This is a genomic window from Pigmentiphaga litoralis, assembly GCF_048632615.1.
Classification (GTDB): Bacteria; Pseudomonadota; Gammaproteobacteria; order Burkholderiales; family Burkholderiaceae_B; genus Pigmentiphaga; species Pigmentiphaga litoralis_B.
The window spans coordinates 3,562,404-3,620,074 of the sequence record NZ_CP184479.1; the positions used below are offsets into that span (position 1 = coordinate 3,562,404).

General features: G+C 65.6%; 48 protein-coding genes, 7 pseudogenes and 1 riboswitch (2 of these 56 cut by a window edge). Of the genes and pseudogenes, 37 read left to right on the forward strand and 18 right to left on the reverse strand.

Going from position 1 to position 57,671, the window contains the following annotated elements:
• Positions 1-57, forward strand: the 3' portion of a protein-coding gene (locus ACNANG_RS16280; RefSeq protein WP_420223856.1) for a hypothetical protein. 669 nt of this gene lie to the left of the window's left edge; 57 of the gene's 726 nt are visible here — the last part of the coding sequence; its start codon lies off the left edge, out of view; it ends in the stop codon at positions 55-57.
• Positions 58-79: 22 nt separating this feature from the next.
• Here ACNANG_RS16280 and ACNANG_RS16285 read toward each other — a convergent pair whose 3' ends face one another.
• The 4 genes from ACNANG_RS16285 to ACNANG_RS16300 form a co-directional block, all read right to left on the reverse strand.
• Positions 80-1,432, reverse strand: a complete 1,353-nt coding sequence (locus tag ACNANG_RS16285; protein ID WP_420223857.1) for an APC family permease — start codon at positions 1,430-1,432, stop codon at positions 80-82.
• 310 nt (positions 1,433-1,742) lie between these two features.
• Positions 1,743-3,071: an aspartate aminotransferase family protein gene (locus tag ACNANG_RS16290; protein WP_420223858.1), complete on the reverse strand. Its 1,329-nt coding sequence runs from the start codon at positions 3,069-3,071 to the stop codon at positions 1,743-1,745.
• Between the two features lie 75 nt (positions 3,072-3,146).
• Entirely contained in the window at positions 3,147-3,431 is a 285-nt protein-coding gene (locus tag ACNANG_RS16295; protein WP_420223859.1) for a hypothetical protein, read from the reverse strand.
• An 18-nt stretch (positions 3,432-3,449) separates the two neighbouring features.
• A complete protein-coding gene (locus tag ACNANG_RS16300) occupies positions 3,450-4,223 on the reverse strand; it encodes an SDR family oxidoreductase (protein WP_420223860.1) in 774 nt (257 codons plus the stop codon).
• Positions 4,224-4,374: 151 nt separating this feature from the next.
• Here ACNANG_RS16300 and ACNANG_RS16305 point away from each other — a divergent pair, with 151 nt between their 5' ends.
• Positions 4,375-5,277 carry a LysR family transcriptional regulator gene (locus tag ACNANG_RS16305; protein ID WP_420227566.1) on the forward strand — a complete coding sequence of 301 codons (903 nt, stop codon included), beginning with the start codon at positions 4,375-4,377 and terminating at the stop codon, positions 5,275-5,277.
• Between the two features lie 130 nt (positions 5,278-5,407).
• Here ACNANG_RS16305 and bioD read toward each other — a convergent pair.
• From bioD to ACNANG_RS16320, 3 genes and pseudogenes are all read right to left on the reverse strand, one after another.
• Positions 5,408-6,944, reverse strand: a pseudogene (gene bioD, locus ACNANG_RS16310) (dethiobiotin synthase).
• The gene (locus tag ACNANG_RS16315) at positions 6,941-7,609 is read right to left on the reverse strand and encodes an alpha/beta fold hydrolase (protein ID WP_420223861.1); all 669 of its coding nucleotides are present in this window, start codon (positions 7,607-7,609) and stop codon (positions 6,941-6,943) included. The pseudogene bioD and the gene ACNANG_RS16315 overlap by 4 nt, the downstream one beginning before the upstream one ends.
• A gap of 44 nt (positions 7,610-7,653) precedes the next feature.
• Positions 7,654-8,841 (reverse strand): aminotransferase class I/II-fold pyridoxal phosphate-dependent enzyme, encoded by a 1,188-nt coding sequence (locus ACNANG_RS16320; protein ID WP_420223862.1) that lies wholly within the window; start codon positions 8,839-8,841, stop codon positions 7,654-7,656.
• A 231-nt stretch (positions 8,842-9,072) separates the two neighbouring features.
• On the opposite strand from ACNANG_RS16320, the pseudogene ACNANG_RS16325 reads away from it, so the two are divergent.
• A pseudogene (locus tag ACNANG_RS16325) lies at positions 9,073-10,345 on the forward strand (adenosylmethionine--8-amino-7-oxononanoate transaminase).
• Positions 10,346-10,409: 64 nt separating this feature from the next.
• Here ACNANG_RS16325 and ACNANG_RS16330 read toward each other — a convergent pair.
• Positions 10,410-11,027 (reverse strand): TetR/AcrR family transcriptional regulator, encoded by a 618-nt coding sequence (locus tag ACNANG_RS16330; protein WP_420223863.1) that lies wholly within the window; start codon positions 11,025-11,027, stop codon positions 10,410-10,412.
• 334 nt (positions 11,028-11,361) lie between these two features.
• On the opposite strand from ACNANG_RS16330, the gene ACNANG_RS16335 reads away from it, so the two are divergent.
• From ACNANG_RS16335 to ACNANG_RS16360, 6 genes and pseudogenes are all read left to right on the forward strand, one after another.
• Positions 11,362-11,814: a CoxG family protein gene (locus tag ACNANG_RS16335; RefSeq protein ID WP_420223864.1), complete on the forward strand. Its 453-nt coding sequence runs from the start codon at positions 11,362-11,364 to the stop codon at positions 11,812-11,814.
• A 45-nt stretch (positions 11,815-11,859) separates the two neighbouring features.
• Positions 11,860-13,035 (forward strand): ABC transporter substrate-binding protein, encoded by a 1,176-nt coding sequence (locus ACNANG_RS16340; protein ID WP_420223865.1) that lies wholly within the window; start codon positions 11,860-11,862, stop codon positions 13,033-13,035.
• A gap of 18 nt (positions 13,036-13,053) precedes the next feature.
• Positions 13,054-13,935: an FAD binding domain-containing protein gene (locus ACNANG_RS16345; RefSeq protein WP_420223866.1), complete on the forward strand. Its 882-nt coding sequence runs from the start codon at positions 13,054-13,056 to the stop codon at positions 13,933-13,935.
• Entirely contained in the window at positions 13,928-14,374 is a 447-nt protein-coding gene (locus ACNANG_RS16350) for a (2Fe-2S)-binding protein (RefSeq protein ID WP_420223867.1), read from the forward strand. The genes ACNANG_RS16345 and ACNANG_RS16350 overlap by 8 nt, the downstream gene beginning before the upstream one ends.
• Before the next feature lie 148 nt (positions 14,375-14,522).
• A pseudogene (locus tag ACNANG_RS16355) lies at positions 14,523-15,655 on the forward strand (xanthine dehydrogenase family protein molybdopterin-binding subunit).
• Positions 15,656-15,720: 65 nt separating this feature from the next.
• Positions 15,721-16,802 (forward strand): annotated as a pseudogene (locus ACNANG_RS16360) (xanthine dehydrogenase family protein molybdopterin-binding subunit).
• A gap of 64 nt (positions 16,803-16,866) precedes the next feature.
• Here the strand turns inward: ACNANG_RS16360 and ACNANG_RS16365 are convergent.
• The gene (locus ACNANG_RS16365; RefSeq protein WP_420223868.1) at positions 16,867-17,352 is read right to left on the reverse strand and encodes a MarR family winged helix-turn-helix transcriptional regulator; all 486 of its coding nucleotides are present in this window, start codon (positions 17,350-17,352) and stop codon (positions 16,867-16,869) included.
• Positions 17,353-17,504: 152 nt separating this feature from the next.
• On the opposite strand from ACNANG_RS16365, the gene ACNANG_RS16370 reads away from it, so the two are divergent.
• From ACNANG_RS16370 to ACNANG_RS16390, 5 genes and pseudogenes are all read left to right on the forward strand, one after another.
• Complete coding sequence (locus ACNANG_RS16370) at positions 17,505-18,035, forward strand: flavin reductase family protein (RefSeq protein WP_420223869.1); 531 nt, start codon at positions 17,505-17,507, stop codon at positions 18,033-18,035.
• A gap of 77 nt (positions 18,036-18,112) precedes the next feature.
• Entirely contained in the window at positions 18,113-19,342 is a 1,230-nt protein-coding gene (locus ACNANG_RS16375) for an acyl-CoA dehydrogenase family protein (RefSeq protein WP_420223870.1), read from the forward strand.
• Between the two features lie 136 nt (positions 19,343-19,478).
• A pseudogene (gene tsdA / locus ACNANG_RS16380) lies at positions 19,479-20,450 on the forward strand (gamma-resorcylate decarboxylase); the annotation flags it as partial.
• 386 nt (positions 20,451-20,836) lie between these two features.
• Positions 20,837-22,096, forward strand: a complete 1,260-nt coding sequence (locus tag ACNANG_RS16385) for an MFS transporter (RefSeq protein ID WP_420223871.1) — start codon at positions 20,837-20,839, stop codon at positions 22,094-22,096.
• A gap of 273 nt (positions 22,097-22,369) precedes the next feature.
• Positions 22,370-23,583, forward strand: a pseudogene (locus ACNANG_RS16390) (MFS transporter).
• A gap of 78 nt (positions 23,584-23,661) precedes the next feature.
• On the opposite strand, the gene ACNANG_RS16395 reads toward ACNANG_RS16390, so the two are convergent.
• The 3 genes from ACNANG_RS16395 to ACNANG_RS16405 form a co-directional block, all read right to left on the reverse strand.
• Positions 23,662-24,648, reverse strand: a complete 987-nt coding sequence (locus ACNANG_RS16395) for a Bug family tripartite tricarboxylate transporter substrate binding protein (protein ID WP_420223872.1) — start codon at positions 24,646-24,648, stop codon at positions 23,662-23,664.
• Positions 24,649-24,795: 147 nt separating this feature from the next.
• Complete coding sequence (locus ACNANG_RS16400) at positions 24,796-25,629, reverse strand: 3-keto-5-aminohexanoate cleavage protein (protein WP_420223873.1); 834 nt, start codon at positions 25,627-25,629, stop codon at positions 24,796-24,798.
• Positions 25,622-26,575 (reverse strand): 3-hydroxyacyl-CoA dehydrogenase family protein, encoded by a 954-nt coding sequence (locus ACNANG_RS16405; RefSeq protein WP_420223874.1) that lies wholly within the window; start codon positions 26,573-26,575, stop codon positions 25,622-25,624. Before ACNANG_RS16405 ends, ACNANG_RS16400 begins: the two co-directional genes overlap by 8 nt.
• 101 nt (positions 26,576-26,676) lie before the next feature.
• Between ACNANG_RS16405 and ACNANG_RS16410 the strand changes: the two are divergent.
• The 12 genes and pseudogenes from ACNANG_RS16410 (at position 26,677) to aspS (ending at position 40,572) form a co-directional block, all read left to right on the forward strand.
• Positions 26,677-27,614: pseudogene (locus ACNANG_RS16410) on the forward strand (LysR family transcriptional regulator).
• Between the two features lie 107 nt (positions 27,615-27,721).
• Positions 27,722-29,755, forward strand: a complete 2,034-nt coding sequence (locus ACNANG_RS16415) for a methyl-accepting chemotaxis protein (RefSeq protein WP_420223875.1) — start codon at positions 27,722-27,724, stop codon at positions 29,753-29,755.
• A 199-nt stretch (positions 29,756-29,954) separates the two neighbouring features.
• Positions 29,955-30,320: a cation efflux protein, CzcI family gene (gene czcI / locus ACNANG_RS16420; protein WP_420223876.1), complete on the forward strand. Its 366-nt coding sequence runs from the start codon at positions 29,955-29,957 to the stop codon at positions 30,318-30,320.
• A gap of 135 nt (positions 30,321-30,455) precedes the next feature.
• Entirely contained in the window at positions 30,456-31,307 is an 852-nt protein-coding gene (locus tag ACNANG_RS16425) for a TolC family protein (RefSeq protein ID WP_420223877.1), read from the forward strand.
• On the forward strand, positions 31,229-31,729 hold the full coding sequence (locus ACNANG_RS16430; protein WP_420223878.1) for a TolC family protein: 501 nt from the start codon (positions 31,229-31,231) through the stop codon (positions 31,727-31,729). The genes ACNANG_RS16425 and ACNANG_RS16430 overlap by 79 nt, the downstream gene beginning before the upstream one ends.
• Before the next feature lie 11 nt (positions 31,730-31,740).
• A complete protein-coding gene (locus ACNANG_RS16435; RefSeq protein ID WP_420223879.1) occupies positions 31,741-32,343 on the forward strand; it encodes a hypothetical protein in 603 nt (200 codons plus the stop codon).
• Positions 32,243-33,064, forward strand: coding sequence for an efflux RND transporter periplasmic adaptor subunit (locus ACNANG_RS16440; protein ID WP_420223880.1), 822 nt, complete (start codon positions 32,243-32,245; stop codon positions 33,062-33,064). The genes ACNANG_RS16435 and ACNANG_RS16440 overlap by 101 nt, the downstream gene beginning before the upstream one ends.
• 11 nt (positions 33,065-33,075) lie before the next feature.
• A complete protein-coding gene (locus ACNANG_RS16445; RefSeq protein WP_420223881.1) occupies positions 33,076-36,207 on the forward strand; it encodes an efflux RND transporter permease subunit in 3,132 nt (1,043 codons plus the stop codon).
• Between the two features lie 36 nt (positions 36,208-36,243).
• Positions 36,244-37,515, forward strand: a complete 1,272-nt coding sequence (locus tag ACNANG_RS16450) for a putative Na+/H+ antiporter (protein ID WP_420223882.1) — start codon at positions 36,244-36,246, stop codon at positions 37,513-37,515.
• Positions 37,516-37,656: 141 nt separating this feature from the next.
• Positions 37,657-38,031: an FmdB family zinc ribbon protein gene (locus ACNANG_RS16455; RefSeq protein WP_420223883.1), complete on the forward strand. Its 375-nt coding sequence runs from the start codon at positions 37,657-37,659 to the stop codon at positions 38,029-38,031.
• Positions 38,032-38,045: 14 nt separating this feature from the next.
• Entirely contained in the window at positions 38,046-38,654 is a 609-nt protein-coding gene (locus tag ACNANG_RS16460) for a DUF502 domain-containing protein (protein ID WP_420227567.1), read from the forward strand.
• A 115-nt stretch (positions 38,655-38,769) separates the two neighbouring features.
• On the forward strand, positions 38,770-40,572 hold the full coding sequence (gene aspS / locus ACNANG_RS16465; RefSeq protein WP_420223884.1) for an aspartate--tRNA ligase: 1,803 nt from the start codon (positions 38,770-38,772) through the stop codon (positions 40,570-40,572).
• Between the two features lie 295 nt (positions 40,573-40,867).
• Here the strand turns inward: aspS and ACNANG_RS16470 are convergent, their stop codons facing one another.
• Entirely contained in the window at positions 40,868-41,212 is a 345-nt protein-coding gene (locus tag ACNANG_RS16470; RefSeq protein WP_420223885.1) for a DUF4148 domain-containing protein, read from the reverse strand.
• A gap of 163 nt (positions 41,213-41,375) precedes the next feature.
• Complete coding sequence (locus tag ACNANG_RS16475) at positions 41,376-42,263, reverse strand: LysR substrate-binding domain-containing protein (RefSeq protein WP_420223886.1); 888 nt, start codon at positions 42,261-42,263, stop codon at positions 41,376-41,378.
• Positions 42,264-42,364: 101 nt separating this feature from the next.
• On the opposite strand from ACNANG_RS16475, the gene ACNANG_RS16480 reads away from it, so the two are divergent.
• From ACNANG_RS16480 to ACNANG_RS16490, 3 genes are all read left to right on the forward strand, one after another.
• A complete protein-coding gene (locus tag ACNANG_RS16480) occupies positions 42,365-42,787 on the forward strand; it encodes a VOC family protein (protein ID WP_189612816.1) in 423 nt (140 codons plus the stop codon).
• A 64-nt stretch (positions 42,788-42,851) separates the two neighbouring features.
• On the forward strand, positions 42,852-43,232 hold the full coding sequence (locus ACNANG_RS16485; protein WP_420223887.1) for a DUF423 domain-containing protein: 381 nt from the start codon (positions 42,852-42,854) through the stop codon (positions 43,230-43,232).
• Between the two features lie 96 nt (positions 43,233-43,328).
• Positions 43,329-44,198, forward strand: coding sequence for an endonuclease/exonuclease/phosphatase family protein (locus ACNANG_RS16490; RefSeq protein WP_420223888.1), 870 nt, complete (start codon positions 43,329-43,331; stop codon positions 44,196-44,198).
• A 14-nt stretch (positions 44,199-44,212) separates the two neighbouring features.
• Here ACNANG_RS16490 and ACNANG_RS16495 read toward each other — a convergent pair whose 3' ends face one another.
• Both ACNANG_RS16495 and ACNANG_RS16500 read right to left on the reverse strand, forming a co-directional pair.
• Complete coding sequence (locus tag ACNANG_RS16495) at positions 44,213-45,502, reverse strand: MFS transporter (protein ID WP_420223889.1); 1,290 nt, start codon at positions 45,500-45,502, stop codon at positions 44,213-44,215.
• Positions 45,503-45,621: 119 nt separating this feature from the next.
• Positions 45,622-46,401: a M15 family metallopeptidase gene (locus ACNANG_RS16500; RefSeq protein ID WP_420223890.1), complete on the reverse strand. Its 780-nt coding sequence runs from the start codon at positions 46,399-46,401 to the stop codon at positions 45,622-45,624.
• 92 nt (positions 46,402-46,493) lie between these two features.
• Positions 46,494-46,664, forward strand: a riboswitch (yybP-ykoY riboswitch).
• 15 nt (positions 46,665-46,679) lie between these two features.
• Between ACNANG_RS16500 and ACNANG_RS16505 the strand changes: the two genes are divergently transcribed.
• The 7 genes from ACNANG_RS16505 to ACNANG_RS16535 all read left to right on the forward strand — a co-directional run bounded on the left by ACNANG_RS16505 (position 46,680) and on the right by ACNANG_RS16535 (position 55,900).
• Complete coding sequence (locus tag ACNANG_RS16505; protein ID WP_179584592.1) at positions 46,680-47,246, forward strand: TMEM165/GDT1 family protein; 567 nt, start codon at positions 46,680-46,682, stop codon at positions 47,244-47,246.
• A 180-nt stretch (positions 47,247-47,426) separates the two neighbouring features.
• Positions 47,427-48,083 (forward strand): TetR/AcrR family transcriptional regulator, encoded by a 657-nt coding sequence (locus tag ACNANG_RS16510; protein WP_420223891.1) that lies wholly within the window; start codon positions 47,427-47,429, stop codon positions 48,081-48,083.
• Between the two features lie 38 nt (positions 48,084-48,121).
• Positions 48,122-49,942 carry an acyl-CoA dehydrogenase C-terminal domain-containing protein gene (locus ACNANG_RS16515; protein WP_420227568.1) on the forward strand — a complete coding sequence of 607 codons (1,821 nt, stop codon included), beginning with the start codon at positions 48,122-48,124 and terminating at the stop codon, positions 49,940-49,942.
• A gap of 29 nt (positions 49,943-49,971) precedes the next feature.
• Positions 49,972-52,377 (forward strand): 3-hydroxyacyl-CoA dehydrogenase/enoyl-CoA hydratase family protein, encoded by a 2,406-nt coding sequence (locus ACNANG_RS16520; RefSeq protein WP_420223892.1) that lies wholly within the window; start codon positions 49,972-49,974, stop codon positions 52,375-52,377.
• Between the two features lie 10 nt (positions 52,378-52,387).
• Entirely contained in the window at positions 52,388-53,587 is a 1,200-nt protein-coding gene (locus ACNANG_RS16525) for an acetyl-CoA C-acyltransferase (RefSeq protein ID WP_420223893.1), read from the forward strand.
• A gap of 134 nt (positions 53,588-53,721) precedes the next feature.
• On the forward strand, positions 53,722-54,384 hold the full coding sequence (locus tag ACNANG_RS16530; protein ID WP_420223894.1) for an enoyl-CoA hydratase-related protein: 663 nt from the start codon (positions 53,722-53,724) through the stop codon (positions 54,382-54,384).
• A gap of 67 nt (positions 54,385-54,451) precedes the next feature.
• Entirely contained in the window at positions 54,452-55,900 is a 1,449-nt protein-coding gene (locus ACNANG_RS16535; RefSeq protein WP_420223895.1) for an MFS transporter, read from the forward strand.
• A gap of 103 nt (positions 55,901-56,003) precedes the next feature.
• Here ACNANG_RS16535 and ACNANG_RS16540 read toward each other — a convergent pair whose 3' ends face one another.
• The gene (locus ACNANG_RS16540) at positions 56,004-56,600 is read right to left on the reverse strand and encodes a CoxG family protein (RefSeq protein ID WP_420223896.1); all 597 of its coding nucleotides are present in this window, start codon (positions 56,598-56,600) and stop codon (positions 56,004-56,006) included.
• A 120-nt stretch (positions 56,601-56,720) separates the two neighbouring features.
• Positions 56,721-57,107, reverse strand: a complete 387-nt coding sequence (locus ACNANG_RS16545) for an acyl-CoA thioesterase (RefSeq protein ID WP_420227569.1) — start codon at positions 57,105-57,107, stop codon at positions 56,721-56,723.
• Positions 57,108-57,355: 248 nt separating this feature from the next.
• Here ACNANG_RS16545 and ACNANG_RS16550 point away from each other — a divergent pair, with 248 nt between their 5' ends.
• Positions 57,356-57,671, forward strand: the start of a protein-coding gene (locus ACNANG_RS16550; protein ID WP_420223897.1) for a LysR family transcriptional regulator. Its footprint extends 611 nt past the window's final position; 316 of the gene's 927 nt are visible here — the first part of the coding sequence; the start codon lies at positions 57,356-57,358; its stop codon lies off the right edge, out of view.

Sequence of the window (57,671 nt, forward strand, 5' to 3'; positions counted from 1 at the left end):
GAAGCCGGTCCAATCTCTGACAATGCGGGCTTGGCGTTGTACAAGCAAAGGCGTTAGCTGCTCACGGCGCGTACGCCAATCACCGATGTCTCGGCGATGTTCCTTTCCCCAGCCGCGTCACGCCAAACAACAGCACCCCCAGCAGCAACAACCCGCCGCCCCGCACCACCGTCTCCAGGCTCTGTTGCGACGCGAGCAGCAGGCAGCAGCCTATCGACAGCCACGGCACGATGGTCGGCACGCGAAAGTGCTGCTCGGCAACCACGTCCTTGCGCAACACGAGCACGGCGATGTTGGTGCTCAGGAACACCACCAGCAGCAACAGCACGACGGTGCCGGCCAGGACTTCCAGGGTGGACGTGAAGGTCAGGGCCATCGCGACGACGGTGGTCCAGAGAATGGCGGTGCCGGGCGTGCGGCGCACGGGCAGGACGCTGGCGAGCCGGTCGGGGAGCAGCCCTTCGCGGGCCATGCCGTAGGTCAGGCGGCTGGCCATGATCATGGTCAACAGGGCGCCGTTGGCGACGGCGACGAGGGCGATGACGGCGAACCAGCGGGGCGGGATGCCAAGGCCGGACGCGCGCACGACTTCCAGCAGCGGGGCAGACGAGTTGGCGAGTTGCTCGATCGGGACGATCAGTGACGCGGCCAAGGCGACGAGTACGTAGACCAGGCCGGCGATGAGCAGCGATGCGAACAGGGCGATGGGGTAGACGCGGCGCACGTCGCGGACTTCTTCGGCCAGGTTGGCGGACGTCTCGAAGCCGACAAACGAATAGAAGGCGAGCAGGGCGCCGGCAAGTACGGCCATGGCGGGGGAGACGCCGGGGCGGAACTGAGTCAGCTGGCCAAAGTTGCCTTGTCCTTGAAACACCAGGTAGACGCCGCAGGCAATCACGATGAGCAGGCCGGACAGTTCAACCAGGGTCATGACCAGGTTGGCGCTGAGCGATTCCTTGATACCGCGGGCGTTGAGGAGGGCGATGGCGACGAGGAAAACGAGCGCGGCGGCGATGGGGGGCACGTTAATGAACGCGCTCAAATAGTCGCCAGCAAAGGCCACGGCCAGCCCGGCGGCGCTGGTGACGCCCGCCGCGACCATGCAGAAGCCGACCAGGAACGAGATGACCGGCCGTTTGAAGGCCTTGGCGGCAAAGACGGCCGCGCCGCCTGCGCGGGGGTACTTGGTGACGAGTTCCGCGTACGACCCGGCAACAAGCAGCGCGAAGACCAGGGCGAGCAGCAGCGGTGCCCAGAGTGCGCCACCGACGCGGCCAGCGATGGTGCCGGCCAGGGTGTAGACGCCCGCGCCCAGCACGTCGCCCAGGATGAAGAAGAGCAGCAGCGGGCCGGTGATGGCGCGGCGTAATGGCTCACCGGGCACATCACGCATGGCGGGCTCACCGGTCGAAGGCAATTCCTGGGACGACATGGCATTCCTTGCGCGGAACTGGGCCTGCGCTTGAGTGAAAGTTGGGATCCTGGCGTTCCACGTTTCCTCCGGCAATCCCAAGCGTCGTTGGGAACGCGCGGGTAAAAGTCGGCAGGTTCTGCGGTCAGCTGACGGCGGTTACGCAAATCGCGTTGATGAAGCAATGCTGACTAAGCTGATAGCGCTTAGGGTCCCCAAAGTGCGGACAGGGGCAGGGGCCGATAATCCGATAATCGAATAGTGCGATAGTCCGATCCGCAAGCTCCGCCGATCATGGCCTACGGACCCTTGCCAGCGCGCACATCGCCGATCAGTCCAGACTGCGCAACACCTTGCCAAGCTTGTCAAACAATTCGTCGATCTGCGCTTTCTCGATCACCAGCGGAGGCGACAGCGCAATGATGTCGCCGGTTACGCGGATGAGCAGCCCATCGGCAAAGGCACGTCGGAAGGCATCGAACGCACGCGCACCGGGTTGGCCTGTGCGCGGCGCCAGTTCGATGCCGATCACCATGCCAATGGCCCGGATGTCGACAACATTGGGCGCGTCGCGCAGCGCGAATGCGGCGTCGTGCCAGTACTCGACCACGCTCTGAGCATGTTCAAGAATGCCGTCCTGCTCAAAAATGTCGAGCGTGGCCAGGCCGGCTGCGCAGGCCAGCGGGTGCCCGGAATAGGTGTAGCCGTGCGCCAGTTCGATGCCGGCCGGGCCGTGCATGAACGCGTCGTACACATGGGGCTGGACCATCACGGCGCCCATGGGGACGACCCCATTGGTCACGCCCTTGGCGGTGGTCACCATGTCGGGCATCACATCGAAATAGTCATACGCGAAGGGCGTGCCAAGTCGGCCGAAGCCGGTGATGACTTCGTCAAAGATGAGCAGGATGCCGTGCTTCGTGCAGATGTCGCGCAGGCGTTTCAGGTAGCCCACGGGCGGGATCAGCACGCCCGTCGATCCCGAGACCGGCTCGACGATCACGGCTGCGATGTTGGAGGCATCGTGCAGGGCAACCAGCCGTTCCAGCTCATCCGCCAGTTCAGCGCCGTGCTGCGGCAGGCCACGGCTGAAGGCATTGCGGGCCAGATCGTGCGTATGCTGAAGGTGGTCCACGCCAGGCAGCAGCGACGCATGAAAGGTCTTGCGATTGCCGGGAATGCCGCCCACCGACATGCCGCCAAAGCCGACGCCGTGATAGGCGCGTTCGCGGCCAATGAAGCGGGTACGGGCCGGCTCGCCGCGGGCACGGTGGTAGCCAAGCGCAATCTTCAGTGCACTGTCGACCGATTCCGACCCCGAGCCGGTAAAGAAGATCTGGCTGAAGCGGCCGCCGGTGTAGTCACGCAAACGATCCGCCAGTTCGAAGGCAGCCGGGTGACCCATCTGGAATGACGGTGCATAGTCCAGTGTGGCGACTGCCTTCTGTACTGCCGAGACGATGCGCGGCTGGCCGTGGCCCAGCGGCACGCACCACAGGCCGGCCGTCCCGTCGAGCACGGCATTGCCGGCGTCGTCGCGGTAGTACATGCCTTCGGCCGACACCAGCATGCGCGGATGCGCTTTGAAGTCGCGGTTGGCCGTGAACGGCATCCAGTAGGCGGACAGGTCGGACGGGGAGGGGGAGGAGGGAGAGGCCATTCCGCAGCGTCGCTCAAGAAAGAGAGTGAACTGCGATTATGGCCAGCGGCGCCGCTGCCGGCCAGCCTCGTTTGGCTACGAGGTGAAAATCGACCGGCGGGGTGCCCGGCGGCGGGCGGCGGCCCGCACGGCGATCAGCGCGGCCAAGGGCACGCCGAACACGACCAGGCCAACGACGACTTCGGTCAGCACGGTCTGGCCGGCGGCCACGCCGCGCTGCCCGTGCGCGACGGTGGCAAGCAGCCAGAACACGACGAACGCCGTGTCCATGCTGCGCCCAGGCAGCCGAGCGATGCGCTCAATGCCAAGCAGCACGGCCAGATCGATCAGGCCGGCAACGGTGGCGGTCAATGTATGCACTGTGCGTCCCGCCGTGACTCAGGCCAGCCCGCCATTGGCCCGCAGCACCTGCCCGTTCACCCATCCCGATTCCTGGCTGACCAGGAACGCGACCACCTTGGCGATATCGTCGGTCTGGCCCAGCCGTTCCAGCGGGGGCATTTTGGCAAAGTTCTGGACCTGCTCTTCCGTCTTGCCTTTCAGGAACAGGTCCGTGGCCACCGGGCCAGGCGCCACCACGTTGACGCGGATCTGGCGGCCGCGCAGCTCTTTCGCGAAGACCCGGGTGAACGCTTCGACGGCGGCCTTGGTGCCGTTGTAGATCGCATACCCTGGCAAATTCATTGCAAGCGTGGTGCTGGAAAAGTTGACGATGCGGCCGCCGTCGTTCAGCCGCTTGCCGGCTTCCCGCAGGGTGTTGAAGGTGCCGCGCACGTTGACGCCGAAGGTGGATTCGTACAGTTCGTCGCTGGTTTGGGCCAAAGGCATCGTCGTCAGAATGCCGGCATTGTTGACAAGCACATCCACTTTGCCGAGCTGGCTTTCGGCTTCGTCGAACAGGCGTTGCACATCGGCGGACTGCGCCACGTCGGCCTGGACGGCGATGGCGCGATGGCCGTCGGCGGTCAACGCGGCGACCAGTGCGTCGGCATCGGTGGAACGGCTGGCATAGTTGACGACGACGGCATAGCCGTCATCGGCCAGCCGGCGGGCGATGTCCGCGCCGATGCCGCGCGATGCGCCGGTAATGATCGCGACACCGGCGTGGCCGGCGGCTGGGGAAGTCGGGGTCGAAGTCGTTGCGGTCGTCATGTGGATGCTCCTGAAGTCAGTGTGGCAATGGCTGCATGGTGCACGTTCGCGCGGACCAGATAAAGCCCCCGGCCTTGACGTTATTATTCAATTTCGCACAACAATTGGCATGTCACAATGCGGGCAGTCGTTTCCTGCCCTGCCTATGCCCATCGACACCCTACGCGCGATGAGGGTCTTCGTCCGGATCTATGAGCGCAAGAGTTTCACGCTTGCCGCCGACGATCTGAACATGCCCCGCGCAACCTTGACGCACGTCATCAACGCCCTGGAAGCCCACCTGGGCGCGCGGCTGCTGGAGCGCAGCACCCGCCGGGTCGAACCCACGCTGGACGGCGACGCCTATTACGAGCGATGCCTGCATCTGCTGGCCGAGATCGAGGATGCCGAGAACGCGTTCCGGACGGTCGCGCCCAAGGGATTGTTGCGTGTAAACCTGCAAGGGTCGCTGGCGCGGCAGTTCGTCATCCCGGCCTTGCCCGCGTTCATGGAACGGTATCCGGGGATCGATGTGGCGGTCAGCGAGGCGGATCGGTTCGTCGATCTGGTTCGTGAAGGGGTCGATTGCGTGCTGCGCGCCGGAACGCTGGGCGACTCGACGTTGACTGGTAGGCGTGTGGCAAACCTGCGTCAGGTGACCTGCGCAAGTGGCGAATACGTCAAGCAATTCGGCGAGCCGGCCTCGCTGGATGACCTGGCCGGACATCGCGCGATCAATTACGTCTCGTCAACGGGCAGGCGTTATCCCTTCGAGTTCATGGTGGATGGAACCCAGACCGATGTGGAGATCCCCGGCCGCGTCACCGTGTCGGGGGCCGAGGTGTATGCGGCGGCGGGATTGGCAGGCCTGGGCATGATCCAGGTGCCGCGATATCGCGTCGCGGCGCTGCTGGATCAAGGCACGCTGATCGAGTTGCTGCCGCACCATCCGCCGCCCCCTATGCCGGTGTCGGTGCTGTACCCGCAAAGCCGGCACATGTCCCCGCGCGTGCGGGTGTTCGTCGACTGGTTGACGCAGGTGTTCGAGGATGCAAAGGCCGCAGGGGCGCTATAAGGGGCAGGGTGATGGCAATGCAAGGCTTCTACGGTTCGCGTTTGTTGGCACGGTGGGTGAGCCAGGTCCCAGCCGCGAGCTGGACGCAAGTCGAGCCGGCTTAGGTACCGGCCCGGCGTCCAGGAACCTGTCAGGCGGGCGTCGCGCTCCACATTGCCATCGCCTCCAGGACCGCCGCCAGCGGCGGCATGGCCGCCGCCACGTCGGCCACCGATGCGGCATCGACGGCATCGAGCGCCGGCACGTCGGCGATCACGGGCACGTTGCCGAATCGTTCGATCGCTAAACGATTGCCCGCCGACGGCGGACCGTTCATCACAACCCCGGCGATTGCGATGCCGGCGGCTTTCAAGGCCTGCAGGCTCAACAGCGTGTGATTGATGGTGCCCAGGCCGCTGCGCGCGACCAGGATCACGGGCAGGCCAAGCCGGGCGATCAGGTCGATCATCATCAGGTCGTCATCGATCGGGACCAGCAGACCCCCGGCGCCTTCGACGATCAACGGCGCAGTGGTCACGGGGCAGGTCAGCGCATCGGTGTCGATCCGCACACCTTCCAGCGGCGCGGCGGCCCACGGCGACAGCGGCGCCTGCAGCACCACCGCAGGCGCATGCACACGCGCTGGCGCCATGTCTGCAAGCCGCGTGACGCTGGGCGTGTCGCCGGGTTCGTCGGCGACGCCTGTCTGCAGCGGCTTCCAGTAATCGGCCTGCCAGGCCTTTGCCAGGATGGCCGACACCAGGGTCTTGCCAACGCCCGTGTCGGTGCCGGTGACGAAGACGCCGCGATGGGACAACGAGGATAGGTCGGTCATAAGAAAGCAGGTCTTGGAATGTCGGTCATGGGGCAAGGTGTCGGTGCACGGCGCGCGTAGCGTCGTCGACGCGATGCCAGACGCCATAGGCAATTTCGTACGTTACCGTGGCGCCTTCATCCGTGAAGTGGGACAGCAAGCGGCGGAAGTCAGATGGGCCCAATGCCCGGGCGCCGTCGCGCGGCACGGTTGCGCCAATGCCTTTCAAGCTGCGGACGAAGGCCAGGCCGTCGGCAAAGCGCACACGTTGCACATCGATAGTGACGCCGCCCGCGTGGCCCGCCAGCGCGTGCGCAAACGCGTCCGCATCAGGGTAGTCGGGCGTGGCGGCGTGCAGACCAAGGTCGCCGTGCGCGTCACGCCATTCCTGAAAGGTATTGGCCGTCAGTGTACTGATGGCCAAGGTGCCGCCCGGCGCCAGGCAGGCGGCAAGCCCTTGCAAGCCGGCAGGCAGATCGCCGAACCATTGCACGGCCAGGCTGGAGCACACCAGGTCGTACCGCCCCAGAAGCAAGGGATCGGGATGCTCGCCGTCCATGCATGCATAACGGATGTCACCCTTCAACGGGATGCGTCCACTGGTGACGGACTGGCGCGTGGCCGCGACCATCTCGGGTGCAATGTCGGTAATCGTCCAGTCCGCAACGGCCATGTGCCGGGCCAGCGCGGCAGTCAGCAGGCCCGTGCCGCAACCGATCTCCAGGATGCGCGGACGCGGCGGCAGGCGCAGGTCAGCAATCCGCGCGGCCAATGCCGTGGCAGCGTGCCGCTGCACGTCGGCATGGTCATCGTAGTGGCCGGCCGCGCGAGCAAACCGTGCCGCGATCGCATCGCGTCGGGCGGATGCCGTCACGGCATGGATCCCGGCAGCGCCAGATCGTTGACGTTCGCAACGGCTGGCGCCGGGTTGGGCGATCCGGCCATCCGGCGAACGGCATCCGCGCACTCGGCAGGGTGCGTCACAGGCAGCAGATGACCGCCTTCGGGTAGCAGCACAACGGACACGCTGGATAGGTGCGCGAATGTCATCGCCGTCATCCCTGCTGGAACGATAGGATCGTCTTCGGCAGCGACCGCCACGACCGGCGCCGGGCATGCCGCCAGTGCGGTCCGTGCATCGTCATCGCGCAGCGCGGACAGGTCCTCAAATAGCGCATCCACATCCAGTTCGGTCGTGACCGGATACGGTTCCGCGCCGCACCGGGCACGAAAGGTATTGACCACGCCCATGGGGTCCTGCCGCAGCCGTTGCAGCATTCGGTCGATCAGACGCAAAGGCGTCCCGGCAGTGAAGTCCGGTGCGGCGGAAAACCGCGCAAACCCGTTCAGGCAGACGATGCCCAGGCAATGCGGCGGCAGATCCTTCAGTACACGCATCATCCCGAACGAATGCGCCACCGCGATGAACGGCTCCGAAGGCGGCTCCAGCACCGCCGCGCCGGCATAACCGGCGTCGTATCGCTGCTGTCGACCCAGCGGAATGGGGTTGCTCAACGCTTCGGCCAACGCGTCGAACACGCTCGCATCAAAGCCCCATCCATGCACGAACCACACCGCCGGCCTCATGCGGCCCCCCGCATCGGGTCGCGCGCCAGGGCGTCGAGCAAGCAGTCGACATCGTCCACCGTATGCGCGGCGCTCAATGCGATGCGCAGGCGGCTGGTACCCGCGGGCACCGTGGGCGGGCGAATCGCGACCGCAAGCATGCCCGCAACTTTCAGCCTGGCGCTCAGGGCGACAGCATCGCCGGCATCGCCCACCATGGCCGGCACGATCTGCGTCGATGATGCGCCGGTGTCGCGGCCCTGCGCCTGCAGCCCGTCGCGCAGGCGCGCCGCCAGCCGCGACAGGTGCGCGCGATCTGCGTCCATGCCGGGCACCAGGTCCAGGGCTGCGTCCATGGCGCCCAGCACCGACGGCGGCAAACCGGTCGAATAGATGAAACCCGAGCACGTGTTCACCAGGAAGTCGCACAGTGCCTGCGACCCGGCCACGTAGGCGCCAAAGCCGCCCAAGGCCTTGCTGAACGTCCCCATGATCAAGTCCACCCCGCCCGGCGCCAACCCCGACAGCCCCATGCCCTGCGGGCCCAGCACGCCGGTCGCATGGGCTTCATCCAGGTACAGGAAGGCGCCGTGCCGATCCGCCAGGGCCGCCAGGGCCGGCACGTCGGCGCGGTCGCCATCCATGCTGAACACGCTCTCGGTCACGATCAGGCGGCGCACGTCCGGCGCGGCCCGATCGGTCAGCAAGCGATCCAGGTGCGCCAGATCGTTGTGCCGGTAACGGATTTGCCGAATGCCTGCGGCCTGGCATCCGTGGTGCATGCTGGCGTGCACCAGCTTGTCGGTATAGACCTCGACCTGCCCGCGCGCGCCCAGCCCGTGGATCAATGCGGGCAGCACGCTGGCGTTCAGCTGCCAGCCGCTGGCGAACAACAAGGCCGCCTCGGTCCCCTTCAGCCGGGCCAGTTTGGCTTCGACCTGCGCGTGCGCGTCCAGCGTGCCGGTCACCAGCCGCGACGCCTGCGCGCCCGCGCCATGGCGGCGCGTCCAGTCGGCGGCGCGCTCGGCCAACAACGGGTGGCGGGCCAGGCCCAGGTAGTCATTGCCGGAGAAATTGAGAAGCTCGCGCCCCGCGCTGGCGATGCGTCCCGGCGCGGCGGCGGCCAGTGGCCCGATGCCGCGGCGCATGTTGCGCGCGGCGGCATCGGCAAGGACCTGCTCGAAACAAGGGTCAAACGTCGACATAGATGAACTGAGGATCAGAAGCGCTTGCCGACCTGGGGATGGCAACGAAAAGGATGGCAAGGAAAGGCGTGGCAAGGGAACGTGGCGGCAGGCAAGGCAGCGGCGACCGAACGACGCCAACGTCGGCACTTCCTGACGCCAAGGCCGAAGTGTAAGGGACGCCGCCCCTGCGCGCGCCGACATGGCTACACTCAGGTCCCTGTTTGTTCTACCTGTTTCCCGGACGTACCCATGACGCGTTCCCCCGCCTGGATCGAAGATGGCAGCCGCCACATCTGGCTGCCGTACACGCAAATGCATACTGCCGCGCCGCCCTTGCCGGTGGTGCGCACGTCAGGCACGCGTATCGAACTGGCGGATGGCCGCAGCCTGGTGGATGGCATTGCGTCATGGTGGACGGCCTGCCATGGCTACAACCACCCGCACATTGCCGATGCCATCCGCGCGCAACTGGAGGTGATGCCGCACGTCATGTTCGGCGGGCTGACGCACGAGCCGGCCCTGCACCTGGCGCAGCGGCTGGCGGCCTTGCTGGGGCCCGGTCTGGACCGTGTGTTCTTCACGGAATCGGGGTCGGTTGCGGTCGAGGTCGCCATGAAGATGGCGATGCAGTACTGGCTCAATCGCGGCGAGCGGGACCGCTCGCGCTTCCTGGTGTTCAAGGGCAGCTATCACGGCGACACCTTCGGGACCATGGCGGTCTGCGATCCGGATGACGGCATGCACGCCTTGTTCAAGGGACTGCTCGCGGTGCACGATGTGGCGGCATTGCCGGTGGATGATGCGTCGATGGCGGCGCTGGACGCCCATCTGGCGCGGCATGCCGATCACCTTGCAGGCATTCTGGTGGAGCCGCTGGTGCAGGGCGCGGGCGGCATGCTGCTGCACCCGCCCATCGTGCTGCAACGGCTGCGCACGCTGGCCGACCGGCACGGCGTGCTGCTGATCTTCGATGAAATCTTTACTGGCTTTGGACGGACGGGCAGTCTGTTTGCATTCGAGCAGGCCGGGGTCAAGCCTGACATCATCACCCTGTCCAAGGCCCTGACCGGCGGCAACGTTGCCGCTGGCCGCCACGGTGGCAAGCGAACGCGTCTTCAACGCTTTCCTTTCCATAGACCCGAGCCATGCCCTGATGCACGGGCCCACGTTCATGGGCAATGCGCTGGCCTGCGCGGCGGCGCATGCGTCACTGGATCTGTTCGAACGGGAACCGCGCCTGGCGCAGGCCGCGGCGATCGGCGCGGCCTTGCGGGACGGCCTGGCGCTCTGCAAGCACCTGCCCTGGGTCAAGGACGTGCGCACGCTGGGCGCCATTGGCGTGGTGGAACTGACCTGCATCAACGACATGACCCGGCTCAAGCAGCGTCTGATCGATCAGGGCGTATGGGTGCGGCCGTTCGGGCGCATCGTGTACCTGACGCCAGCGTTGACGATCGGGCCGGATGATCTTGACCGGCTGATCCAGGCCGTGAACGCGGTCGTCTCAGAAAGAGCGCCGTGAGCGGCAGGCGTCTTCACCACGTTCCTGCACGATGCCGCTTCAACACGGCGCACGCTCCTGTCTTTCAAGTCAGCGCGGCCTGACCTTTGCCCGCAGCGGTGCTTGCCCCGGGTGGCAGCGCGCCCGGTGCGCCCGATTCCGCAAGCAGCAGCGTGGTCATCAGCTCCGCCACCTGTTCGATGTCGCGCACGTCGCCGATGCGGGTGTTGATCACGAACCCATCGAAGGCCATCCACACCACGTGCGACAGCAGCGGGTTGCGCGCCGCGCCTCCGGCGCCTTCCGGCAGGCATTCCGCAATCAAGTCACCCAGCACGGCTTCGACATCGGCCAGCAGCGTGTTGGACTTGCCCGCGCCGATCGGCGATACCGCCAGCGCTTCGATCAGTGCGTTTGCAAAGCAATGATCGGCCGCGGGAATGTCGCCCCATAACCCAATGAACAGACGGCGCAGCCGCGCCTGCGGCGACCGGAACTTGCGCACCGATTCGGCCAGCGCCTGCAGCTGGGTATCCAGCCACGGGCGGTACAGCTCGTGCAGGATCAGCAGCTTGGAATCGAAGTACACATACAGGTTGGCCACGGTCATGTTCGAGGTACGCGCGATCTCGGCCATGGTGGTAGTGGTGTAGCCCTTGCGCGAGAACAGGTCGAAGGCAGCCTGCAGGATCGCCTCGCGCATGCCGCTTTTCTTGACTTGTGCCACGGTGCTTGAATGGACATCCGGTTGGAATCTGCGGACGATCGTAGCACGGTGACCCGGCGCAGCCATTCCGGATGCTGACCGCGCTCCCTTATGAATAGCAATCGACATTCGTTTTTGAAACGTCCTGACTTGGTGCGGCAACCGGCATTGAAGTGGTGCCGGAACGTATGAACATGGTGCGTGGACATGCCAGTAAGCGCTCCTTGAATGACCCGATTCCGGCAGGCCAAAAAAACTTGACATTCATTTTTGCGGAATAGAGAATGAGGTTCGGTTTTCAGTCGTGCGCTAACGGAGTCACCGAATGGACATGTCCAGTACCCGTCTGATCCCCGCCCCCCAAGACGCGGTCTGGGACGCGCTCAATGACCCTGGCACACTCAGGTCCTGCATTGCCGGCTGCGAGCACATCGAGCGTGTCGGTCCCGACACCTACGACGTGGCCATGGCCGTCAGGGTCGGCCCGGTCAGCGCGCGCTTCAAGGGCCGCATGTCGCTGTCCGACATCGTCGAACCCTTGTCGTATGTCATCCGTTTCGAAGGGCAGGGCGGCGTCGCCGGGTTCGCCAAAGGACAGGCCGCCGTATCACTGGCCCCCGAAGGCGCCGGAACCCTGCTGTCCTACACCGTCCACGCCCAGATCGGCGGCAAGCTTGCGCAGCTTGGCGCGCGGCTCGTCGACAGCTCCGCCCGCAAGATGGCAGACGAATTCTTTGGCAAGTTCCTGGCCCATTTCGAAGGTCACGCGGCAGCCGCCACGTAACCTTTGCCGGGCCCCCGACCGACCCACGACTGACAGGACGACCTTATGAATTCCCATCGCAGGGTGAAGACCGCGTGCGCGCTGCTTGGCGCGCTGGCGGCAGGTGGCGCGGCGCATGCCGACGTCAGGATCGGCTTTTCGGGTCCACTGTCGGGACCCCAGGCGGTGGTCGGGCAGGATCAGGCGGACGGATTTGCGCTGGCCCTGGAACAGATGGGCGGCAAGCTGGGTGGACAGGCGACGACCGTGATCAAGGAAGACGATCAGCTCAAGCCCGAGATCGGCGTACAGATCGTGCGCAAGTTCCTGGAGCGTGACCGGGTGGATGCGATCGTCGGTCTCGGGTACTCGAACGTGCTGATGGCGACGCTGCGCCGCTTGTCGGAGTCGGGCGTGCCGGCCATTGCGACCAGTGCGGGTCCGTCTCCGATGGCGGGAAGTCAATGCGCGGCGAATGTGTTTTCGGTATCGTTCCAGAACGACGGGTTTGGCGAGGCCATCGGCAAGCTGATGCACGAAAAGGGCTACAAGAACGTGTACTTGATGGCGCCGAACTACCAGGCGGGCAAGGACATGCTGGCGGGCTTCAAACGCTTCTACAAGGGCGCCGTGGCCGCAGAGGTCTACACCCAGGTCAACCAGGCGGATTACTCGGCCGAGATCACGCAGCTGCAAAGCAGCAAGGCCGACGCGCTCTTCATGTTCTATACCGGCGGCATGGGCGTCAACTTCACCAAGCAATTGAGCCAGTCAGGCATGGTCGGCAAGCTGCCGGTGTATTCGACCTTTACGGTGGACGGCGCCAATCTGCCCGCGCTGCGCGAATCGGCGGTAGGCGTGGTCAGCGGCAATATGTGGGATGCGACGCTGGAAAACGCCGAGAACGCCCGCTTCGTGAAAACCTTCATCGCAAAGTACCAGCGCGTGCCCAGTGCGTATGCGGCCACCGGCTACGACGCCGCCAATCTGCTCGACGTGGCAGTGCGCAAGGTCAATGGCAAGGTCACCGACAAGCCGGCCTTCGTGGCCGCGGTCAAGGCCGCCGGGACCGAGTTCAAGTCGGTGCGCGGGCCGTTCAGATTCAACGCCAACAACCTGCCCATCCAGGATTACTACGCGTTCGAAATGGTCAAGGACGATGGTCAGATCCGCGGCAAGCTCATCGCCACGCCCTTGAAGGATCACAAGGATGCCTACTACAGCGCCTGTGCGCTCAAGTAGGACGGAGCCTGGGAAGCCATGAAAGCGCCAGACTTTGCCTATTGCCGTCCTGCCAGTGTCGATGCGGTCTGTGCGCTGCTGGCTGAGCATCGCGATGACGCCCGCATTCTTGCGGGCGGGCAGAGTCTGATGGCGACGCTCAATCTGCGGCTGTCCGCGCCGGCATTGCTTGTCGACATCAACCGGATCGACGCCTTGCGCGGTATTGGTCTGGCCGACGACGGCAGTTACCTGCGTATTGGTGCCCTGGCGCGTCATGCCGAGGTGGCGCGATCGCCGCTGGTAGCCCTGCACGCGCCGCTGATCACGGCGGCCATGCGCCATGTCGCGCATCCGGCGATCCGCAATCGCGGCACGACCTGCGGCAGTCTGGCCCTGGCCGATCCCTCCGCCGAAATGCCTGCCTGCGCGATCGCGCTCGACGCCACGCTGGTGCTGCAGAGCCAGTCCGGAACGCGCGGCGTGCCGGCGCGGGAATTTTTCTTTGGTCTCTATGAAACCGCGCGCCGCGATGATGAACTGCTGATCGAGGTCCGCATTCCGTGTCGGCCGGCCGATCAACGGGTGGGCTTCGATGAACTCAGCCGGCGTCACGGCGATTTTGCCATGGTGGGTGTCGCGGCAACGGCGCGCGGTGCGCCAGACCGCATCGCCGATCTGCGTCTGGTCGTATTCGGTACCGACACCATGCCCGTCGTTTGCCGCGACGCCGCCGCGCTTGCGGACGGGCAGGCGTGGTCCGCCGCGCTGGGCGATGCCATTGCTTCGGCCGCCGCGGCCTCGCTCGACCCGGACACCAATATGTTCGGCGGCCCGGCCGTCAAGCGCCGGCAAGCCGCGGCCCTGATCCGCCGTGTACTGACGGCCATGTTGTCCCCTGATGGAGCCCTGCATGGATAAGCACGCCAACATCGTTGTCATGGTCAACGGACAGACGCGCCAGCTGCGCGTGCCGGTCCGGCGCAACCTGGTGGACATGCTGCGCCACGACCTTGGGCTGACGGGCGCGCACGTAGGGTGCGAGCATGGGGTGTGCGGCGCGTGCAACGTGCGGGTCGATGGCGTGGTGGTACGTGGGTGCCTGATGCTGGCCGTGCAGGCCGATGGCGCCGCGGTCGACACGATCGAAGGATTGACCGCCACGGGCGAGATCGCCGCGCTGCAGTCCGCCTTCGTCGAGCGCAACGCATTGCAGTGCGGCTATTGCACACCGGGGATGCTGATGACCGGGGCGGAATTGCTGTTGCACGAAACCTGTCCCAGCCGCGCTGTGATTCGGGATGCGATCTCTGGCAATTACTGCCGCTGCACGGGTATCAGGCTATCGTCGACGCGATAGAAACCGCAGCCTTGGCACGCCATGGCGAGACCGCATCATGAGTGATCTGACGGCTGCGGCATGGCCTGGCGCATCGCCCACCCGGCCGGAAGCCCGGCGGTTCGTGGCCGGGCAGGGGCGTTATCTGGACGACATCGACATGGCTGGCATGTTGCAGGTCGCCTTCCTGCGCAGTCCGTTCGCGCGGGCCACGTTCGACGTCCTGGACCTGGAGGCTGCCCGCGCGTGCCCCGGTGTGGCCGCCGTGTTGACCGGCCAGGATCTGCTTGCCGTGTGCGCGCCGTGGCAGACCGCGTTTGCCACGCTGCCCACGCATCACAGTCCACCGCAACATCCGATGGCGGTCGGCGAAGCGTACTGGCAGGGCGAGGCCGTCGTGGCGGTGGTGGCCGAGACCCGGGCCCAGGCCGAGGACGCGCTGGAACAGGTCATGATCGATTGGTCACCGGTCGACGCCATGGTGGATCCCGGCGCGGCGCTGCAAGACCGCGCTTTGCCGTGTCATCCGGACCTGGCGAGCAATCTGGCGCTCGATCGGCGCATCGATGTCGGCGATGCCGACAGTGCGTTTGCCGGGGCCGCGCATGTGGTCACGCAACGCTTCATGTTTGGCCGCCAGACCGGGGTCACGCTGGAACCGCGCGGCATTCTGGCGTCCTTCGATGCGCGGGTGGGCGAACTGACCGTGCACACCTCCCATCAGGCGCCGTTCCAGATGCAGGAAATCTTTGCCCGGCAACTGGCATTGCCCGTGGAACAGGTGCGTGTGGTGTGCCCCGACGTGGGGGCGCCTTTGGCATCAAGCTGCATGCCTATGCGGACGAGATGGCGGTGGTGGCGATGGCCGTGCTGCTCGGCCGACCGCTCACATTCCAGCCCGACCGTCTGGAATCTTTTCTGAGCGACGTGCATGCGCGTGACGCGCGGGTCGATGCCCGACTCGCGATCCATGACGATGGCACGATTGCCGCGCTGGAAGTGGACGCGCTCTTTTCATTCGGCGCGTGTTCCATCTATCCGCGCAGCAGCCTGGGCGAGGCATTGCAGGCGCTCGACCTGTGCGGCTGCGCCTACCGCTTGCCGGCGGTGCGCGGGCGGGTGCGGGGCGCCTACCTGAACAAGGTGCCGACCGGCGCGTACCGCGCGGTGGGTCAACCGATTGCCAGCGCGGTCGTTGAACAGTTGCTGGATCATGCCGCGGCCGCGGCTGGCATCGACCCCTGGAGATCCGCCGCCGCAATCATCTGTCGTGCGTGCCGGATGATGGCAAGCCGCATCTGAGCGCGACCGGGATGGCCGTGGGGCCGCTGTCGCTGGATGCGTGCCTGAACCGTATCGAAGAACAGATGAGCTATGCGCGCTTGCGCACGGACCAGGCGCACTGGCGCGAAAAGGGCGTGTATCGCGGCATCGGCCTGTGCACCTTTGTCGAAATGACCGGCGTGGGGTCGCGCCTGTATGGGCCAGCCGGCATCCGGATCGCAGGCAAGGAAAGCGTGCGGCTCAGCCTGACGCCGTCGGGCCGCATCACCTGCCGCACCAGCGCCACCGACCAGGGGCAGGGGTGCGTACGGGCATCGCGCAAGTCATCGCGTCAACGTTGGGTGTCGCGCTGGACGAAGTGCTCGTCACCAGCGGCGACACGGCCACCGATCCCTTGGGCGGCGGCGCGTGGGCATCCCGAGGCATCGCGCTGGCAGGCGAAGCGGCGCGCCTGGCGGCGGCCGAGCTGCGCGCCAACGTTCTGGCGATTGCGGCATCTTTGATCGGCGTGGATGTCAACGGGCTCGGCATTGCCGGGGACAGCATCATCGATGACGCCGGCCAGCCCGTGCGCAGCCTGCGCCAGGTAGCGACCGCCGCGCATTACGATTCGTCGGCGACCGCGCTGCATCCGCTTCCGCCCTTGACCGTGGAAAGGTCCTTCGCCCCCGCCGACAAACCGTACTTCATGGCCAACGGTGTGCAGGCCGCGCAGGTCGAAGTCGATATCGACACCGGCGTCATCCGCGTGCTGGACTTCTGGGTGGTGGAAGACTGCGGCCGTGTCATCAACCCGCTGCTGGCCGATGAGCAGGTGCGCGGCGGAGTGGTGCAGGGCATCGGCGCCGCGCTGTATGAACACTGCGTCTATGACGACACCGGCCAGTTGACGAACGCATCGTTGGCTGACTATCTGGTGCCCATGGCTTCCGAAATGCCAGATATCCACGTATCCCATGTCAGCACACCCGAGCGCGCCACCCTGCTGGGCGCCAAGGGCATTGGCGAAGCCGGCACGGTGGGCGCGGTAGGCGCCATCTGGTGCGCCGTGAATGATGCCTTGCGTCCCACGGGCCAGCGCGTCTGGCAGCAACCCTTCACGCCCAGCCATGTGCTGGAAGTGCTGTATCCAGAAGACACGGCCCCTGGATCCGCAGACCGCTAGGTTCGCGCGATCCGTGCAAGGACGTGCGCCGCCAAGCCCGCCGACGGTTCGGGCATGAAAAACATCAGCGCGCCGCGCGCCGCCCGGCGCGTTTGCTGACCGGCACCTGCAGCGCTTCGGGATCGAGCGCGTTCAGGTGTTCGTACACCGCTTCCATGGCGGACTTCAGGCGCAGCACTTCGGCCTTGCCGAAGCTGTGGATCGCCACTTCCTCGAACTGAATCGCAAGCGGGATCAGTTCTTCGGCCAGGGCGCGTCCGTCCGCCGTCAGATTGATCGCCACCACCCGCGCGTTGTCATCCAGGCGGTGCCGCGTCACATACCCGCGCGTTTCCATCGTCCCGATCAGCCGCGACAGCGTCGACACTTCCATGACCGTGGCCTTGCTCAATTCATTGAGCCGCTGGTCGCCGCGTTCCCATAAAGATGCCAGCACCCGGTACATCGGCAGGGTTACGTCGTACGGTTTCAGACGTTCGGTGAACAGTTCACCGATGCGCACACCCACGCGGTTGAGCAGGTAGGGGAACGAGTTGGTCAGTCGATACATGGGTGTCTTCGGGGTGACCCGGGGTGGGAAAACCCCGAGCGGAAAAGGAGTGGAATCGACTGTACAACAATTGCAAACGCAACAGTTGTGTGTGAAACTTTGTGCACGGTTCACAGAGACCCGGGTTCACGAAACCCCATGGAGGAAGACACATGACTGCCCAAGCACTGACGCACGATGTTGCCGATCAGGACACCGTCCAGCGCGACTTTCGCCTGGCCATGCGCGGCATTGCATCCACGGTCACCATCGTGACCGCTGGTGACCGGGAACGCGGGCATGGCATGACCGCCACCGCCGTCTCGTCCGTGTCGCTCGACCCCGCGGCCCTGCTGGTCTGCATCCATCAGAAGACCCTGTTGCACGACATCATGTCGTCCACCGATGGCTTCTGCGTGAACGTACTGTCGGAAGACCACATCGACCTGTCCAACGCCTTCAGCGGCGGCGTGCCGCCCGCGGATCGCTTCCTGACCGGCGACTGGTCCGAGACCGATGCCGGCATCAAATACCTGACCAGCGCCCAGGCCCGCATTTTCTGCCGCAAGCAGGTGGTCGTGCCCTTCGGCACCCACACCATCTTCATCGGCGCGGTGCACGACGTCCAGCTTGCCGACAACACGTCCCCCTTGCTGTACCGCAACGCCACCTACTGCCGGTCCACGCCGGTCGCGGCGCGCTGATCGCCGGCTTGCCCTCACGTCCTCTCGCCTCACGCACGGATGGGGCGCATTCCAAACACACCATCAAGGAGTCGACCATGAACAGTTTCGTGGAGCATGCCGTCCTGGACGCGCCGCCGCACACCGCCTTCGACAAGGCCGCATTGCTGCGCGGCATTGACGCTTTATCCCCGCAGATCAAGGCCGCCGCACGGCAGACCGAACGGGATGGCCAGGTGCCCGATGCGCACATGCAGGCGCTGCGCGACATCGGTTATTTCGACATCGTGAAGCCACGTGCGTTTGGCGGCCATCAGGAACACTTTGACGTGCTGGTCGAGGCCAATCTGCGCCTGGCGCGCAGCTGCGCATCGACAGCCTGGGTGGCGGGCCTGCTGTCGGCCCATCAATGGCTGGCCGCCAGCTTTCCGGAGCAGGCCCAGCGCGACGTGTGGGGAGACAACCCCGACGCCTTGCTGTGCGGTTCGTATGCGCCTGCTGCCAAGGCCGGCGTCGAAGCGGGCGGCTATCGGCTGACCGGCAACTGGAGCTTCAGCAGCGGCTGTGAAAACGCCGACTGGGCGCTGTGCGCGGCAATGATCCCTGCGCTGTCGGGCGAGGGCCTGGAGCCCGCCTTCTTGCTGGTGCCCGCCGCGGACTACACGATCCTAGAAACGTGGGATGTGGTCGGCCTGGGCGGCACGGGCAGCAAGACACTGGAACTGACCGACGTATTCGTGCCGGCGCATCGGGTGCTGACCTTTGCGCAAAGCACCTCGGGCAACACGCCTGGAGCGGGCCACTACGCCGACGACCTGGCCTTTCGTGTCCCGATGCTGACGGTGATTCCGTCGTGCCTGGCCTCCGTCGCCGTGGGCGCCGCGGCCGGTGCGCTGGATGACTATCTGGAAGCGACCGGGAGCCGGGTCACGCGCGGCGCCGTGGCCGGTGGGCATCAGAAGATGGCGGAATTCCCGACCATTCAACTGCGCGTGGCCGATGCCGCGGCAAGCACCGATGCCGCCCAGGAAATCCTGCTGCGCGATCTGCGCCGCGTGACGACAAAAACGCTGGCCGATGAAACGGTCACGGTGGAAGATCGCATCCTGAGCCGGCGCGGGCAGTCGTTCGCAGTGGCGCTTGCGCTGCGTGCGGCGGAAGCGTTGAACGCATCGACCGGTGGCCTGGGGTTGAACCTGTCCAACCCGGTGCAACGCGCGTGGCGCGACGTGAATGCCGTCAGCCGCCATATCAGCATGAACTGGGATGCCGTCGGCACGATGTACGGGCAGATGGCCCTGGGCCTGACGCCACGCGGCCAGTATTGACGCTTCGCTACCCCGCATTGAAACCTGGCCGCGCGACGGCCGGAGCTATCCGATGTGCCACGCTGGACCCGGTGCATTGCCACGCATGACGCAGTGACCCGCACCCACCGCTTTATCCATTCGACAAGGATCCGAGATGACCGGAAAAATTGCGCTAGAAGAACACTTCGCCACGGAAGAGACATTGATGGATTCGGCCGGCTTCGTGCCGGACAAGGATTGGCCGGAACTGCGTTCGCGCCTGCTGGACATCCAGGACCGCCGCCTGCGCCTGATGGATGAATACCAGATCGAAACGATGATCCTTTCCTTGAATGCGCCGGCGGTGCAGGCCATTCCCGACACCAAGCAGGCATCGGAAGTCGCGCAGCGCGCCAACGATTTCCTGGCCGAGCAGATCGTGCGCCAGCCGACGCGCTTTCGCGGCTTTGCCGCACTGCCCATGCAATCGCCGGAACTGGCCGCCAATGAGTTGGAACGGTGCGTGCGCGATCTGGGTTTTGTCGGCGCGTTGGTCAACGGCTTTTCGCAGGTCGAGAACCCCGATCACGCCGTGTACTACGACCTGAAGCAGTACTGGCCGTTCTGGGAAAAGGTCCAGTCGCTGGACGTGCCGTTCTACCTGCACCCGCGCAACCCCCTGCCGAAAGACTGCGCCATCTATGACGGCCACCCCTGGCTGATGGGGCCGACCTGGGCCTTTGGGCAAGAAACGGCCGTGCACGCGCTGCGCCTGATGGGATCGGGCCTGTTCGATGCGTATCCCGATCTGCGCATCATCCTGGGTCACATGGGCGAAGGACTGCCGTACAGCATGTGGCGCATCGACCATCGCAATGCTTGGGTCAAGACGACGCCGAAGTATCCGGCCAAGCGCAAGATCGTTGATTATTTCAACGAGAACTTCTACTTGACCACGTCGGGCAATTTCCGCACGCAGACGCTGATCGACGCGATCCTCGAGATCGGCGCCGACCGCATCCTGTTCTCCACCGACTGGCCGTTCGAGAACATCGACCACGCAGCGGACTGGTTCGCGTCGGCCAGCATCAGTGAAGCCGACCGCAAGAAGATCGGCCACGAGAACGCGGCCAAGCTTTTAAGCTTGGCCGCTAGCCCCCTAGGCGCTGCGCGCCACCCCCAGGGGCGGCAACGGCGGACGGGCAAAGCCGGATCCGCGGTGCCCTGGTGGGTGTGGTGCGTTGTCTCGTGTTGCTTAAGACGGGGGGCTTAGAGTGCGGCCCCTCTTGTGAATGGAGGCCAGGTGGACTGGGTCAGCCAGATCCGCTGAGTCCGTGCGCGCGTCGTTCAGATGCACGAGGGTGTTGGTGGTATCGATGCAAGGACGCAGCGGATCTGGCTTTGCCAGTCCGCCAGCGTCGCCCCTGGGGGAGGCGCATGGCGACTCTTGGGGGGCAAAACTACATGGCGAGGTGGACGTAGAGGCTGCCCGCTGAGGACAAGAACCGTGGCTGCGCCACGAAGGAGGATGACATGAAGATCAGGAATCGCTGGTGGGTGGTGGTGGGGTCGGTGTTTGGGCTGTTTGTCGGCAATGGGCCGATCATGCAATTCACCTTCGGCGTGTTCCTGCTGCCGGTGACGAAGGCGTTTGGATGGGAGCGGTCGACGACGTCGCTGGCGTTGGTGATCGGGTTGACGATGACGGCGTTGTTCGTGCCGGTAGCGGGGCGTTTGATTGACCGGTTCGGCATACGGGCCGTGACCCTGCCGGCCATTGTGCTGTTCGCCGCGGCGACGGCATCGTTGGCTTTGTTCGCGGATACGCCGGCCAAGTTCATGATCATCTACGCCCTGATGGGCATTGCCGCGGCAGGGCAGACGCCGTTGCCTTATGCCAAGGCGATTGCGGCGTGGTTCGACGACAAACGTGGGCTGGCCCTGGGTGTCGCCATGGCTGGGGTTGGGCTGGGCGCGGCGCTGGTGCCGCAGTATGCGCAGGCCTTGTTGACGGCGTTCGGCTGGAAGGGCGCCTATCTTGGACTGGCGGCATTGACGCTGGTGGTGGGCGTGACGGCGGTGTCGCTGGCGGTGCGTGAGCCGGACCAGATGCGTCCGGTGGCGGGTACGGCGGCGGCAGCCCTGCCGGGTGCGACGGGTCGTGAAGCCTTGCGGTCAGGCATGTTCTGGAAGCTGGCGCTGGCCTTCTTTGCGGTGGCGCTGGCCACCAATGGCACCATCGCCCACGTGGTGCCGCTGCTTGTCGATCGCGGCATTGCGCCAGGTGTGGCCACCACGGCCATGGCGTTTGCCGGCGCGGCGTTGATTGGCGGGCGCTTGCTGGCCGGTTATCTGCTGGACCGGATCTTTGCACCGTATGTGGCGGCGTTCTTCTTTGCGATTCCGCTGGTCGGCATCGGCATGCTGCTGGCCAACCTGCCGCCGCAATACGCCGCGTTGTCGGTGGTGCTGGTGGGCCTGGGTCTGGGCGCCGAGGTGGATCTGATCGCCTTCCTGTTGTCGCGGTATCTGGGCCTGAAGAGCTTTGGCGAGCTGTACGGCTATCTGTTCGCGGCGTTCATGCTGGGGTCGGGGGCAGGGCCTTACGTCATGGGTCTGGCGTTCGACAAGACGGGTGGGTATGCAACGGCACTGTCGGCGCTGTGCGTGGCGTTGCTGGCCGCCTGCGCGCTGATGATGTCGCTGGGACAATACATCTATCCCCCTTGGCGCTGCGCGCCTCCCCAGGGGCGACACCGGCCGACCGGCGAAGCCGGATCGGCGGTGTCCTAGGTTAAGCCCCCACTTGGCGCTGCGTGCCTTCCCCAGGGGCGAAAGGTGGAGCCCCCCTTGGCGCTGCGCGCCTCCCCAGGGGCGGCACTGGCGGACTGGCGAAGCCAGATTCGCTGTGCTCTGGGGTTAGGCGTCCTTGGCGTATCGCGCTTCCCGCCCGCGCGGCACTGGCCGCTCCCGGTGTATCCAGACGTGTGCGGGTGGCCTGGCTCGGCGGGCTGTGCGGGGGTGATCGGGTAGAGTTACGGTCTGCCGCCCTTCCTGCCGTTCATCATGTCGCTTTCGCTGCAACGCATTTTTCCTGCCCTGTCCGAGCCTACTCTTAGGCGTTATCTGACCGGGCAGGTGGTGTCGGTGCTGGGCAGCTGGACGCAGAACGTGACGCTGAACCTGGTGGTCTACCACCTGTCGGGGTCGGGCGCGGTGCTGGCTTTGCTGAACTTCCTGCTGTATGGGCCGCAACTGGTGATTGCGCCGATCGCGGGGGCGCGGATCTCGTCGCATAACGCGCGGCGCACGACGTTGGCGGTGTTGTACACCTCGCTGGCGGTGGCGTGCAGCCTGGCGGTGCTGTCGGCGTTTGGCGTGTTGACCCTGCCGTTGATTCTGGCGCACGCGATTGTGATCGGGGTGCTGACGTCGATCGAATCGCCCGCGCGGCAGGTGTTGCTGGTGTCCTGCCTGGAAGACGCGGCCTTGCTGCCGAATGCGGTGGCCATGAACACCATGGTCTACAACGTCGGCCGCATGGTGGGCCCGACGATCGCGGCCGTGCTGTATCCCACGCTGGGTCCCCCTTCGCGTTCGCCACCTTTGCGGTGGCGCTGTGCGTGATGGCCTGGTGCGTGCGGTCCATGGTGATCCAGCCGCGCATGACCAAGAAGGGTGACAGCCGGGGCGGTTTGCGCGCGGCGTTCGCCTACATTCTGGACGATCCGTTTACCGCCAAGTACCTGTCGATCCTGGCGTGCATGGGCTTGTTCGCGGGCAGTTACCAGACGCTGGTGCCGCTCATCGCGGACCGCGTGTTCCACGATGCCGCTACTTATACAGGCGTGTTCTTTGCAGCGGCCGGCGTAGGGTCCTTGAGCGCGGCGGTGATTCTGTCGTCAGCGATCGGGTCGATGATGACGCAGCGTTACCTGAGTGTGGCGCCGTGGATCGCTGGGGTGGCGCTCGCCGTGCTGGCCCTGGCCGGGCATGCCGCGTTGACCGCCTTCGCGTTCTTTGCGCTGGGCTTCAGCCTGACCTTCAGCGCCACGTCGACCAACGCGACCATCCAGCGGCGTTGCCCGGACTCTGTGCGGGGAGCGCTGGTGGGTATGTATGGCATGGCCTATAACGGCACCATGCCTTTCGGTTATCTGCTGGTCGGCGCGGTGTCGGAAGCGCTGGGCGTGCAGGGCGCATTCGGGGCGATGGCGCTGGTGCTGGGCGCCAGCCTGACCTTGCTGACGGTGCTGCATCGGGTCAAGGCGGCGCACTGACGGGCCGGACAGGCCAATACGGGTGAGCCCCGGCGCAGCAAGGCGCTGCTCCTGGGGCGATGCCGCACACCGACGCGGTCAGTCCGCCGTGGCGCCCGATGCTTTCACCACGTCACCCAACCGTATGTTTTCGGACCGGATCAATTTTTCGAATTGTTCCGGCGTGCCACCCACGGCAGGGGTGCCCAAGGCTTCCCACCGCGCCCGTAGTTCCGGGTCGGCAAAGGCGGTATTGACCACCTGGTTGAGTCGGTCAACGATAGGGCGTGGCGTGCCCGCGGCCACCGCAATGCCATGCCACCCCGACATGTCGAAGCCGGGCAGGCCGGATTCGGCCAGTGTCGGCACGTCAGGCAAGGCCGCGCTGCGCTGGGCGGTCGTGACCGCAATCGGCCGCAGCCGTCCAGCCTTGATGTATTGCAGCGAGCTGCCCACGATGTCCAGCATGACCGGCACTTGCCCACCGACCAGATCATTCAGCGCCGGACCCGCACCCTTGTAGGGGATGTGCTGCATGGTGGTGCCGGCAGCGCGATTGAACATTTCACCGGCCAGGTGCTGCGGCGTGCCGCTGCCGGCGGACGCGAAACTGAACAGTTCCGGCCTGGCCTTGGCTGCCGCAATGAAGGACTTCAGGTCGGTCGCCTTGACCACGTTGGGATTGACCTCCAGCACCATGGGGAAGGCGGAGATCTGCACAACGGGCGCAAAGTCCTTGACCGGGTTGAAGGGCAAGGCCTTGTATAGCGTGGGGTTCACGGCCATCGGGCCACTCGCAGCCAGCAGCAGGGTGTGGCCATCAGGCTCGGATTTGGCAACCTGGTCGGATCCGATGTTGCCCCCGGCACCAGCCTTGTTTTCGACTACCACCGACACGCCCAGCTGCTTCTGCATCGACACCTGCAGCAGCCGTGCCATCAGGTCGGTCGGGCCACCAGGCGGGTAGGGCACGATGAAACGGATGGGTCTGGAAGGGTAGGCATCCGCCGCGATCGCGGCGGCAGGCATCATGGCAGCGGGCAGGGTAGCGGCGCAGGCCAGCGCCAGCAGGGTCTTCTTCAACATTGGGGTGTCTCCTGCGCTTTCAGTCAGCGCGTGGTGTGTTTTCTGATTCGTCTTGTCGTGACGCAAGCGCCGGCGGGGATCCGGTCGCGTCCTCAAACGGCGCCCCGTGCGGACGCCGTCCTTCCTGCTTCAAACTACTTGCGGGAATCAACCAAACCGCCGCCGCACGTCATCGGCCGTCGCCAACCGCCGGCCACAGTCCAGTCCCGCCTGCGCGGCCTGCCTCACCAGCGCGGCGTTATCGGGGGCGATGCTGCCATCCTTCAGATACAGATTGTTTTCGAAGCCGACCCGCGCATGTCCGCCCAGCGCGGCCGCCGCGGCGGCGCACGCATGTTCATGCTTGCCGAACGCGCACATGGCCCAGGGGTAGGTGCGATCGTCGGCGGCCAGGAACGGCAGCAGGTCCGCCGGCAGCGACGTCTGGCCCGCCGTGTAGCGGCCCAGCACGAACAGCAGGAACCAGGGAGCTTCGGGCACGACGCCGCGCTGCCGGTAGGACTGCCACTGCGCCACGTCGGCGGTGTCGTACAGAATGACCTGGGTCATGATGCGTTCCCGTGCCAGCCAGCTGAACAGCCGGGCGACCCGGGCATCCGCTTCCGGTCCGACCGCGACTTCGCGCAGGCCCACCGACACGGCTTCGGGCGACACCGCCATGACCGAGGCGACCTGCTCGTCGGGCGCATAGACCTGTGCGGCTTCAGTGGTGATCTGGATGACCAGTTCCTTTCCGACCGCGCGGCGCACGGTGTCGGTCGCCAACCGGTAGGCGGCCGGGTCCAGGCTGTGCCGTTCATCGTCGGCGCGCACGTGCATGTGGATCATGGCGGCGCCCGCGTCCAGGCACCGTTTGGCGGTGTCGGCCAGGTGCTCGGGGGTGACCGGCAATGCGCCATGGTCAGCCCGTTTCTTGTAGGCGCCGTTGGGCGCGACGGTCAGGATCAGCGGTTCGGCAAAGGCGGTAGCGGCATCAATCATGGTCAGGTCCCGGTTGGAGTGGCGGCAGTTCCTTGGCCAGCAGCGTCAGGCCGGCCTTGAGCAGGTCATCGTAGCGCTTGCGTTCGGCGGCGATCGTCTCTGGCGTCCAGGTATAGAAACCCTGGCCGGTCTTCATGCCCAGATGCCCGGCGGCCACCCGGTCGCTCAAGGCCTTGGCCGGCAGCGGTGAGTTGTTCAGGGTGGGGTACATGGTCGCGCCGGCGGCGCAGTGCACCTCGATACCGGCATGGTCGCGCTGCATGACCGGACCGGCCGCCAGAAAACGGAAGCCGAAGCCAAAACGCACGGCCGCATCCACGTCTTCGGGCGATGCAATGCCCTGGTCGATCATGTCGAAGGCTTCGCGCGACAGGGCGTGCTGCAGGCGATTGGCCAGGAAGCCCGGCAGGTCTTTCCTGACCAGCACCGGCACCATGGCGCAGCGGCGCATGAAGTCGCACAGGGCCTGTGCGTTGGCGAGTTCGCTGGCGCCCCCCATCACCACTTCGACCAGCGGCACCAGGTGCGCGGGCATGAAGAAATGGAGGCCCAGCATGCGGCCGCCGGTGCTCAGGCCCTCGGCAATTGCGCTGATCGGGAAGCTGGAACTGTTGCTGGTCAACACGCAGTCGGGACGTGCCAGCCGTTCCAGGCGGGCGAACAGTGCCTGCTTGATGTCGACGCGTTCCGGAATGCATTCGATGACCAGGTCGACGCCCGACCAGTCGATGTCGTCCAGGTCGGCCACGATCGACACCAGGCGGGCCTGCGCCGCATGGGTATCGAGCGCGGCGGCCAGGGTACCGGGCAGCGCCTCGCGCCGGGCGGCGGACGACTCGACAAGGATCGTGGGGCAACTGGCGCGGGCCAGCACTGCGGCAACATCGTTGCCCATGGTGCCGCCGCCAACGACGACGGCCCGGGACTGGGACGGATACATCAACATAAAAGTGTGCTCCCTTCTAGGCAGGCCGCCAGTCTATGCGCGCACGGCTTATCGGTTAAGCGCTCCTTTTTGATATATTGATCGAAATTCAAGATAAATCGATGAAAGCGGACCTGTCGACCCACGACCTGCGCACGTTGCTCGCCGTTGCAGGCACGCTCAGCTTCAGCCAGGCCGCGATCCAGCTGCATCTGTCGCAGTCGGCGGTGTCGTCCATCGTGCTGAGGATCGAGGCGGCGCTGGACGCGCGGCTGTTTCAGCGCACGACACGCAAGGTCAGCCTCACGGCGGCAGGCGCCCGGTTCGAGGCCGACGCCACCGAGGTGCTGGCGCGCTTCGACGCCGCCGTCGCCGTGGTGCGCGACATGTCGCAATTGCGCAGCGGGTCGGTGGCGGTTGCCGCGTTGCCATCGTTCGCGGCCAAGCTGATGCCCGCCCTGTTCGCGGCCTATGGCGCCCGCTACCCGGACATCCGGCTGCGGCTGATCGATACCCTGTCCGCCCCGGCGTTCGCACTGGTACAGCGGGGGAGGTCGACTTCGCGCTGACCGCCGCCGACCCCGCCTACGCCGATCTGACCTACCAATCACTGACCGAGGACCGGTTCGTGCTGCTGATGCCGCGCGGGCATCCGCTGGCGGGCGATGCGCCCATTCCTTTTCCGTCCTGCCTGGCCTACCCGCACGTGTCCATGTCGCATCCGACCAGCGTGCGGCAGTACGTGGCGGCTGCCGCCTTGCAGCACGGCGTGCAATTCGCACCCGCCTACGAGGTGGATCACCTGATGACGGTGGCGGCCATGGTGATGGCTGGATGCGGCGTCGCGGCGCTGCCGTCGGTGGCTGCCGCGGTGGTCGCCCAGGCGGGTCTGGTGCAGCGCGACCTGGTGGACCCGGTGATCCGCCGGCCGATCGGGCTGGTCTGGCGCGCCGATCGGGACCTGTCACCGGCTGCACGCGCAATGGCGGATCTGCTTCTGGAACGGGTCGGTAAGGGCTTGCTCACACCAGACGTAATAAATTCCTCAATTCTCTCCTGATCCTGCCGTAAAGGTGCTCACACTCGTTCGCGTGATTCCCACGGCCCTGATGATCAGGCCGTTCCAGGCAATCCGGAGCGTCCGACAATAACGTGGGGTGGGAAACGATGGCGTCGTCTTTCAGCCTTGGTCAGCGTTCGCTGGCCAAGCAAGTCTTGGTATTGGCTCTGTCACTGAGCGCAATCATTTCAGGGGTGACCGCCGTCGTGGTGGCCGTGCAGGGCGTCCGCGCCGCAAAGCAAGCCGTCGAACGCGAAATGATGGCGTCGCTCGATTCCGTCAGCACCAGCCTGGTGTCGTCGTTCGAATCCACCCGCCTGCGCGTCGAACGCCAGTTGCTGGTGTTCCAGCGCATGCTGGGTGAATTGCCGTCCCCCGATGGCACCATGACCGAAACCGGCAGCGCCGGCGAAGTCGTCACGGTGCGCGCGGGCGAAACCATCCTGAACGGGAACACTTCGGTGCTGCAGCGGATGCGCAGCTACACGGGCGCCGACCCCGAACTGATCGTGCGCCACAACAACCAGTGGATCCGCGCGGCCACGATGCAGCGCGGCGCCGATGGCCAGCCCCTGACGGGCGCGGCCGTGGCAAACGACGACTTCATCGTCAAGACGCTGGACACGACGGTCGCCGCAACCAACATCGTTTACCGGGGCGGCCGCTGGTACGCAATGCACGTGCGTCCGCTCAAGGACGACAACGGCAAGATCTTCGGCGGGCTGACGCTGCAGGTCGACCTGTCCGACGACGTCGCTTCCACGCTCAAGTACATCGAAGAATCGACCGTTGCGGGCTTCGGCAACATGTACGCGCTGACCGCGGGCGCCAACGGCACCGCGGAATTCCTGGTGCATCCCACCTACAAGGGCAAGCTGGTGTCCGACACGCCCGAGGCCGATCGTCCGTTCTTCCAGGACCTGGTCGACCATGACACCGGCTTTTCCGAGTCGAAGCTCACCACCGACGACGCCACGCAGTTCGTTGCCTACAAGACCGTCCCAAGCTGGAACTGGACATTGACCGCCACCGGCGCCAAATCGGACTTCCTGGCGGCGCAGTACAAGCAGATCGGCCTGGTCGTCGCGCTGCTGCTGATCAGCGGCATCCTGACCGGCCTGGTGGTGTTCGCCCGCATGTCGTTCGCATTGCGCCCCGTGCGTGACGTGGTGGCCGGCGTGACGCGCCTGGGTGAAGGCGACCTGACGCGCGACGTGCCGACCGGCCCGGCCGGCTCGAACAACGAAATCCACATCATGGCCGAGCGCATCAACGCCACCCGCGTGCGCATTGCGCAACTGGCTCAGCAGATGAACGCAACGGGTTCGCAAGTGGCCGTGGCCACCACGCAGACGCTGCAGGCGCTGAACCAGATCGGCCGCGGCACCGAAGTGCAGTCCGAAGCCGCCAGCGGCGTGGCCGCCGCCGTCGAGCAGCTGACCGTATCGATCTCGCAGATCGCCGACAGCACCCGCGAAGCCAACGGCTTTTCCAAGGCATCGAGCACCGCGGCCGAAGAAGGCTCGGCGGTGGTCAGGCAGACCGTCGGCGAAATCGAGAAGATGGCCGACCGCGTCGCCAATTCGGCCGAAGTCGTGCAGGAACTCGAAGCGTCGTCGCGCCAGATTTCCGCCGTGGTCAAGACCATCCAGGAAATCGCCGAGCAGACCAACCTGCTGGCGCTGAACGCCGCGATCGAAGCGGCCCGCGCGGGCGAAGAAGGCCGGGGCTTCTCGGTCGTGGCCGACGAAGTGCGCGGCCTGGCCGAACGCACCAAGACGTCCACCGCGCAGATCGCCTCGGTCATTGCCGCCGTGCAGAAACAGACCACGATCGCCGCGCAGGCCATGCGCGAGGTCAATACCGACATGCAGGCGTCGGCTGCCGGCGCGCGGCAGGCGGGTACGGTCCTCAGCCGCATCCAGGAAGCGGCCAGCCGTACGGCGGAAGTCATTGCCGATATCTCCAACGCCGCCATGGAACAGAAGTCGGCATCGGAACAGATCGCCAGCCGCGTCGAGCAGATCGCCCAGTACGCCGAAGAATCGGCCGCGGCCGTGCAGCAGTCGGTGGCATCGGCTGAATCCCTGCAGAACCAGGCGCAGGTGCTGGACGAAACCATTCGTACGCTGCGCACCTGATCGACAACGGGGTGGCAGGCGGCGGTGTCCGCGCCTGATCACCGCGCAGCGCAGATTGCTCAAGGGGCCCGCCGGTTCGCCGCGCAGGCCCTTTTTGCCATTCGGGCCCCCGGTCGTGCGTGGGCTTGCCGCGCGCGCCTGGCGCGGGCTACGGCGCGGTATCGCGCAACGCGCTGTCGTCATCTACTTGCCGCGGCGCATGGCTATAATGCCCGCCATGCGCCGCTTCATTTTCCTGCTAATGATCGTTCTGCTGCCGCTCCAGTCCGTCTGGGCAAGCGCGGCGGCGTATTGCCAGCACGAAGCCGGCGCGGCCAAGGTCACGCACTTTGGCCATCACGAGCATGAGCATCGCGCGCCCGCCGACAAGCGGACCGACGGATCCCTGATCCCGGACCAGGACTGCATGATCTGCCACCTGATCGCGTGCCCCAGCGTGCTCCCCATCGCGCCGGCCGTCGCCGCCCCGTCCGCACGCCCTTATGCGCCGCCCGCCGTGACATTTACCGCCATGTCGGCCCGCGTCGCCGAGCCCGAACGCCCCAATTGGCTGCGTCTCGCCTGACCGGCGAGACGACGTCCTCCTGCCCGGCGCCTGCCTGACTTCGTCAGCACGCGTCCGCGCATAGACGGCCCCTGGCGCGGATCCCTTGATCCGCCTCGTCTCGCTTCCGACTGTCTTTGACTCTGGATGCGATGAATGACGCCTTGGTGGTTGCCGCCCGTGTGTGCGGCCTGCATGATTTTCCCTGCGCGAGTGGTCGCGCAACTGGCGCCTTCGGTGCCGGCTGCGACGCAGAACGCCGCGCCCGCCGCTGTACCCCTGATTCCTTCCGAACCCCTGACCCTTGCGCAGGCGCTTGAACGGGCGTCGGCTGGCAGCTTCTTCCTGTCCGCCGCCGCCCGCGATATCGATATTGCCGAGGGCGAGGCGATCCAGGCTGCCACGCGGCCCAATCCCGAAGTGGGCACGTCGATGGAAGACACCCGCCACGCGAGCCGCGTCACGACCGCGCAGATCGGCCTGCCGATCGAGCTGGGCGGCAAGCGCGCCGCCCGGATGACGGCGGCCGATGCGAGCCGCGATCTGGCGCGCGCGCAGTTCAACGTGGCGCGGGCGCAATTGCGGGCCGAGGTGATCGGCGCGTTCTTTGCGATCCTGATCGCGCAGGAACGTATCCGCCTCAGTCAGGCATCCGTGGACCTGGCCAGCCAGGGCTCACGCATTGCGGGCCGGCGGGTGGAGGCCGGCAAGATCTCTCCGGTCGACGCCACCAAGGCAGGGGTGGAGCAGGCCAATGCCGAACTTGCGCTGGCGGAAGGCCGCGCCGCGCTACAGGTGGCGCGCGATGGCCTGGTGTCCTTGTGGGGCAACGCGCCCACGGCCTTTGGTGACGTGGGGGCGTGCTCGATGACCTGCCCGAGCGGCCGCCGGTCGAGGCATTGCTGCAGGCGCTGGCCGACTCGCCCGACGTGGTCGCCAGCCAGCGGGAGTTGGATCGCCTGCGCGCGCAGGTCGACGTGGAACGCACGCGCCGCTATCCCGACGTGACCTTCAACGTGGGGGCGCGTCGCAATAACGAACTGGGCCTGACGCAGGCCCTGGTGGGCGTGTCGATTCCTATCCCGGTGTTCGACCGCAACCAAGGCAATCTGTACCAGGCGCTGAGCCGGGCCGATCAGGCGCGTGACCAGCAGCAGGTACTGGCCGCGCGGCTGGGCTTCGAATTGCGCCGCGCGTCGGCCGCGTTGACGGTGTCGCGCGAGTCGGCCAGCACCTTGCGCACGGCGATCCTGCCCGCCGCCCAGCAGGCTTTTGACGCCGCCACGCGCGGCTTCGAAGCCGGCAAGTTCAGTTTTCTTGAAGTGCTCGACAGCCAGCGCACCCTGTTCCAGGCCCGTGCGCGCTATCTCGACCAGCTGGCCAGCGCCTATCAGGCCGCCGCCACCATAGACCGCATTCTGGGTCGCTAAGGACACCTTACATGGCAATCTCAAACACACAACGGGCCGCCATGGCGGCCGTGATCCTGGTCGGCGTCCTGGCGGGCGCCGCCATCCTGTTCAGCGGACGCGACCACGGCCATGAGGACGGGCCCGATGATCACGGACATGACGAGCCCGCCACGCAGACGAACCCCGTGCAAGGCGAACGTGACGCGGTGACCCTCACCCCGTCGGGCAGGCCTGCGGCCGCGCCAGACGCCGCCGCGGCAACGCCGCGTTCGGGCCAGCCCGGCGGTGGTCCGGGCAGCAGCGCGCCCGCTGCCGACGCTCATGCCGGCGACGCCGTCAGGCTCAGTCCGGCGCAGCTATCCGCCTCCGGCGTCACGATCGCCACGGCCGGTCCGGCCACGGTGCAGGACGCCACCGAATTCCCGGGCGAAATCAAATTCAACGACGACATGACCGCGCACGTGGTGCCGCGCGTGGGGGAGTCGTCGAACGCGTGCCGGCCAGCATCGGGCAGCAGGTCAGGAAGGGGAGGTGCTGGCCGTGATCGCCAGTCCAGGCGTGTCCGACATGCGCAGCGAACTGCAGGCCGCACAACGCCGGCTGGATCTGGCGCAGCGGCTGCATCAGCGTGAAAAGACCCTGTTCGAAGAAAAGATCTCGGCCGAGCAGGACTACCTTCAGGCCACCACGGCGCTGCAGGAATCGCAGATTGCGGTGCGCAACGCGACGGAAAAGCTGGCTGCCATCGGCGCGCAACGTGGCGGCGCCCAACTGAACCAGTACGAGCTGCGTGCGCCTTTCGACGGCGTCATCGTCGAAAAGCATATTTCGCTGGGCGAGGCGGTGGCCGACAACGCCACGGTTTTCACGCTGTCCGACCTGCGCTCGGTCTGGGCTGAGTTTGTCGTCTCGGCCCAGGACCTGGGACGGGTGCGGGTAGGACAGCAGGCCAGCATCCACGCCGCGGCGTTCAACGCCCAGGCCGCCGGCAGGGTGTCCTATATCGGGTCGCTGCTGGGCCAACAGACTCGCACGGCCACGGCCCGCGTCACGCTGGCCAATCCGGATATGGCCTGGCGGCCGGGCCTGTTCGTGACGGTGCGTGCGCTGGTCGATCGGGTCACGGCACCGGTTGCCGTCGAAGTCGCCGCGATCCAGACGGTGGACGACAAGCCGTCGGTGTTCGTGGTCGATGGCGACGCCCTGCGCGCGCGGCCGGTCACGGTGGGCCGGTCGTCGTCCACCCATGTCGAGATCGTCAGTGGCCTGCAGGCGGGTGAGCGGTATGCGTCGGGCAACAGCTTCGTGCTGAAGTCGGAGCTGGGCAAGTCCAGCGCCGAACACACCCATTGAACGGAGCAGGCATGTTCGAAAAACTGATCCGTTTCGCCATCGATCAGCGATGGCTGGTCATGCTGGGCGTGGCGCTCGTCGCGGCGCTGGGCGTGTACAACGCCACCCGCCTGCCCATCGATGCCGTTCCCGACATCACCAATGTGCAGGTCCAGATCAACACGTCGGCGCCGGGCTACTCACCGCTGGAAACCGAACAGCGGGTCAGCTATCCGGTCGAGATCGCCCTGGCCGGGTTGCCTGGCCTGCAACAGACCCGGTCGCTGTCGCGTTATGGCCTGTCGCAAGTCACCGCCATCTTTGAAGACGGCACGGACATTCACGCCGCGCGGCAATGGGTCAACCAGCGCCTGCAAGAGGCTGTTGCCCAGCTGCCGGTGGGCGTGGTCCCGGCCATGGGGCCGATTTCCACCGGGCTGGGCGAAATCTATCTGTGGACGGTGGAAGCCGAGAAGGACGCCAGGAAGCCGGATGGATCGGCCTACACGCCCACCGACCTGCGCGAGATCCAGGATTGGGTGATCAAGCCGCAACTGCGAAACGTGCCCGGCGTGACCGACATCAACACCATTGGCGGCTACGCCAAGGAATACCACGTCGCCCCGAGTGTGGATCGCCTGTCGTCGTACGGTCTGACCTTGCAGGATGTGGTGACGGCGCTGAGCCGCAACAACGACAACCGCGGCGCGGGCTACATCGAAAAGCAGGGCGAACAATACCTGGTGCGCGCGCCGGGCCAGGTCCGGACCGAAGACGACATTCGCGACATTCTGGTGGGCCGCGCGCAAGGCCAGCCGATTCGCATCCGCGACGTCGCGCAAGTGGGCATCGGACGCGAACTGCGCACCGGCGCCGCAACCGAGAATGGCGCCGAGGTGGTGCTTGGCACGGTGTTCATGCTGATCGGTGAAAACAGCCGCACGGTATCGCGCGCGGTCGATCGCAAGATGGCGGACATCAATCAGACGCTGCCGAAGGGCGTCAAGGCGGTGACTGTGTATGACCGCACGGTGCTGGTGAACAAGGCGATCGCCACCGTGCGGACCAACCTGCTGGAAGGGGCGGCGCTGGTGATTGCCGTGCTGTTCGTGTTCCTGGGCAACCTGCGGGCGGCCCTGATCACGGCCATGATCATTCCGCTGTCGATGCTGTTCACCTTCAGCGGCATGGTCACGTACCGCATCAGTGCGAACCTGATGAGCCTGGGCGCGCTGGACTTCGGCATCATCGTCGATGGCGCGGTCGTCATCGTTGAAAACTGCGTGCGTCGGCTGGCCCATGCGCAGCAGGCGCGGGGCCGCGGCCTGACCTTGCAGGAACGTTTCGACGAAGTGTTCAAGGCTGCCCGCGAGGCGCGCCGGCCCTTGTTGTACGGGCAGCTGATCATCATGGTCGTGTACCTGCCGATCTTTGCGCTGACGGGCGTGGAAGGCAAGATGTTCCACCCCATGGCGTTCACGGTGGTGCTGGCCCTGGTCGGCGCCATGCTGCTGTCCCTGACCTTCGTGCCGGCGGCCGTCGCACTGTTCATCGGCAACCGGGTCGTTGAAAAGGACAACCGGTTGATGCAGGCTGCGGCGCGCGCGTACCGCCGGGGGCTGGAGACGGCGCTGACCCAGGGCCCCGTCGTGCTGACGATCGCGGCGGTGGCGATCGCGCTATCCGTCATCATGGCCAGCCGCCTGGGCAGCGAGTTCATTCCCAATCTGGACGAAGGCGACATTGCCATCCAGGCGCTGCGGATTCCTGGCACCAGCCTGACGCAGTCGGTGGCCCTGCAGCAGCAACTGGAACGGCGCCTGGTGGACCGCTTTCCCGAGATCGACCGGGTGTTCGCGCGCACGGGTACGGCCGAGGTGGCGTCGGACCCCATGCCGCCCAACATTTCCGACGGCTACATCATGCTCAAGCCGCGCGATCAATGGCCCGCGCCCCGCAAGACGCGCGCCGAGCTGCTGGCCGCGATTCAGCAAGAGGCGGCGCAGGTGCCCGGCAATGCCTACGAGTTCTCGCAGCCCATCCAGTTGCGCTTCAATGAGCTGATCTCGGGCGTGCGCAGCGACGTCGCGGTCAAGGTGTTCGGCGATGATCAGGCGGTGCTGAACCGCACGGCCAACGCGATCGCCGCGACGCTGCAGCGCGTGCCCGGCGCGACCGGCGTGAAGGTCGAGCAGACCACGGGCCTGCCCATGCTGACCGTCAACATCGATCGGCAAGCGGCGGCGCGTTACGGCCTGAACCTGGCCGACGTGCAGTTCGCGATCGGCACCGCCATTGGCGGACAGGAAGCCGGGACCTTCTTCCAGGGGGACCGGCGCTTTGCCATCGTGGTTCGCCTGCCCGAAAGCACCCGCGCAGACCTGGACGCCATGCGCCGCCTGCCGATCGCGTTGCCGGCAGGCGCGGGCGGTCCGACCACCTTCCTGCCCCTTGGCGAAATCGCCAGTTTCGACCTGGCTCCCGGGCCCAACCAGGTGTCACGCGAAGACGGCAAACGCCGGGTGGTGGTCAGCACCAACGTCACCGGCCGGGACATCGGTTCGTTCGTGACCGAAGCCGAAGCGGCGATCCGCGCGCAGGTCACGGTGCCGCCCGGCTACTGGACAGGGTGGGGCGGCACCTTCGAACAGTTGCAATCCGCAACCGCCCGGCTGATGTGGGTGGTGCCCGCGGCGCTGGCCCTTGTGTTCGTGATCCTGTTCGCCATGTTCGGCAACCTGAAAGACGGGCTGATCGTGTTCACGGGCATTCCATTTGCGTTGACGGGCGGCATCCTGGCGCTGTACCTGCGCGATCTGCCGCTGTCGATCACCGCGGCGGTCGGCTTCATCGCGCTGTCGGGGGTGGCCGTGCTCAACGGGTTGGTCATGCTGTCCTTCATCCGTGGCTTGCGGGAAGCCGGGCATGCGCTGGACGAGGCCATTCGTGAAGGGGCAGCCACGCGCTTGCGGCCGGTGCTGATGACGGCCCTGGTCGCGTCCTTGGGTTTCGTGCCCATGGCCCTGGCCACCGGCACGGGTGCCGAGGTGCAACGGCCCCTGGCGACGGTCGTGATCGGAGGCATCCTGTCATCGACGGCGCTGACCCTGTTCGTGCTGCCGGTACTGTATCGATGGGCGCATGGCCGGCGGGGCGGCGGGTAAACTCCCCGCTGCCCTGTATTTCCTGGATGCACCCCCATGTCCGTGACGAGTCCAAGCTCCATCGAACTGCTGGCGACGGCACTGTTTGCCATCGCCATCCTGCACACCTTTTCGGTGCCGGTGTTCGCGCGCCTGGCGCACAAAGACGGCCCGCATGCCGGCTTCTGGCATCTGATGTCCGAAGTGGAAGTGGTGTTTGGCGTGTGGGCATTCGTTCTGATCGTGGGCATGGCCCTGCTCGCAGGCACGGCCACCACGGTCCAATACATGGACACTCGCAACTTTACCGAGCCGCTGTTCGTGTTCGCCATCATGGTGATCGCCGCCAGCCGGCCCATCCTGGACCTGGTCATGGATGCGGTGGCGGGGATCGCGGCGCGGGTGCCGGCGCATCGCGCGGTTGTCACTTACTTCATTACGCTGTCCGTGGTGCCGCTGCTTGGATCGCTGATCACCGAACCCGCCGCCATGACCCTGGCCGCCATCATGCTGCGCGACACGGCCTTTCGCCGTATCCATGACACGCGCTTCCAGTACCTGACCCTGGGCGTATTGTTCGTCAACATCTCGATCGGAGGTGTGCTGACCGCCTACGCCGCGCCGCCGGTGCTCATGGTGGCGTCCACCTTCGGCTGGGACTCGACCTTCATGGCGACCCATTTCGGCTGGCGGGCCGCATGCGCCGTCGTACTGAACGCCGCCGTCGCCACGCTGCTGTTCCGCGGCCTGATCACGCAGCACGTCCCGGCCAAGCTGGAAGTGCATCGCCACGCCATTCCCATGGCGGTCGCCGCCGTGCACCTGCTGTTCCTGATCGGCGTGGTGCTGTTCGCCCATCACCCGGCCATTTTCATGGGGCTCTTCCTGCTGTTCATCGGCTACACCACGGCCTACAGCCGCTTCCAGGACCGGCTGATGATCAAGGAAGGCCTGATGGTCGGCTTTTTCCTGGCCGGGCTGATCGTGCTGGGCGGGCTGCAGAAATGGTGGCTGCAGGATCTGCTGGGCAGCCTGTCGCCCCTGGCGCTGTATTGGGGCGCGACGATCCTGACGGCCGTGACCGACAACGCCGCGCTGACCTACCTGGGGTCCCTCGTCGAAGGCAGCAGCGAAGCCTGGCGCTACATGCTGGTGGCGGGGGCCGTGACGGGCGGGGGCCTGACCGTGATCGCCAATGCGCCCAACCCGGCTGGCTTCTCGATCCTGAAGCCGACCTTTGCCGGCGGCACCATTTCGCCACTGAACCTGTTGCTCGGCGCATTGGGGCCGACAGGGATCGCGGCCCTGTTCTTTCTGCTGCCCGTGTAGATGTTTTGCCGCACTGCCGCGCAAGGCGCGCTAAATACCGAAAAAGTCGCTAAAATTCAAGGCTTTGGTCGATTTCCCCGCAGGGGGTTGGCCAGCGATGGTTGTGGCGCTCGATATCCGGGCGCGCCTGGAGTTCTGGTAATGCCTATCTACGCCTATAAATGCAGCAACTGCGGCTTTGAAAAAGATGCCCTGCAGAAGATGTCCGATGCCCCGCTGACCGACTGCCCGTCCTGTGGCGAGCCCGCGCTCAAGAAACAGGTCACGGCGGCTGGCTTCCAGCTCAAGGGATCGGGTTGGTACGTGACCGATTTCCGCAATGGCAATGGCGCGGGCAACAAGCCCGCCACGGGCGTTGCGCCGGCCACCGGCGGCGAAGCCGCCGGCGCCAAGACCGATGCGGCCGCACCGGCTGCGTCCGACAGCAAGTCGTCGTCCGACGGCAGCAGTGGCGGCACGTCCACCGCCGCGGCGCCTGCTGCTGCGCCGGCCAAGCCCGCGGCGACGGGGTCGTGAACGTCTAACTGGAACTGCTTGTGCTCAAACGTTATTTCATTACCGGCCTGCTCGTCTGGATTCCCATTGTCATCACCCTGTGGGTGCTGGGCATGGTGGTCTCGACGTTCGAGTCGGTGGTGCCGGGTTTCCTGACCTCGGAAGCCCTGTTCGGTCGCCACATTCCGGGTTTCGGTTTTGCGCTGGTGGTGCTGGTCGTCGTATTGACCGGGCTGTTCACCGCCAACCTGCTGGGCCGCAAGCTGTTCGAGATCTGGGAAAGCCTTCTCAGCCGGATCCCGCTGGTGCGGACCATCTACAACTCGGTCAAGCAGGTCAGCGACACGGTGCTGGCCCCGAATGGGCAGGCGTTTCGCAAGGCGGTCCTGTTCCAGTATCCCCGCGCGGGCTCGTGGACGATCGGTTTCCTGACCGGTTCGCCCGGTGGAGAAGTCGCATCGTTGCTGCCGGGTGAGCATGTCAGCGTGTATATTCCGACGACGCCGAATCCGACGTCGGGGTTCTTTTTGATGGTGCCGCGTTCCGAAGTGTTCGAACTCAACATGAGTGTGGACGCGGCCTTGAAGTACATCGTGTCGATGGGAGTGGTCGCGCCGGGCGGTTTGCCGGCGCGCGGTAATTGACGCGGCCCTGCGCCGAGGTGCGCCGCCTGAAGCGAGCGCCCCGGCCCGATCGCCGCGGATTCAGTCACCCCGCAACCCCCTTGTCGACCTCTTCCCCTATTTAGACGGAGATTCCATGCGTACCTGCTATACCGGCCAGGTCTCGAGCGAGCACCTCGGACAAATCGTGACCCTGTTTGGCTGGGTGCATCGTCGCCGAGACCACGGCGGCGTCATCTTCATCGATCTGCGCGATCGTGAAGGCCTTGCCCAGATCGTTTGCGATCCCGATCGTGTCGACACCTTCCAGATCGCCGAGCGCCTGCGCAACGAATTCTGCGTCAGCATTACCGGCCTGGTGCGCAAGCGCCCCGAAGGCACGACCAACGCCAGCCTGAAATCCGGCGAAGTGGAAATCCTGGCGCACGACATCGACATCCTGAACGCCTCGGTGCCGGTGCCTTTCCAGCTGGACGACGACAACCTGTCGGAAACGACCCGCCTGACGCATCGCGTGCTCGACCTGCGCCGTCCGCAAATGCAGCAGAACCTGATGCTGCGCTATCGCGTGTCGATCGAAGTACGCAAGTACCTGGACCAGTTGGGCTTCATCGACATCGAAACGCCGATGCTGACCAAAAGCACGCCCGAAGGTGCGCGCGACTACCTGGTGCCGTCGCGGGTCAACGCCGGCCAGTTCTTCGCGCTGCCGCAGTCGCCCCAGCTGTTCAAGCAGCTGTTGATGGTGTCCGGCTTCGACCGCTACTACCAGATCGTGAAGTGCTTCCGCGACGAAGACCTGCGGGCCGACCGTCAGCCCGAATTCACGCAGATCGACTGCGAGACCTCGTTCCTGAACGAACAGCAGATCCGCGACATCTTCGAAGACATGATCCGTCACGTCTTCAAGACCGTGAAGAACGTCGACCTGGCCAACCCGTTCCCGGTCATGCCGTGGACCGAAGCCATGCACCGCTTCGGTTCCGACAAGCCCGACCTGCGCGTCTCGCTCGAATTCACCGACCTGACCGACATCATGAAAGATGTCGACTTCAAGGTGTTCGCCGGCGCGGCCAACAGTGAAGGCGGCCGCGTCGTGGCGCTGCGCGTCCCCGGCGGTGGCGACATGAGCCGCAGCGAAATCGATGCCTACACGCAGTTCGTCGGCATCTACGGCGCGCGTGGCCTGGCCTGGATCAAGGTCAACGACCTGGCCAAGGGCCGTGAAGGCCTGCAATCGCCGATCGTCAAGAACATTCACGACACCGCGCTGAACGCGGTGCTGGAGCGCTCGGGCGCCCAGAACGGCGACATCATCTTCTTCGGCGCCGACAAGGCCAAGGTCGTGAACGATGCGATCGGCGCGCTGCGCATCAAGATCGGCCACAGCGAGTTCGGCCGCAAGCAGGGCCTGATGGCCGTGGGCGAATGGCGTCCGCTGTGGGTCGTCGACTTCCCGATGTTCGAGTACGACGAAGAAGCCGGCCGCTACACCGCCGCCCACCACCCCTTCACGGCCCCGAAAGATGGCCACGAAGACCTGCTGACCACCAACCCTGCCGCGGCGCTGGCCAAGGCCTACGACATGGTGCTGAACGGTTGGGAAATCGGTGGCGGCTCGGTCCGTATCCATCGTGAAGAAGTGCAGAGCAAGGTGTTCCGCGCACTGAAGATCGATGCCGAAGAAGCCCAGCTCAAGTTCGGCTTCCTGCTCGACGCCCTGCAATACGGCGCGCCGCCGCATGGTGGCATCGCCTTCGGCCTGGACCGCATCGTCACGATGATGACCGGCGCCGAATCGATCCGCGACGTGATCGCCTTCCCGAAGACGCAACGCGCCCAGGACCTGCTCACGCAGGCCCCGTCCGCCGTCGACGAGAAGCAGCTGCGCGAACTGCACATCCGCCTGCGCATGCCCGAGGTCAAGACCGCCGGCTGATCGGCGCTTCTCCTCCAGGGTGAAAGAACCCGTCCTGCCGTCTGGCAGGGCGGGTTTTTTACGGTTGTCCAAAACGACAAAGGCCAGTCATGTCACCCGAACATCACAGCGGACTCGCGCCTCTGGAGTTCAAGATGGAACAGACTGACCTCGGTGGTACTGCAACTGCTACTGCTACTGCAACATCGACAACAACTACGACTGCCTGAACATCGACTTCTGTACTGACTTCACTGCATGTGCACGACGTGGGTCATGCATCCGTGCGCCGCATTGGCAGCTTGCGGATCGGCGTTCAGCCGCGGGGAGCAGTGCGGCCAGGAACAGGATAGGTCGCGTTGTTGAAGTAGTAGCCGTCAGCCTTCGACTGCAGCAGTTGTTGCTTGGTCTGGGCGTACGACGTGTCGCTGTCGGTGCTCATGGGCAGCAGGCCATACAGATCGCCGTCGACCACTTCACCGCGGGCCTTGGCTTGCATCAGTTCCTGATGGACCTGGGCGGCGCTGACCTGGCTGTTTTGCGAGGTGGACGAGGCGTAGGGGTATTCGCCGGTGCGGTTGATTTCCTGGGCTTGGGCGCCGAAAGCGGCAAGGCCGATCAGGGTGGCCGACAGGGCGCTGATAACGTGGGTCTTGGTCATGATCTATCTCTCAATGTGGTTGGAAAGGGGTCGGTGCAGATGGCTGCTTGGTGACCGTGAGAGAATGATCTGCCTGTTCTGAGTATATTGGAAATAGATTGGGCGTATTCAAGCTATACGCCCAAGTGATACCAGAACTGTGAACAAAGCGCGCAACCGGCGGTCAACGCGCGCCTTCCGCTTCGTCCACCAACGCATCGGCCTGCACTGTCAGGCTGTCCACCAGCGCCTTCAGCACCGGGTCCTTCAACGCGGCCTGCCGCACCAGGACGCCGATCTCGCGATGCAGCGCCGGGCCGGGCAGGTCCAGCACGCGCACCCGTTCCCCTCGGACCCCGGCCAGCAAGCCAGGCAGGATCGCACAACCCAAGCCTTCGCGCACCATGCGCAAGATGACGGCGGGCTCGTCCAGTTCCATGATGTCGTTCACCTGCAGCCGCTGCCGTTTCAGGAACTGGTCGACCGGCTGCCCGCCATACGATCGGCGGTTGTACCGGATGAAGGGCAGCGTACGCAGCAGCGCGTCGAGCGTGCCGCGGCTGCGCAGCGGGGCAATCGCAACGTACGGCTCCTGCATCAGCGGCAGCCATTTCAGGTCTTTCGGGATGCCCAGGTTCGGCTTGATCATGACGGCGGCATCCAGTTCCTGCGCATCGATCTGCGACAGCAATTGCACGGACATGCCCGGCAGCACATTCACGTGCACGCCGGGATAGGCGTCGCGGAACGCCCGCAGCGCGCGGGGCAGCAGACCGATCTGCGCGGTGGATATCGCCCCGATGGCAATGGGCGTGCTGGCCACGCGCGCGTGGCCGCCCTTGAGCGAGTCGTACAGGTCCAGGATCCGTTCGGCCGCGGCCAGTGCCTGCCGGCCCTGCGCGTTGAGCGCGACCGATTTGCCGGCGCGGTCGAACAGGGTGTAGCCCAGGTCGTCTTCCAGGCGCTTGATCTGCGTGCTGACGGCCGACTGGGTCAGGCCCAGCCGGTCGCCCGTGGCCGAAAACGAGGCCGTCTGCGCGGCGGTGGCAAAGGTTCTGAGATAGCGTATCACTTATCGAACTTCCTGGGGCTAAGGCTAGAAAATATTCGTTTCATATTAAGAGTTACGCTAACTACAATCCATATCTTTCCCGACCTTTCAGCGAGCACTTCATGGCGAACATTCCGTTGTTTCATCTGGCATTCCCGGTCGACAGCCTGGCGCAAGCCCGCGCCTTCTACGGCGAACTTCTGGGCTGTCCCGAAGGTCGAAGCTCCGACGCCTGGGTGGACTTCGACTTCTATGGTCATCAGATCGTGGCCCACCTGTCGCCCGGCGAAGCCCGCAGCGCAAAGACCAGCGAGGTCGACGACCATGCCGTGCCGGTTCGTCACTTCGGTGCCATCCTGTCAATGGAACAGTGGGACGCGCTGGCCGACAAGCTGCGCGCCGCCGGCACCAAATTCGTCATCGAACCCTATGTGCGCTTCAAGGGCGAAGTGGGCGAACAGGCTACTATGTTCTTTATGGATCCCTCGGGCAACGCTCTCGAATTCAAGGCTTTCGGCGACATGAGCCAGGTCTTTGCAAAGTAAGTTCGCATTGGCTTTTCGCGGCGTTGGCTTCACTGTTTTTGTGTTTGTGTAAGGAAACGCCGCAATGTTGCGCTCTTCTCGTGTCCTGCTCGCCTGTGCCGCCCCCATGGGCGCTTCGGGCGTCATCTTTGCAGCCATGGCCACCCATCTGCAGGGCGGCGGCACGCTCTCCACCGCGGCATTGTTCCTCTTGATGCACGCCTGCGCCGTCCTTGGCGTCGCGGCGCTGCTTCCCCATGTCGAAGGCGGCCGGCGCGCCCTGTGTGTGGCAGGCGCCTTGCTCGTGGCGGGCACCTTTCTCTTCTCGGGCGACCTCGTCCTGCGCCAGTTGGCGGGCATGAAGCTGCTGTGGGGCACTGCGCCGTTCGGCGGCGGCATGATGATCGTCGGCTGGCTTGCCGCCGCCGTTCCCGTGTTGTTCGACAAGCGGGTGCGCGCCACCTGACTGGCGCCTGACATGTTGAATCCGGTAACCACACTGCCGCGCAGGGTGGCCCGCGGTGCCTCTAGAATCGATCATCAGATTTGAGGCAACACCGCCATGTCCATCGTCAGAGTCGTCAGCTACAACATCCACAAAGGGATGTCGGCCATGGGCGGACGTGAGTCCGGCCAGGATCTTCGCCTGGGTCTGCACGGCCTGCGCGCCGACCTGGCGTTCCTGCAGGAAGTGCAGGGGCGCAACGACCGCCGCGGCACCCTGAACGCCCAGCACGAAATGCTGGCTGCGGCGCTCCGGCTCGAAGCCGCCTACGGCCGCAATGCCATCCGGCGGGATACCGACCACGGCAACGCGCTGCTGTCGCGTTTTCCCATTCTGTCGCATCACAACGAAGACATCTCCGACCATCGCCTGGAGCAGCGCGGCCTGCTGCACGCTACGGTCAAGGTCGCGGATCATGAAGTGCATTGCTTCGTGGTGCACCTGGGGCTGTTCGCGGCCGGGCGGTCCCGCCAGATCGAAGCGCTGGTCGCCCGCATCGGCAGCCTGGTGCCGTCGCATTGCCCCATCCTGATCGCCGGCGACTTCAACGACTGGACCAATGTGCTGTCCAAAGTGCTGGTGGAAAAGCTGGGCGTGCATGAAGTGTTCGCGACGGCTCCGCGCGGCCAGAGCACCGAACTGCCGCGACTGCGCGATTCCGCACGGGTACTGGGGCAGATGCTGAAAGACCGCAACCTGTCGCCGCTGCGCCAGGGCATCGGCGCGCAGCCGCTGCGTATCGGTGCCGGCGGCGCCTTCCAGGCGCCGCGTCCGCCGCGCACCTTCCCGGCCGTGTTCCCGTGGCTGCGCCTGGATCGCATCTACCAGCGGGGATTTTCGGTGCGCCATGCCAGCGTCCTGCATGGCCGGCCCTGGACGCGTTTGTCGGACCATGCTCCGTTGCTGGCGGAACTGGAATTGCCTTAAGGAAAAAGGCGGGACTACGCCGCCGGCGCCCGCAACTTCCCGCCCTTGCGTGCCGCGCTGACGATCGACGATGCGATCGTGAACACCACGGCCAGTGTCAGCGCCCCCGTCGGCCCGTGCGATGGCAAGGCCGTGAACGCCAGTGCCGTCAGCGCCGCGCCCCATGCCATTCCGAACTGCCGCGCCGTGGCCTGCAGGCCACCCGCGCCGCCGCTGCGCGCGCGCGGCGCCGCCGTCAGCATCACCCGGTTGTTGGGCGTCTGGAACATGCCGAAACCGGCGCCGGCCACGGCCATGCATCCCATCAGCAGCCCATTGGGGACCGATGCGGGCAGCAGGATCAGCGTCGTCAACGACAGCCCGAGCAATGCCGTGCCGATGGAACACAGCACCGACGGCGAAATCATTTCCGATACCCGGCCCGACACGGGCGCGGCGATGGCCACGGCCAGCGGCCACGGCATCATCAACAGACCGGTTTCGAGCTGGCTGCGGCCCATGGCCTGCTGGAAGTAGAACGGCAGCGAAATGAACGCTGCGGTCTGCGCCGAGAACGCGCATACCGACGCCCCGATCGAAAACGCGAACACCCGGATCCGCAGCAGGTCCAGCGGCAGCAAAGGCACGGCGCGGGGCAACTCGCGCCGGATCAACAGGAAGCCGGCCACGGCGGATGCGGCCAGGGTCATCATGGCAGTGCCGAAATCGGACAGCAGGTGGTCGACGCCGTAGATCAGCAGTCCGAAAAACAGGGCGCTGAGCAAGGCGCTGAGCCAGTCGAACGCGCGCTTGGCGTGTTCCGTGACCGGCTGATGCTTCACGCCCAGCGTCAGCACGGCGATGCCGATGGGCACATTGACGGCGAACAGCCAGGGCCAGGATGCCACCGACAGGATCAGCGACCCGATCACGGGTCCGGCGGCCGACGAGCAGGCCACGACCAGGGCGTTGAAGCCGATGGCGCGGCCGAACTGTTTCTGCGAATAGATGAAACGGAGCAGGGCGGGCGTGACGCTCATGGTGGCGGCGGCGCCCAGGCCTTGCAGCAGGCGAAAGCCGATCAGCACGTCGAACGAGCCTGAGATCGCGCAGCCGGCCGAGGCGGCCGTGAACAACGCCATTCCGACGGCAAAGACGCGCCGGTAGCCATAGATTTCGCCCAGCGACGAACATGGCAGCAGCCCCACCACGATGGCCAGTTGATACGCATTGACGATCCAGACCGCCTGCGCCGGAAGGATGCCAAGGTCGCGCGCGATGGTCGGCAATGCAATGTTGGTGATGGTCGCTTCAAGGACCGTCATCGCCATCCCTAACAGGGTCGCGGCGAGTGCCCAGTATTTACGCGGCGTGGGCAGGCCATCTGAGACTTGCATGGAATGAGAAGGCAGGGTCGGCGCCGCCACGGGCGACACCGCGCGGGTCAGCGGACCGGGAAATTGAAGTAAGTGTCGGGATAGGGTTCGTCCAGAAGGGTGAAGTGCCACCACTCTTCCTGCACGCCCGTGAACCCATGTTTGAGCATGAGCGTCTCGAGGAACTTCCGGTTATGTCGCACTTCTTCGGGAAGATCCGGATTGTCCGTGTGCGACTGTACATCAAAAAGGTCAAAGGGCGTCCCCATGTCCACCTCGCCATCGGGCAGCAGCGCGCCTCGCGTGGGACGGGCTACCGGGGCTGCGGCGGCCGTTTCCGGCAAGCGCAGCGGGGGCAGGGCCGTCAGGGTCAGGTCCACCGTGCTGCCGCGGCTGTGGCCCGACCGTTCCGCGATGAAGCCGCGGGCGAACAGCTGGTCTTTGGGTACGTTGGGATAGAAGGCCGCCTTGGCTTTCTGGTCGGCCGGATCCTTGGCCCAGGCAATGAAGTCGTCGACGGCCTGCTGCGGCCGGTAGCAGTCGAACACCTTGAGCGACAGGCCCGATGGCCGCAGTTCCCGCTGGATGTCGCGCAGCCGCTGCGCCGCGGGCAGGGTGAGGATGCACGTGGGCGCATGGTAGCCCCGCACCGGCCGCCCCAGGAAGTTGTTGCTGCCGTGGTAACGGACATCGAGCGGGATGGTCTGCTCGATATCGGTCAGGTGCACGAAACCGGCCGGGATCGACAGTTCGGGGCCGGGCTGGGCCTGCACAGGCGTCAGGGTTGCCGCGGATGTGAGCAGGGCGGCGGCCAGGCAGGCGCTGGCCGTGGAAGAAGGTCGTGTCATCACGGGATCCGCCATGCTGCGGCAGGGCGGTGTTGGTTCGATGCTGCATAGTAGGCGATCGCGGGTAATCCCGAGTCGGAGCAGGTATACTCGCCCCCGTCATTGGGGAGTAGCCTCCCTCCGCACCGGAGGGGCTTGCGTCAACATACTTGCTCGACACACGGGCATGGCGCAGGCGGTTCAGTCTTGGCGAGACCTTTGATCGTGCCGCATACCGGAAGGGCCGGGGTGTCCGCACGATCAATGGTTCTTATCGTCCGGCCCTCGGAGTCCCCTGCATGGAAGCGTTTCTCGTCTCGACCGGCATCGTCGCCCTGGCCGAGATCGGCGATAAGACCCAACTGCTCGCCCTGTTCCTGGCTGCCCGCTGGCGCCGCCCCTGGCCCATCATCCTGGGCATCCTTGCCGCCACCATCGTCAATCATGCGCTTGCCGGCGCCGTGGGCGCGTGGCTGACCAGCTTCATCGGCCCGCAGGCCCTGCGCTGGATTCTTGGCGTGTCGTTCATTGGCATGGCCGTCTGGATGATGATTCCCGACAAGCTCGACGATACCGATACCGGGTCCGGCCGCTTCGGCGTGTTCGGCACGACCCTGATCGCGTTCTTCCTGGCCGAGATGGGCGACAAGACCCAGATCGCCACCGTGGCCCTGGTCGCGCAGTTCCAGGCCTACACCGCGGTGGTTGCCGGCACGACGCTGGGCATGATGATCGCCAACGTTCCGGCCGTGATCCTGGGCGACAAAATGGCGCACAAGCTGCCGGTCAAGCTGGTGCATGGCATTGCCGCCTTCATCTTCGCCTGTCTTGGTGTGGTCGCCCTGATGGGCGGCCTGGGCTTCTGATGGCCTTCGGCTGCTGACGTCTCTCGGCGGCCGCCGACCCTGAGCGGCCTTATCCGGCCGTATCCGGCTTTACCCCGCTTCCCTTCGGCCCGGGAAAGGGGGTAATCTGCAAGGAAATAGCACGTTCGTTCTTTTTTCGTGCGATGCCCGTTTTTCCTGCTCTTCGCCCCGTCCCCTGCCATGCACGCGACACCGACCGCCAGCCGCAAGACAACGACCTCTTCCGAGCCCGACCGCGAGTCGCGGCACCGGAAGGGCGCCATGACGCGTGCGGCCATCCTGGACGCTGCCCTGCTGCTGTCGGCGCGAGAAGGGATGGAAGGGCTGACGCTGGGCATGCTGGCCGACGCCATGCAGATGAGCAAGAGCGGTGTCTATGCCCATTTCGGCTCGCGGGAAGACATGCAGGTGGCGGTGGTGCAGGAATACCGGCGCCGGTTCGAGCGGGATGTGTTCCTGCCCGCGATCGGCCAGCCGCGCGGGCTGCCCCGGCTCGAAGCCTTGTTCGGCAACTGGATCAAGCGGGTGTCGCACGAAATCGCGCAGGGCTGCATCTACATCGGCGGCGCCGTCGAATACGACGATCGCAGCGGGCCGGTGCGGGCCGCCCTGATCGAGTCGGTTGGCCTGTGGCGGTCCGCCTTGCTGCGCGCCTGCAAGCAGGCGATCACCGAAGGCCACCTGCGTGCCGGCACCGACCCGCAACAACTGCTGTTCGAAATGTATGGACTGATCCTGGTGCTGCACCACGATTCCCGCTTCCTTAAGCTGCCGGGCTGCGTCAAGCGCGCGACCGACGGTTTTTTGCGGTTGATCGATGCCTACCGGGCGCACTGAACCCATTGCTGCAATCTTGCTCTGACATCAATAACGACATTCAGCGTTCCGCCGCTACAGGAGAATTCCGTGCCCCGCTATACCCCCCGCTGCGTGACCAGACCTTCGTGCTCCATGAATTGCTGGCTGTGACCGACGCGTACCAGGCGATGCCGGCGCATGCTTCCCTGGATGCCGACACGATCAATCAGGTGGTCGAAGCGTCCGGAACGTTCTGCGCCGAAGTGCTGTTTCCGTTGAACCAGTCGGGCGATCAGGAAGGGTGCCACTTCGATCCGGCCGCGCATGCGGTCACGACGCCCAAGGGCTTCAAGGAAGCCTGGGACGGCTTCTGCGCGGCGGGCTGGCCGTCCTTGCATGCCGATCCGGAATTCGGCGGACAGGGCCTTCCGGCCTTGCTGCAAAACGTCTTCTTTGAAATGCAGTATTCGGCCAACCAGGCCTGGGCCATGTACCCGGGGCTGACCAGCGGCGCCTATGAATGCCTGCACGCGCATGGCACGCCGGAACAGAAGCAGCTCTACCTGCCCAAGCTGGTGTCGGGCGAGTGGACCGGCACCATGTGCCTGACCGAAGCCCACTGCGGCACCGACCTGGGCCTGATCCGCACCCGCGCCGTTCCCAAAGAGGACGGCACCTACGCGCTGACCGGCAGCAAGATCTTCATCTCGTCGGGGGAACATGACCTGTCGAAGAACATCGTGCACCTGGTGCTGGCCAAGTTGCCCGGTGCGCCCGAAGGCACCCGGGGGATCTCGTTGTTCCTGGTGCCCAAATTCGTGCCCGACGCCAACGGCGAGGCGGGCGAACGCAATGGCATCTTCTGCACCGGCATCGAACACAAGATGGGCATTCATGCCAACAGCACCTGCCAGATGACCCTGGAAGACGCCACGGGGTACCTGGTGGCCGAGCCCAACAAGGGCCTGAACGCCATGTTCGTGATGATGAACGGCGCGCGCCTGGGTGTGGGCATGCAGGGCCTGGGCCTGACCGAAGTGGCCTATCAGAACGCCGCGGCGTATGCCAAAGACCGCCGCCAGGGCCGCGCCTTGTCGGAATCGGCACGCACCGATCAGTCCGCCGACCCCATCATCGTGCATCCGGATGTGCGCAAGATGCTGCTGACCGCTCGTGCCTATGCCGAAGGCGGCCGCGCCTTCGGTTACTGGGTGGCGCTGGAGCACGACAAGTCCTTGCATCACCCCGACGAATCGGTCCGCCAGGCATCCGCTGCCATGGTCGGACTGATGACGCCAATCGTCAAAGCCTTCATGACCGACAACGGCTTCCAGTGCGCGTCGACCTGCCTGCAGGTGTTCGGCGGCCACGGCTACATCCGCGAGTGGGGCATGGAGCAGTACGTGCGCGATGCCCGCATCAACATGATCTACGAAGGCACCAACACCATCCAGGCGCTGGATCTGCTGGGCCGCAAGGTGGTGCGGGATAACGGCGCGACCCTGCGCGCGTTTGGCGAGCAGGTGCGGGCCTTCGTCGAAGCGCATGGCGCGGACGAGGCCATGAACGAATTCATCACGCCGCTGGCCGACCTGGGCGACAAGCTGACCAAGCTGACCATGGAAATCGGCATGAAGGCCATGCAGAACCCCGACGAAGTCGGCGCGGCGGCGGTCGACTACCTTCGGGTGGTGGGCCATCTGGTCTATGCCTACTTCTGGGCCCGCATGGCCAGGATCGCGCTCGACAAGGAAAGCAGTGGCGACCCGTTCTATCGCGCCAAGCTGGCCACGGCGCGCTTCTACTTTGCGCGGCTGCTGCCTGAAACGGCTTCGAGCATTCGCGCTGCACGGTCGGGCGCCGCGGTATTGACCGCGCTCGACGCCGACCTGTTTTAATGTCTATCGCCTACCTTGCCAGGAAAATCATGCCGAATTTCATCGTTCGTAAAGTCGCTGTGCTGGGCGCCGGCGTCATGGGCGCGCAGATCGCCGCGCATTGCGTGAACGCCAATGTGCCCGTCGTGCTGTTCGACCTGCCCGCCCGCGAAGGCCCCAAGAACGGCATCGCGCTCAAGGCCATCGAGAACCTGAAGAAGCTGAGCCCCGCGCCCCTGGGCAGTCCGGATCTGGCCGCGCTGATCGTGCCGGCCAACTACGAAGAACATCTGGACAAGCTGCGCGAATGCGACCTGGTGATCGAAGCGATTGCCGAGCGCATGGACTGGAAGCACGACCTGTACAAGAGGGTGGCCGGCGCCATCGCGCCCGACGCGATCTTTGCGACCAACACCTCGGGCCTGTCCATTACCGAACTGGCCAAGGGCATAGGCGAAAGCCTGCAGTCGCGCTTCTGCGGCGTGCACTTCTTCAACCCGCCGCGCTACATGCATCTGGCCGAACTGATTCCCACGGCCAAGACCGATCCTGCCATCCTGGATCGCCTGGAAACCTTTCTGACGACGACCCTGGGCAAGGGCGTGGTGCGCGCCAAGGACACGCCCAACTTCGTGGGCAACCGGGTGGGCGTGTTCGGCATCCTGTCGGCCATGATCGAAGCCGAACGGTTCAACATCCCGTTCGATGTGGTGGACGACCTGACCGGCACCAAGCTGGGCCGTGCCAAGTCGGGCACCTTCCGCACGGGCGACGTGGTCGGCCTGGATACCCTCGGTCATGTGATCAAGACCATGGAAGATCAGTTGCCGAACGATCCGTTCGCGCCGTTGTACGGCACGCCGGCCGTGCTGAAAGGGCTGATCGACAAGGGCGCGCTGGGCCAGAAGACCGGAGCGGGTTTCTTCAAGAAAGAAGGCAAGGCCATTCTGCGGCTGGACCCGGCCACGGGCACCTATGTGCCGGCCGATGCCAAGGCCGACGACCTGGTCGTGCGCATCCTGAAAAAGAAGGATGCGGGCGAACGCCTGCAACTGCTGCGCGAGTCGACCCACCCGCAGGCGCAGTTTGTGTGGGCCATCTTGCGGGATACCTTCCAATACATTGCGGTGCACCTGGCCGAGATTGCCGAGACCGCGCGCGATGTGGACTTTGCCATGCGCTGGGGGTTTGGCCAGACGCAAGGCCCGTTCGAGCTGTGGCAATCCGCGGGCTGGCTGAAGGTGGCCAAATGGGTGCAGGACGACATCCGCGAAGGCAAGGCGCTGTCCGACACCCCGCTGCCCGACTGGGTCACCAGCGGCCCGGTGGCCGAACGCGGCGGGGTGCATACGCATCAGGGTTCATGGAACCCGGCCACGCAAACGTTCGAGGCGCGATCGACCCTGCCGGTGTATGCCCGCCAGGTGTTTCGCGCGCCCCTGTTTGGGGATGGCGTCGACGTTGCCACCACCGGCACCACGGTGTTCGAAGATGAATCGATTCGCCTGTGGACGTTGCCCAACCCGGGCCTGAACGAAGTCCTGATCGCCAGCTTCAAGACCAAGATGCATGCGATCGGTCCGGGCGTCAGTGCGGGTCTGCTCAAGGCGGTGGACCTGGCCGAAGCCGATTACCGGGGCCTGGTCATCTGGAATCCCGGCGAGCCGTTCTCGGCCGGCGCCGACCTGCAAGCCATGCTGCCGCTGTTCATGAGCGGCGGCGTGCAGGCCATCGAACCGGAAGAAGAGCGCCTGCAGCAGGTCATGCTGCGCCTGCGGTACGCGCAGGTGCCGACCGTGGCCGCGATCTCCGGCATGGCGCTGGGCGGCGGGTGCGAAATGGCCGTGCATTGCACGCGCCGCGTGGCGCACCTGGAAAGCTATATCGGCCTGGTGGAAGTGGGCGTGGGCCTGGTGCCCGGCGCCGGCGGGCTGACCTACGGTGCACGCCGCGCGGCCGAAGAGCATGCCCTGGCGCCCGATGCGCCGCTGCTGCACTTCCTGAAAAAGTATCTGATGCAGGCGGCCACCGCACAAGTGTCGAAGTCCGCCATCGAAGCACGCGCCATGGGCTACCTGCGCGACAGCGACCCCATCGTGTTCAACGTCCAGGAAGTGCTGTTCGTGGCGATCCGGCAGGCCATGGCGCTGCACGACGGCGGCTACCGTCCGCCGCTGCCCGTGCCGTTCGAAGTGGCCGGCCGCGATGGCGTGGCGACGATCCTGTCGCAGCTCGTGAACATGCGGGATGGCGGTTTCATCTCGGCCCACGACTACCACCTGGGCAAGACGATTGCCGAGATCCTGTGTGGCGGCGACATCGCGCCTGGGTCGCGCGTCGACGAACAGTGGCTGATGAAGCACGAACGGCAGGCCTTCATGTCGCTGCTGAACCATCCCAAAACACAGGAACGCGTCATGGGCATGATGCAGACCGGCAAGCCCGTGCGCAACTGAGGAACCCGACATGACACGACAATTCCAGGAAGCCTATATCGTTGCCGCCTCGCGCACGCCGATCGGCAAGGCGCCCAAGGGCGTGCTGCGGCATGTGCGTCCGGACGATCTGCTGGTGCACGCGATCCGCGCGGCGCTGGCCCAAGTCCCCGGGCTGGACCCGGCGCGTATCCAGGACGCCATCGTCGGCTGCGCGATGCCTGAAGGTCCGCAAGGCCTGAACGTGGCGCGCATTGGCGTGCTGCTCGCTGGCCTGCCGGATACGGTTGGCGGCATGACCGTAAACCGCTTCTGCGCATCGGGCCTGTCGGCCATCGTGGCCGCCGCCGACCGCATCCGCACGGGCGAAGCCGACGTCATGATCGCGGGCGGCGTCGAATCCATGAGCCAGGTGCCCATGATGGGCAACACGCCCTCGGTCAACCCCCGCGTGTTCGAAGGCAACGACAACATCGGCATCGCGTACGGCATGGGGCTGACGGCCGAAAAGGTGGCGGCGCAGTGGAAGGTGTCGCGCGAGGACCAGGATGCGTTTGCACTGGCTTCCCACACCAAGGCACTGGCTGCGCAGCAGGCGGGCGAATTCGCCGACGAAATCGCGCCCATCGAGATCATCGACCGCACCCCCGACCTGGCCACGGGCGAGGTGCGTGTGAACAAGCACACGCTAAGCCTGGACGAAGGCCCGCGCGCCGACACCAGCCTTGAGGCGCTGGCCAAACTGCGGCCGGTGTTTGCCGCCAAGGGCAGCGTGACGGCGGGCAACAGCTCGCAGATGTCCGACGGCGCGGGCGCCTTGCTGATCGTGTCCGAAAAGATCCTGAAGGAATATTCGCTCACGCCGCTGGCCCGTTTGGTAGCGGCGTCGGTGCGCGGCGTGCCGCCCGAGATCATGGGTATCGGCCCGAAAGAAGCCGTGCCCGCGGCCTTGCGCGCGGCCGGCCTGTCGCTGGACGACATGGGCTGGATCGAGCTGAACGAAGCCTTTGCCGCGCAGTCCCTGGCGGTGATCCGCGACCTGGGTCTGGATCCGGCCAAGGTCAACCCGATGGGCGGTGCGATTGCCCTGGGCCACCCCTTGGGCGCGACGGGCGCGATCCGTGCCGCCACGGTGGTGCATGCCCTGCGCCGGCACAAGCTGGACTACGGCATGCTGACCATGTGCGTCGGCACGGGCATGGGGGCGGCCGGGATCTTCCAGCGGGTGTGACCGCGGATCCGGTGATTGCATCAAGGCGGACGCGGCCAACCAGGAGAGGCGCGTGGGCATTTCGATAGCCAAGGTGGATGGTGTCGCGCGGATCGGCTTTGCGCGGCCCGAAAAAGAACGCGCTGACGGGTGACATGTATGCCCGTCTAGCGCAGGCCGTGATGGATGCGGAAGCCGACGATGGGATCGCGGCCATGTTGCTGCATGGCGACCGCCAGGCTTTCACGGCCGGCAATGACCTGGAAGACTTCCTGGCCAACCCGCCCGGCCCTGACGCGCCGGTGTTCGGCTTCATGCAGGCGCTGTCCACGGCCCGCAAGCCGGTCGTTGCGTCTGTCAACGGCATGGCCGTGGGCATCGGCACGACGATGCTGCTGCATTGCGACCTGGTGTACCTGGCCAGCGATGCGCTGCTGGCCATGCCTTTCGTCAAGCTCGGCCTGTGTCCGGAATTCGCGGCAAGCCGCCTGGTGCCGGCCCGTATCGGGCATGCCCGCGCGGCGGAAGCGTTGCTGCTGTCCGAACCGATACGCGCGGTGGATGCCCTGGCGATGGGCCTGGCGACCCGGCTGCTGCCGCCCGATGACGTGTTCGACTTTGCCTGCGTGCAGGCGGCAAGATTCGCGGCGTTGCCACCGACCGCCGTGCGCGAAACCAAGCGGCTGATGAAGCAGGGCGATGCGGCCGGCGTGGCGCGGCAGATCCAGGATGAAGCCGCCGTGTTTGCCGACCTGCTGCACAGCGACGAGGCCAGGGCCGCCTTCAGGGCGTTCGTGAACCGGCCCCGGGGCGGTTAACCGTAAACGCTAGGATTTGTTAGAGCGGCTTGGGAAGTCTTCTGGCCGGGAGTATCCTCTAGCCTCCATGCCCGACATACGACCCACACCGGCAGGCGCACCCGCCGGCCCCAATGGCCGCGCTGCGAATTCCGCACCGCCCCACGCCGCCCCGATCGAAAACCCCCGTGAACTGCTGCTCGCCGTCCTGGGCGTGTGCGCAGTCGTCGTCCTGGTCGCGCTCGATGCGACCATTGTCGGCACGGTGTTGCCCAAGGTTGCCACCGAACTGGGCGGCATGGCGTTGTATGCATGGGTAGGCACAGGCTATCTGCTGTCCTCGGTCATCATGATCCCGATCTTCGGGCGCCTGGGGGACCTGTATGGACGCAAGACCTTCATTCTCGTCTCGATCGGCATCGTCGCGCTGGGTTCTATCCTGTGCGGGATATCGCAATCCATGCCGCAGTTGATCGGCGCGCGGTCGTTGCAGGGGATAGGCGGCGGCATGATGATCGCCACGGCGTTTGCCGCGCCCGCGGACCTGTTTCCCGACGCGCTGCGGCGCGTGAAATGGCAGGCCTTGATTTCAACGGCGTTTGCGGTTGCCAGCGGCGTGGGCCCGCTGATCGGCGGCGCCGTGACCGAGGCCATCAATTGGCGCGCCGCTTTCTTCGTCACCCCGTTGATGGCCGTCGTGGCCTTCGCATTGCTGTGGGTCTATTTTCCGCGGCTGACGCCCGTGCACACGGTGCGCCCGCGCATCGATTGGCTGGGCGGCGTCCTGCTCGCGGTAGCGGTCGGCGCGCCCATGGCCGCGCTGGAACTGGGCTTTGGCGAAGTCTCCAGGCCCCTGCTGGCAGGGGTGCTGGCGCTGGTCGGCGCCGTCGCCATCGCCGCGCTGATCCCCTACGAAGGCCGCGTCGCATCGCCCATGCTGCCGCTGCAGGTGCTCAAGACGCGGGAGTCCCGGCTATTGAATCTGGTCGGCCTGATGATGGGATCGGTCATGTTCACGCTGATGTACTACGGCCCTTTGCTGCTGCAGGTCGAAGTCGGCATGACGCCGTCGCAGGCGGGCGGCATTCTGGCGCCATTGGTGGCCTGCATTCCGATCGGCAGCGTGATCAACGGCCGCCTGTTCCCGCGCCAGTCGCAGCCGCAGCGGCTCATGATGCTGGGCGCGATCGTGCTGGCGGTGGGCTGCTTCGGGATCATGACGCTGGAACGTGGCAGCGCAACGTGGTTCGCGGTCGTCGCTTTTTCGATCAGCGGCCTGGGGCTCGGCTTCATCGTGCCCAACCTGACCCTGTTCATGCAGATGATTGCCGACCGCCGCGACGTGGGCGTCGCCTCGGCCCTGATCCAGACGACCCGCACGTTGGGCAGCGCGATCGGCACCGCGGCCGTGGGCATCATCATCGCGCGCACGTCGGTGCTGAGCGGGGTCAAGATCGGCATGGTGATCGCGGTGCTGTTCTGTATCGCCACCGTGGCGCTGTCCAGCCAGATCCGGATGAAAAACGCCCGCATGTAGGCGGGCGGCTTTCGGGAGGCGGCGCCCGCATGTGAGCGGGCGGGTCCCTGGATGCAACGCCTGTATGTACGCGGGCGGAGTTCTTGGGCTGGTTGCGGGCCGTTCAGTGCATGAACGTGTGATACGCGATGATCGCCATGATCACGCCTGGCACCACCAGCCATGACACCTTCGACAGCATCTCGCTGCGGTGCGCCGCCACCACGGGGTCGGGTTCCACCGGCACCTTCACGACCCTGGCCTGCTCGTTGCGCTCGAAGGTTTTGTCGGCGCAGACCGAAAACAGCGAAAAGAAGTTGTCCGTCATCTTGCGGGCAATCTTTTCCGCCTGGTCGGGCCGCAGCTGGGCCAGCTTGCCCCCCAGATCCGCATGCGCCTTGTACGCAAAACGGGTGCCTTCGCCTTCGGGCTCGAGCACCACGTCGGCATCCCCCTTGGCATACCCCGCCGGCCCGCCTTCCCCTTCGAACTGCAAATGATAGGAATGCGGCGGCTTCATGTCGGTTAGTTTGAGCCGGCCCTTGAAGCGCGCGTGGACGGGTCCGACATCGGCGCGCAGGCCAACCAGGTATTCGTTGTCGGCAACGCGTTCCAGCGTCTCGCAACCGGTAATGCAGACCTTGAGGGTTTCAGGAGCAATGAGTTTGTTCCAGGTGCGCTGCTGCGACGCCGGAACGAAACGTGAGTTGGCCAGTTCCATGATGTGTCTCCTTCTTGGGCCGGAAGCAGATCACCACCGGCCGCGATGGGATGTCGTTGTCATGGCCCACCTGTGCCGGCGGGCTCCGGAAAACCTGTTTTCCTTGGAGTCAATTTGCCACTATTCCCCCAGGGTGTCCAGCGGGGGGACCCTGGGTGCCGTAACGTCTGGTAAGGGGCGGGGCTGGCGCGACTCGTCAGTGGCAACGTAGACCAGGGTCGCTTCCGTCACCTTCACCACCTCGGCGTCGAGCCGGATCCGCTCGGCATACACCTCCACCGCCACGGTGACCGACGTGCGGCCCGTGGCGATGACCTTGGCGTAGAAGCTGACCAGATCGCCCACGAACACGGGCTGCTTGAATACGAAGGACGTCACGGCCACGGTGGCCACGCGGCCATTCGCGCGACTGACGGCGGGCAGCGATCCCGCAATATCCACCTGCGCCATGATCCATCCGCCGAACACATCGCCGTGGAAATTGGCGTCGGAACGCATCGGCACCATGCGCAGCACGGGCTGGGCATCGGGCAGGCGGTCGGCGGCCGGAAGGGCGGGAGCGGTGGTCGAGTCGGTCACGATGACGAATCCTGGGTGCGTGCAAAGGCCTTCAGTGTAGTGGCTCATTTCTTGGCTGATGTCCTGGCTGACGTCTTGGCCGACGTCGTGGCTGACGTCGTGGCTGGCGTCTTCGCTGACCTCGCGCGGCGCGCACCGGCTATCGCCTACAATTCGCCAACTCGCCAGGGAACACCATGGAAGCCAAATGGCTGGAAGATTTTGTCGCGCTTGCCGACACGCGGTCCTTTTCACGCGCAGCGGAATTGCGCCACATCACGCAGCCGGCGTTTTCGCGGCGTATCCAGGCGCTGGAAGCCTGGGTGGGCACGGATCTGGTCGATCGCGCGGTCTACCCGACGCGGCTCACGTCCGCCGGTGAAACCTTCCGCGCCGAAGCCATCGATATGCTGGCCCGGCTGGACGAAACCCGGGCCATGCTGCGCGGCATGCGTCCGGCCTCGCGCGAGATCATTGACTTTGCGGTGCCGCATACCCTGTCGCTGACCTTCT

Bases quoted from the DNA above. Each gene is read 5' to 3' on its own strand.
- ACNANG_RS16510 (WP_420223891.1), top strand. From the start codon at position 47,427: ATGCACGCGACACCGACCGCCAGCCGCAAGACAACGACCTCTTCCGAG.
- ACNANG_RS16535 (WP_420223895.1), top strand. From the start codon at position 54,452: ATGCCCGACATACGACCCACACCGGCAGGCGCACCCGCCGGCCCCAAT.
- ACNANG_RS16345 (WP_420223866.1), top strand. From the start codon at position 13,054: ATGAAAGCGCCAGACTTTGCCTATTGCCGTCCTGCCAGTGTCGATGCG.
- ACNANG_RS16320 (WP_420223862.1), bottom strand. From the start codon at position 8,841: ATGTCGACGTTTGACCCTTGTTTCGAGCAGGTCCTTGCCGATGCCGCC.
- ACNANG_RS16405 (WP_420223874.1), bottom strand. From the start codon at position 26,575: ATGTTGATGTATCCGTCCCAGTCCCGGGCCGTCGTCGTTGGCGGCGGC.
- ACNANG_RS16530 (WP_420223894.1), top strand. From the start codon at position 53,722: ATGTATGCCCGTCTAGCGCAGGCCGTGATGGATGCGGAAGCCGACGAT.
- ACNANG_RS16445 (WP_420223881.1), top strand. From the start codon at position 33,076: ATGTTCGAAAAACTGATCCGTTTCGCCATCGATCAGCGATGGCTGGTC.
- ACNANG_RS16470 (WP_420223885.1), bottom strand. From the start codon at position 41,212: ATGACCAAGACCCACGTTATCAGCGCCCTGTCGGCCACCCTGATCGGC.
- ACNANG_RS16520 (WP_420223892.1), top strand. From the start codon at position 49,972: ATGCCGAATTTCATCGTTCGTAAAGTCGCTGTGCTGGGCGCCGGCGTC.
- ACNANG_RS16480 (WP_189612816.1), top strand. From the start codon at position 42,365: ATGGCGAACATTCCGTTGTTTCATCTGGCATTCCCGGTCGACAGCCTG.
- aspS (WP_420223884.1), top strand. From the start codon at position 38,770: ATGCGTACCTGCTATACCGGCCAGGTCTCGAGCGAGCACCTCGGACAA.
- ACNANG_RS16395 (WP_420223872.1), bottom strand. From the start codon at position 24,648: ATGTTGAAGAAGACCCTGCTGGCGCTGGCCTGCGCCGCTACCCTGCCC.
- ACNANG_RS16495 (WP_420223889.1), bottom strand. From the start codon at position 45,502: ATGACGGTCCTTGAAGCGACCATCACCAACATTGCATTGCCGACCATC.
- ACNANG_RS16365 (WP_420223868.1), bottom strand. From the start codon at position 17,352: ATGTATCGACTGACCAACTCGTTCCCCTACCTGCTCAACCGCGTGGGT.
- ACNANG_RS16335 (WP_420223864.1), top strand. From the start codon at position 11,362: ATGTCCAGTACCCGTCTGATCCCCGCCCCCCAAGACGCGGTCTGGGAC.
- ACNANG_RS16490 (WP_420223888.1), top strand. From the start codon at position 43,329: ATGTCCATCGTCAGAGTCGTCAGCTACAACATCCACAAAGGGATGTCG.
- ACNANG_RS16525 (WP_420223893.1), top strand. From the start codon at position 52,388: ATGACACGACAATTCCAGGAAGCCTATATCGTTGCCGCCTCGCGCACG.
- ACNANG_RS16485 (WP_420223887.1), top strand. From the start codon at position 42,852: ATGTTGCGCTCTTCTCGTGTCCTGCTCGCCTGTGCCGCCCCCATGGGC.
- ACNANG_RS16340 (WP_420223865.1), top strand. From the start codon at position 11,860: ATGAATTCCCATCGCAGGGTGAAGACCGCGTGCGCGCTGCTTGGCGCG.
- ACNANG_RS16455 (WP_420223883.1), top strand. From the start codon at position 37,657: ATGCCTATCTACGCCTATAAATGCAGCAACTGCGGCTTTGAAAAAGAT.
- ACNANG_RS16300 (WP_420223860.1), bottom strand. From the start codon at position 4,223: ATGACGACCGCAACGACTTCGACCCCGACTTCCCCAGCCGCCGGCCAC.
- czcI (WP_420223876.1), top strand. From the start codon at position 29,955: ATGGCTATAATGCCCGCCATGCGCCGCTTCATTTTCCTGCTAATGATC.
- ACNANG_RS16505 (WP_179584592.1), top strand. From the start codon at position 46,680: ATGGAAGCGTTTCTCGTCTCGACCGGCATCGTCGCCCTGGCCGAGATC.
- ACNANG_RS16540 (WP_420223896.1), bottom strand. From the start codon at position 56,600: ATGGAACTGGCCAACTCACGTTTCGTTCCGGCGTCGCAGCAGCGCACC.
- ACNANG_RS16415 (WP_420223875.1), top strand. From the start codon at position 27,722: ATGGCGTCGTCTTTCAGCCTTGGTCAGCGTTCGCTGGCCAAGCAAGTC.
- ACNANG_RS16425 (WP_420223877.1), top strand. From the start codon at position 30,456: ATGACGCCTTGGTGGTTGCCGCCCGTGTGTGCGGCCTGCATGATTTTC.
- ACNANG_RS16350 (WP_420223867.1), top strand. From the start codon at position 13,928: ATGGATAAGCACGCCAACATCGTTGTCATGGTCAACGGACAGACGCGC.
- ACNANG_RS16290 (WP_420223858.1), bottom strand. From the start codon at position 3,071: ATGGCCTCTCCCTCCTCCCCCTCCCCGTCCGACCTGTCCGCCTACTGG.
- ACNANG_RS16330 (WP_420223863.1), bottom strand. From the start codon at position 11,027: ATGCGCGAGGCGATCCTGCAGGCTGCCTTCGACCTGTTCTCGCGCAAG.
- ACNANG_RS16375 (WP_420223870.1), top strand. From the start codon at position 18,113: ATGAACAGTTTCGTGGAGCATGCCGTCCTGGACGCGCCGCCGCACACC.
- ACNANG_RS16450 (WP_420223882.1), top strand. From the start codon at position 36,244: ATGTCCGTGACGAGTCCAAGCTCCATCGAACTGCTGGCGACGGCACTG.
- ACNANG_RS16370 (WP_420223869.1), top strand. From the start codon at position 17,505: ATGACTGCCCAAGCACTGACGCACGATGTTGCCGATCAGGACACCGTC.
- ACNANG_RS16545 (WP_420227569.1), bottom strand. From the start codon at position 57,107: ATGGTGCCGATGCGTTCCGACGCCAATTTCCACGGCGATGTGTTCGGC.
- ACNANG_RS16500 (WP_420223890.1), bottom strand. From the start codon at position 46,401: ATGACACGACCTTCTTCCACGGCCAGCGCCTGCCTGGCCGCCGCCCTG.
- ACNANG_RS16385 (WP_420223871.1), top strand. From the start codon at position 20,837: ATGAAGATCAGGAATCGCTGGTGGGTGGTGGTGGGGTCGGTGTTTGGG.
- ACNANG_RS16400 (WP_420223873.1), bottom strand. From the start codon at position 25,629: ATGATTGATGCCGCTACCGCCTTTGCCGAACCGCTGATCCTGACCGTC.
- ACNANG_RS16285 (WP_420223857.1), bottom strand. From the start codon at position 1,432: ATGTCGTCCCAGGAATTGCCTTCGACCGGTGAGCCCGCCATGCGTGAT.
- ACNANG_RS16435 (WP_420223879.1), top strand. From the start codon at position 31,741: ATGGCAATCTCAAACACACAACGGGCCGCCATGGCGGCCGTGATCCTG.